This is a genomic window from Azospirillum aestuarii (assembly GCF_016632405.1).
In the GTDB taxonomy this organism is placed as follows: domain Bacteria; phylum Pseudomonadota; class Alphaproteobacteria; order Azospirillales; family Azospirillaceae; genus Azospirillum; species Azospirillum aestuarii.
Genome location: NZ_JAEPIV010000027.1, coordinates 1 through 53,962 on the forward strand (window position 1 = coordinate 1; position 53,962 = coordinate 53,962).

Genomic DNA, 53,962 nt, shown 5'->3' on the forward strand with positions numbered 1-53,962 from the left:
TGGACCCGGTGCAGTTCGGCATCGTCATGCTGATCAACTGCGCGCTCGGCCTCAACACCCCGCCGGTCGGCACCACCCAGTTCATCGGCTGCGCCATCGGCGAGGTCTCCGTCGGCGAGGTCATGCGCTCCATCACACCCTTCTACGGCGCCCTCTTCGTCACCCTCCTCCTCGTCACCTACGTCCCGACCTTCTCCCTCTGGCTGCCCCATCTCCTCATGCGCTGACCGGGCGCCCTCACCGCACACAAAGGATACCGCGGGGCGCCCCAATCACCGGGCGCCCCGCTGCAATGGAGACCAATCATGCTGACCGCCGAACTCTGGCCGCAACTCGTCGCCTTCGGGCAGGTGGTGGCCATCGATCTGGTGCTGGCCGGCGACAACGCCATCGTGGTCGGCATGGCCGCCGCCGCCGTTCCCCAGGAGCAGCGACGCAAGGTCATCATGTGGGGCATCAGCGCCGCGATCGTCCTGCGCATCATCTTCGCGCTGATGACCACGCAGCTTCTCGCCATCATCGGCCTGACGCTGGCCGGCGGCGTGCTGTTGCTCTGGGTCTGCTGGAAGATGTTCCGCGAACTGCGCACCGGCGGGGCGGAGGAGATCACGCCGGAGGAGGCTCTCGACGCCCCCGACGTCCTGCCCGGAACCGCCTCCATCAACGACAACACGGCGGTCGCCGCCGTGGGGACGGCGGCCGTGGGCGCCGCCGTCTGGCAGATCGTGGTGGCCGATGTGTCGATGTCGCTTGACAATGTGCTGGCCGTGGCCGGTGCTGCCAAGGAGCATCCGACCGTGCTTGTGCTCGGCCTGCTGCTCTCGGTGGCGTTGATGGGTGCCGCCGCGAACGTAATTGCACGTGTTCTGCACAAACATCGCTGGATTGGTTGGATCGGTCTTGCGATCATCACTTATGTTGCGCTCGACATGGTCTGGCGGGGCTCGAACGAGGTTCTGGCCCACACGGCCTGGCTCGGCTGACGGGAAGTGAGGACAAGGCCTGCCGCGGACGGCGAGCGGCGGCGCCAAGAGAAGCAAGACCGCCGTTGGGGAAGGGATGACATGTCCAAACCGTTAGAGATTGCCCAGGATAAGGCGGTGCGCCCAAGCCGGCTGGGGGGCGTTCAGGGGCGCCTGTTCACCGGTGTCGGCGCCGTGATGTGCTGCACGCTTGTCGCCGTCGGGGTGGCGCTGACCGGATACGCCGGCTTCGGCCGGACGCTCCAGGTCATCACCGCGGAGGCCGTACCGTCCGCGCTCGGCGCCCTGCGGGCGGCCCAGCACGCGGGCCGCATCGACGCGCTGGCCCCCGCCTTCCGCTCCGTCTCCAGCAAGGAGGAGAAGGCGGATCTGGCGGCGCGCATCGCCATGGAGCGGCACGACTTCGAGCGCGAACTGCGCGATCTGGCCGAGTTGGAACAGAGCAGCGCCAACGCCGCGTCCCACGCCGGCGGACAGTCCGAAACCGCCGCCGCCAGCAGCGCCGCCCAGGCCCTGCTCGCCAACGTCACGCTGCTCGATCAGGCGGCGGACAAGCGGATCGGGCTGAGCGACCGCCGCGACGCGCTGCTGGAGCAGGTGACCATCGCCACGCGGCGCCTGTCGCAGCTCGTGGCGCCCTGGAAGTCGATCCACGGCAGCGGGGTGGACATGCAGCGCGCCGCCTTCCGGGACGACACCCGCCCGGCGGAGGAGCGGCTGCAGGCCGGCGAGGAGTATCTCAAAACCGAGGAACAGCTCGCCATCGTCCGCGGCATCGACGACGGCGCCAGCACCGTCCGCGGCCTGCTGACCGAAGCCGCCGCCAGCTTCGACGAAAACCGGCTGTCGATCATCGAGGCGCAGACGCGCATCCTCGTGACCACGATGACCGCCAACGCCGGACAGCTGCCCGACGCCTCGCGCGAGGCGATGGCCGAACCGCTGAAGGCGATCGAAACCCTCTCGATCGAGCCGAACGGGCTGCTTCCCACCCGTCTGGCCGAGCTGGAGATCCTGAAGGCGCAGCGGGACCTGCTGACCAACAACCTCAGCCTGTCCGAAACGCTGTCCATGGCCGTCGTGAACCTCGTGCACACGCAGGAGGGCGCCATCACCACCGCCGCCGAGGTCAGCGAGAAGGCCCTGTCCAACGGCACGATCCTTCAGATCGGAGTCGGCGTGGTCAGCCTGCTGCTGTCCGCGCTGGTCGCCCTGGTCTTCGTGCGCCGCATGGTGGTGCGCCGCCTGCTCATCCTCCAGGGCGGGATGGAGCGGATCGCCGCCGGCGATCTCGACGTGACGGTTCCGTCCGGCGGCCGCGACGAGATCTCCGCCATGGCCCGCACGGTGGAGGTCTTCCGCGAGAACGCCCTCGCCAAGCGCCGGCTGGAGGCCGAGCAGATCGAATCCGCCCGCCGCGCCGAGGAGGACCGCAAGCGCTCCCTGGAAGAGATCGCCAGCAGCTTCGAGGGGGCGGTCGGCAGCGTGGTCAGCCGCTTCGTGGCGGAATCCACCGAAATGGAGGAAAGCGCCCGCAGCATGTCGGCCACGGCGGAGGAGACCAACCGCCTCGCCACCAGCGTCGCCGCCGCGACCGAGCAGACCTCGGCCAACGTGGAGACGGTCGCCGCCGCGTCGGAGCAGCTCACCAGCTCCATCGAGGAGATCACCCGCCAGATCACCGAGTCCACCAACATCGTCCGCGAGGCGATGACGCTGGCCGAGCGCGCCAACGGGCAGATCGGCGGCCTGGCGGACTCCGTGCAAAGCATCGGGCGTGTGGTCGATCTCATCAACGACATCGCCAGCCAGACCAACCTGCTGGCGCTGAACGCCACGATCGAGGCGGCGCGCGCCGGCGAGGCCGGCAAGGGCTTCGCCGTCGTCGCCAACGAGGTGAAGGCGCTGGCCGCCCAGACCGCCCGCGCCACCGGCGAGATCGCCGCCCAGGCCGCCGGCATCCAGAGCGCGACCGGCGAGGCCGTGCAGGAGATCCAGGCGGTCGTCCAGGTAGTCACCCGCGTCGGCACCATCGGCGCCACCGTCGCCGCGGCGGTGGAGCAGCAGAGCGCCGCCACCAAGGAGATCGCCCGCAATGTCCATCAGGCGGCGCTGGGCACCACCGAGGTGACGCAGACCATCGCCGGCGTCAACGCCGCCGCCGACCGCAGCGGCACCGCCGCCCGCACCCTCCTCGACAAGGCCCACGACCTCGCCGACGGCGCCAACGCGCTCAACCGCGAGCTGTCCGGCTTCCTCCAGCGCGTCCGCGCGAGCTGATGAAGACGCCCTTCCCCGCGGCGGTGCGCGGGGAAGGGCGTTCCTCCTTTACTCCGAAATCACGATCTGGCGTTCGCGCCCGCCCTTGCCGACGATCTTCAGCACGCGGCGACCACGCTCGTCGCGGCTGGATTCGTCCAGCACGACCCGCCCCAGCGCGGCCAGCAGGTGAAGAAGCTCACTGTTCGAGGCCACGCCGAAGCCCTGACGAAGCTCCGCCAGCAGAATCTCAGTCTCATCGCGCGTCGTCACGGGCATGGGCTCCGGTTATGGTTGCGGACATCAGCCTGCCGCAGGACGGGCGCCGCTGTCGAGTGGCCTGAAAGCGGAAGACAACGGCTTGACAGGCGGCTTGACAGGCGGCTTGACAGGCGGCTTGCCAGCGCGCCCTCCGGCCACTACGGTCACTGCCCATATCGTCGCCCCCGCGCCCAACGGCACCGGCGGGCCAGTCAGGAGAGGCAGCATGGCAAAGACAGGCAACGGGCGGAACGGCGCGGGCAAGCCGGCGTCCGGAACGTTCGCGGGCACGCCGGCGGACCGCCTGGTCCGCTATTGGCGCAACAGCGACCGCCGCTTCGACGAATTGCTCGACGAGACGCTGGACGCGGGTCGCCAAGCGGTCCTGGAAGCCGCGCTGGGCAAACTGCGCGAGGAAGAGCAGCCGGAATTCCTCGACGAGGTGGAAACCATCGCCGAGTCCGTCCGCCGCACCGACTCCCAGGGCGACGACATGATCGCCACTCTCTTCTGGCTGGCGGTCGAGGTGTCCGGCGACCTGTCGCAGCCGCCCGCCGTGGAGACCATCGAAGAGGCGCTGGATTCCACCGGCCTGCTGGAAACCGCCGCCGACACCCGTCTGCTGCCGGTCTGGCTGGAGCCGGAAGCGCTGGTCTATCTGGAGGCCGCCGACCGCCGCACCCTGCTGTTGCGCATGCTGGAGTCGACAGACGCGGCGCTGAGCTTCGTCCGGGACGGCGATCTGCTGGCCGATCCGGCGGACGCCGGCACCCGGCTGGTCGGCGTCGTCGGCCTGATCGAGGAGCAGGCGGAGGCCGTCGAGGCCGCCGGCGAGGACGCGGTTCCCGATTTCCTCGGTCTGGCCCGCGTCGGCGAGGACGGCGAACCCGAACTCGACCCCGCGGAGGAAACCCGCATCCGCGAGGCGCTGACCCGCTTCACGGCGGCCATCCAGGGAGCCGACCCGCGCGTCCAGCGCTGCGAGCCGGCCGGCGGGCTGAACGACCTTCTCGACCTGATCGCCGAGGCCGATTGGACGGACAACGGCGAGCTGGCGGAACTCGCCTCCTTCATCGACGTGGCGAGCGACGAGACGGCGGACGCCGTGGTGGACGTGGTGGTGACCAGCACCGCGCACGGCCTGTTCGTCCGCGCCTTCAACGCCGACGGGCGGCTGCTGGACGAGCGGGCCTTCACGCTGCAGGGCGACGAGGCCGCCCAGGCCGTCGCCCTGCTCCAGCAGCGCTGCCGGAGCGTCACGAAGGAGTAAAAAGAGGCGGTTCCCGCGCGTCTTGTGACGGGGCGCCCATTCGCCACCCTGTTGTTCGGCGCGGAAATCGGGTACACCCCTATTGGCAACCCGGTTTCCTGTCCCCACCCCAGTCTTGGAGCTTCTTCGATGCGCGACCAGTCACTCTCCATCGCCGAGGCGGCGGCCTGGCTGAAGTGCTCGGAAGCCGAGGTGGAGGAACATGTGCAGGCGGGCCGGCTGCGCGCCGACCGGCTGGAGCCGGCGATCGACCGGATCTCGCTCAACACCGTCATCGTCCTGGCGGAGAGCCTGCCGGTCGAACGCCGCATTTTCGAGGTGCGCGAGGCCGCCGGACGGATCGAATCCTCCGAATCCCGCGGCCACTACCCGTCCCGCTCCTCCGGCGGCATGGACCAGCGCCCGCCGGTCGTCGTGGAGCGCCGCCCCTCGCGGTCCTTTACCCCCCGCTGACGGCCCTCCCGCTGACGGCGTCAGCCGGGGTCCCGGTTTGAATCAGTCGCTGCTGGGCGGACAACCCGGCGGCGACTGATTCCCGTTGGCTCAGACCAGTTCGACGCGCAGCGCGGTCGGGCCGCCGTCGCTCGGCACGGCGACGAAACGCACGTCCTCGCCGTCGGCCACCACTTCCAGCCCGGACTGGCGCAGGATCGCCCGGTCGAAATAGACGCCGATGCCCGTCTCGTCGTCCCACGGGTCGATCAGGCCGGATTGGCTGTCCAGATTGTACCAGCGCACGGTTCCGTAGATCATCTCGCCTGTGGGCACCGGCATCAGGGCCGGGGCAGCCCGCTCGGCGCGCCGCGGCTTGGGTTCGCGAACGGCGGCCGGGGCCGGGCGGACGGCCTGGGGATCGCCGGCCTCCAGCTGGCGCTGCCGGCGCTGCTTCGGCGCGCGGGCCGGCTTGGCCTCCGCCGGGTCGGCGGGGGTGATGGAATGGATGGCCACGACCTGCGGCCCCTTCGGGGTTTCGGCGATGTCGCAGACGAGGCCGGTGCCTTCGGTCAGCGACACCTCGCCCAGCGAGGCGAGAACCCGGGAATGCAGAAACGCCTCACCGCTTCCGTCGGCGAAGCGGACGAAGCCGAAGCCCTTGTCGGCCTTGTACCATTTGACGACCGCCGTAACCTGCTGCTTTTGCTCTTCGCTCACTCTGGACACTCGATGCATGGAGGACAACCGGTCCAACAGTGACCGGATTTGTCGATCCGCGCAATGCGGCATCCGTTCGCCGCCCCCGCAATCGCATTTCGCTTTCACCCTTCTCCTTTGGGAAAGAGAGGCGTGCCCGGCCGCCGGCCCAACGGACGGCCGCCGCAAAAGAGCGGAAAATTTTAAGTAAACGCCTGGAAACGCTCTTTAAATCCGCTTTAAAAGCCGCCCTGTACTCTCCCTTTCGAAGTCCATCGCGGAGAATCCCGTGGCTCGCTTCCGGCCCAACCGATTTAGGATGAGGATCTCCCGATGAGCCTGTTCAGCGCCATGCGGTCCGGTGTGAGCGGCATGTCCGCGCAAAGCTCGCGGATGGCCGCCATTTCGGACAACATCAGCAACTCCGCCACCATCGGCTACAAGCGCGCCGCGGTCGACTTCTCGACGCTGATGACCTCCTCCGGTGCCACGAGCAACTACGCCGCGGGCGGCGTGCGCTCCAACGTGCATTATCAGGTGTTGAAGGACGGGACCATCCAGGGCACCCAGTCCGCCACCGACATGGCCATCGAGGGGCGCGGCTTCTTCGTCGTCGCCGACAACGCCGGCAACACCGGAACCTCGCCCGGCTACGCGCTGACCCGCGCCGGCAGCTTCCTGCCCGACGACCAGGGCTTCCTGCGCAACAGCGCCGGCCAGTATCTCCAGGCCTGGAAGCTGGGACCGGACGGCAGCCTGCCCGCGGTGAACCGCAGCAGCTTCGACGGGCTGAGCGCCGTCTCCATCGCCGGGCTGGCCTATGGCGGCAGCAAGACGACGCAGATGAGCTTCGCCGGCAACCTGCCGGCGCAGGCCACGAACGGCACCAGCTTCGACACCTCCACCTCGCTCTACGACGGTCTCGGCAACCCGCTCGACGTCACGATGACCTGGACGAAGACGGCCAACCCGAACGAATGGACGCTGTCGGTCACGCCGCCCGCCGGCTACACCGCGACGCTGTCCACCAACACCGTCACCTTCGACACCACGGGCGCCAACGCCGGCCTGCCGGCGGGCGCCCTGCCGCAGATCACGCTGACCTCGCCGGCCAACCCGACGCCGGACACCGTCAACGTCACCGTCGGCAACCTGACGCAGCTCAACGGCGATTACGTGCCGCAGTTCATGGGCGACGGCGCGCGCGCGGGCCGCGTCAGCACCGTGGACGTCGACAAGGCGGGGACGCTGTGGGCCGTCTACGACAACGGCGCCCGCCAGCCGCTCTATCAGGTGCCGGTCGCCGACGTGGTCAACCCCGGCGGGCTGGTCCCCCAGGACGGCAACACCTACACGCTGGGCATCGACAGCGGCACGATGACGCTGAGCAACGGCAACAGCGGCACCGCCGGCTCGGTCGCCGGCTACGCGCTGGAGCAGTCGAACGTGGACATCGCGGAGGAGCTGGTGTCGCTGATCGAGACGCAGCGCGCCTATTCCTCCAACGCCACGCTGGTGCGCACCGCCGACGAGATGGTGGACGAGACCACCCGTCTGAAGCGCTGACGGACGGGAAAGGGGATAGCCCGCCATGAGCCTCCAACTGGCCCTCAGCGCCGCCCTGTCCGGGCTGCGCGCGACCCAGCAGCAAGCCGCGCTGGTGTCGCACAACATCACCAACGCCACCACCGCGGGCTTCGTCCGCAAGGATCTGGCCGTCTCCACCGCGATCAGCGGCGGGCGCAGCCAGGGCGTGCGCGTCGACGGCGTGCTGCGCAGCGTGGACGAGTTCCTGATCCGCGACGCCCGGTTCGAGCAGAGCCGCTACAGCGCGCAGGAAACCCGCGCCTCGGCGTTGGCCGACTACGCCACGGCGCTGGGCCAGCCGCAGGACGAGCGGTCCGTCTCCACCGCGCTGGCCAAGCTCCAGCAGTCCTTCAGCCAGCTCCGCAACCAGGCGGACAACGAGGCGGCGCGCTCCGCCGTGGTGGACTCCGCGGAATCGCTGGTGCGCCGCCTGCACGACACCGCCACCGCGGCGATCACCGTGCAGAACGACGCCAAGGCGCGGCTCCAGTCCTCCGTCGACGAGGTCAACCGCTCGCTCGTCCGCATCGGGGAGCTGAACGGCGCCATCGCCACCCAGAAGGCCAAGGGCGCCGAGACCGGCGACCTGATGGACGAGCGCGACCGGCTGCTCGACCAGGTGTCGAACGAGATCGGCATCCGCACCCACACCCGCGAAAGCGGCGAGGTCGTGGTGATGACCCGCAACGGCCAGACGCTGCTCGACCGCGAGCTGCCGGCGGGCGCCCAGCCGCTTCAGCTCGTCGGCGGCGATCTGGTGGCCGGCGGCAAGATCATCTCCGACAACCCGGACCAGGACATCCAGAGCGGGCGCATCATGGGCTATGTCCAGACCGCCCACCAGGACATGCCGCGGGCGCTGGCCCAGCTCGACGAACTGGCGGCGGGCATCGTCCGGCAGTTCCAGGCGGCGGAGGCCGACCCCACCCAGCCCGGCCTGTTCACCGACGCCGGCGCCGCCTACGGCGCGACGGAAGGTCTGGCCTCGCGCATCGCCGTCAACGGCAGCGTGCGAAGCAACCCCTGGATGGTGCAGAGCGGCGTCCAGGCGGGCGCTCCGCTGCCGTCCGGCGACACCACGCAGATCGACCGCTTCCTGAACGCCTTCTCCGCCACCCGCAGCTTCGCCGCGGCGGACCTGCCCTCCTCGGCCACGCTGGGCGACTACGCCACCGGCATGGTCTCCACCCAGCAGGGCTACCGCACCACCGCCGAGTCCGAGATGAAGACCCGCAAGATCAGCGCCGACGCGCTGCAATCAGCGCGTCTCAACCGCGACGGCGTGAACGTCGACGACGAAATGCAGAAGCTGCTGCTGATCGAGCAGAGCTACGGCGCCAGCGCCCAGGTGCTCCAGGCCGCCGGGCGGATGCTCGACACGCTGCTCCAGATCCGGAACTGACGCCATGCTCTACAACGCCGTCTCCACCCTCGGCCTCAGCAAACGCCTCCAGACCGCCAACACCGAGCTTCAGCTCGAACGGCTGCGCAACAACGACGAGATCGCCAGCGGCAAGCATTTCGACGTCGCCAAGGCGCTGGGTGCGCGCACCGGGCAGGCCATCGCGCTGCGCAACCTGTATGATGAGACCGACCAGACCCTGAAATCAACCGCCCTGCTGCAGGGGCGGCTGGGCACCATGGACAGCGCGCTGACCAACATCCTGTCCGCGGGGCAGGACGTTCTGGCCGCCGCCTCGGTCGGGCTGGGCCAGCCCTCGCCCACCGGCAGCTCGCTCCAGGTGCGGGCGCGCGCCATGCTGGAGCAGGTGGTGGGGATGCTCAACGCCTCCTCCGGCAACGGTTACCTGTTCGGCGGGGTGGAGGTGAAGGCCGCCCCCATGCGCGCCGTGCAGGGCGACGAGTCCGGCCTGCCCTCCCCCATCCAGATCGTGCAGGACACCATCGCCGCGGCCACCGGGGGCACCTCGTCGCCGCAGACCCCGGCCGAGACCGCCGCCGCCGTGGCGGCTCTGGACGGCCTGTTCGCCGCACCGTCGGCCGCGCCTCTCGGCTTCGAGGGTGGGTTCTATCTGGGCGCGCCCTCGACCGCGCCGCGCCTCAGCGCCCGGCTCGATCGCTCGACCGAGATTCCCTACGGCATCCAGGGCAACGACCCGGCCATGCGGGACCTGCTCCAGGGCCTCTACATGCTGGCCAGCGTCGACACCAGCCAGCTGCCGCTGGACGCCTACAAGCCCTACATGGAGGCCGCGGTCGCCAAGGTGTCGGGCGGCATCGAAGGGGTGCGCGACGCCACGGCGCAGCTGGGCATCCACCGCGCGCAGCTCGACGACATCGCGGCGATGAACACCACGCAGCTGCGCATCCTCAACGACCAGCTCGACGCGATGGAAAGCGTCGATCCGGCGGAGGCCAGCCTGCGCATGAACCAGCTCGAGGTGCAGATCGAGGCGACAGCGGCGGCCACCGCCCGCATCGCCCGGATGAGCCTCGCCAATTACCTGTAGGACGGCACGGCCTGCCTGCGGGACGATGAAAGACGGTCTGATGAAGCATGGTCCGATCCGCCGAGCCCTCCGCGTGGCAGCGCTGGCCGCGGCCTGCCTGCTGGGCGCCGCCGCCATGGCGGGCGATGGGCTGGCCCAGACGCGGGTGAAGGATCTCGTCACCTTCGACGGGGTGCGCCGCAACCAGCTCATCGGCTACGGCCTCGTGGTCGGGCTGAACGGCTCCGGCGACCGGCTGATCAACACGCCCTTCACCGAGCAGAGCCTGAAGGGCATGCTGGAGCGGCTGGGCATCAACACCCGCGACGAGGTGCTGCGCACCCGCAACGCCGCGGCGGTGATGGTCACGGCCTCGCTGCCGCCCTTCGCCCGCCAGGGAACGACCATCGACATCACCGTGTCGGCGCTGGGCGACGCCACCAGCCTGCTCGGCGGCACGCTGCTGGTTACGCCGCTGCTGGGCGCCGACGGGCAGGCCTACGCCGTGGCCCAGGGGTCGCTGTCGGTCAGCGGCTTCTCCGCCGGTGGGGTGGCCGCCAACGTGACCAAGGGCGTGCCGACGAGCGCCCGCATCGCCAACGGCGCCATCGTGGAACGGGAACTGAAATTCGCGCTGGACGAGACGACCGCGGTCCGCATGGCGCTGCGCAACCCCGACTTCACCACCGCCAACCGCATCGCCGACGCGGTGGCGGTGCGGCTGGGCAGCAGCGCCGTCCATGTGCTGGACGCGACCACCGTCGATGTGCGCATCCCGCCCCGCTACACCGGCGCGGTCGCCCGGCTGATCGGCGACATCGAGCAGCTCACCGTGCGCCCGGACGGTATCGCCCGTGTGGTGGTGGACGAGCGCAGCGGCACCGTGGTCATCGGCGACGACGTGCGCATCAGCCGCGTCGCCATCACCCAGGGCAATCTGACCGTCCGCGTCGTGGAGACGCCGCAGGTATCGCAGCCGCAGCCCTTCTCCGACGGGCAGACGGTGGTGGTGCCGCGCACCGACGTGCAGGTGCAGGAGGGCAACGGGCGCCAGTTCGTCACCATCGGCGGCAACGTCAGCCTGCAGCAGCTCGTCAACGGGTTGAACGCGCTGGGCGTCGGGCCGCGCGACATGGTCGCCATCCTCCAGGCGATCAAGGCGGCGGGCGCCCTGCACGCCGACCTGGAAATCATCTGACAACTCGGGCTGGACGACAAAGCGATGGACATCTCCTCCCTTTCCATGACCGCCCCCACCGCGAAATCCGCCACCCCAAACCGTGCCGCCGAAAAGGCCGGGCAGGAGTTCGAGGCGCTGATGGTCGGGCAGATGCTGGAATCCATGTTCGCCGGTGTGGAGACCGGCAGCGCCTTTGGCGGCGGCCAGGGCGAGCGGACGTGGCGCAGCTTCATGCTCCAGGAGTACGGCAAGGCCATCGCCGAGGCCGGCACGCTGGGCATCGGCCGCATGGTCGAGGCCGACGTGGCCCGCCTCTACGGCCAGACAAGCGAAGGAACCAAGGGATGAGCCGCCGTTTCAAGGACCTGATCCGCGAATTCGCCCCCGACGCCAAGCCGGAGGCGGACGCCGCCCCCATCGCCACGCCGGAGCCCGAGATCCCAGCGCTGGCCGACGGGCCGACCGCCGTGGTGATGACGGAGTTCCTCGACACGGTGGCGGAACTTAGCGTCCTGCTGGACGAGGAGACGGCGGCGCTCGCCGCCGGCGATCTGGAGGGGCTGGAGGGCTACGCCCGGCGCAAGCAGGCGATGGCCGACCGTCTGGGCGGCATCATGACCCAGGCGCAGTCGGGCACGCTGCGGCTGAACGACGACCTGCGCGCGATGATCCTTGAGCGGGTGGAGCGGCTGGACCGCGCCATCAACGACAACGCGGCGGGGCTGGTCGCCATGCGCAAGGCCGTGCTGTCGATCAACCGCAGTCTTCTGGTGGCGCTGGAGAAGGCGGCCAGCGACGGCCTCTACGCCCCTTCCGGCCACGCGGTGCGCCCGGTCGAGCTGTCGGCGTCGGGCCTGAACGCGGAGCTGTAGGCCCAGCCCATCATAGCCTTCTCCCCAGAGGGGAGAGGGGATTGAAGGACAAGCGCCTTGCGGAGGGTTCCGCCGCCGGAGACGGGCCGCTATAGTCCGCCGTCCGCTTGGCCGCATCCTCCCGAGGCTTCCGCATGCCCGCAACCGACCGCGCCGGCTCCCCGTCGCTCGCCGTTTTCACCCATGGCGAGCTGATCGGCGACGCGCTCATCAAGATTCCCTTCGTGCGCGCCCTGCGGGGGCTGTTCCCGGATCACCGGATCACCTGGATCACCACCGAAGGCACCCATCTGGCGACCACGCTGCGCCCGATGATGGACGGGCTGATCGACGAGTTCCGCGCCGACACCGGCATCGGGCGGAGCCCGCTCGGCCTGCTGAAGCCGATGCCCATCCGCGAGCGCTTTTCCCTGGTGCTGGACACCCAGGCGCTGCCCTGGCGGACGTTGCTGGCGCGGCGGTTGAAGCACGACGTGTTCGTCTCGGCCTGCGCCGGCTACCGCCTGTCGGACCGCCGCCCGCCCCCCGGCTACAAAGAGCCGCGGCATGTGCTGGACCGCCTGTTCGACCTGCTGGAGGTCGCCGGCGGGCGGCGTCCGCCGCTGGACATGGCCGTGCCCATCCCGGCCGAGGCCGAGACCGAGGCGAGCGCCGTCCTGCCCGACGGGCCAAGCTACGTCGCCATCGCGCCGGGGGCGGGCAAGCGCGTGAAATGCTGGCCGCTGGACCGCTTCGTGGAGCTGGCCCGCGCCCAGGTCGCCGGTGGGCGGGTGCCGGTCTTCATCCTCGGCCCGGCGGAGCTGGACTGGCTGCCCGAGCTGCGCGCCGCGGTGCCGCAGGCGCTGTTCCCGCTCCAGGACGCCGAGTTGGCGGAGCCGCGCTACTCCCCGGTGCGCACCATCGCGCTGACCCGGCGCTGCGCGGCGGCGGTCGCCAACGACAGCGGGACCAGCCATCTGTTCGGCCTCGCCGATGTGCCGCTGCTGACCCTCTACGGCCCGACCATCGCGGAGAAGCTGCGCCCCAAGGTGACGCGGGGCACCGTGCTGACCGCCGCTGCCTTCGGCGGACGCGAGATGGAGCGCATTCCCGCCGACGCCGCGATCCGGGAGGTCGAGGCGCTGATCGGTTCGTGAACCGCACTCGCCATTCGTTCGGGCACCCCGCTTCCCCCCGCAAACCCGCCGTTGGAGAATTCCGGCGCCAAAGCCACCGCTCGCCTGTTATGGTTGCGGGAAGCCTCTCGCACCACGGGGTTCGGGCATGGAAGAAAAGCTGATCGCCTACATCGGCCGGTTGAAGGAGCAGATCGCCACCCTGCGCTCCGCCGATTTCACCACCCCGGAGGAACGGGTGTCGTGCGAGGCCGTGGCCGACAGTTTGGAACTGGTCGTGCGCGAGTTGACGGGCCTCATCGAAATCCGCTGACCCGCGCCGCGAAGATGTCCGTGGCGACGCCTCACGCCGGCTCGTAGAAGCGCGCCAGCTCGGACGCCGGGACCGGGCGTCCGATCAGATAGCCCTGGAGTTGGTTGCAGGACTCGTTCTTCAGCAGGGTCCGCTGCTCCTCCGTCTCCACGCCCTCCGCCGTGACGGCGATGTCCAGGCTCTTCGCGAGCGCCAGGATGGTGCGGATGATCGACAGCGACTCGCGGTTCTCCGCCATCAGCTGGACGAAGGAGCGGTCGATCTTCAGCTTGTCGAAGGTGAATTTCTGAAGGTAGCTGAGGCTGGAATAGCCCGTGCCGAAATCGTCGAGCGCGATGCGCACCCCGGCGGCCTTCAGGGCGGTCAGCGCGGCCAGGGCGCGCTCGGTGTCGTCGATCATCCCCCCTCGGTCACCTCGATCTCCAGCCGGTGCGGCGGCATTCCCTCCTCTTCCAGGATGCCGAGGATGGTGGCCGGGAGGTCGGAATGGCGGAACTGGATCGGCGACAGATTCACCGCCACCTTGACCGGATCGGGCCAGCTCCGGGCGTCCCGGCAGGCGGTGCGCAGCACGAACTCGCCGAGTTGCATCACCAGCCCGCTCTCCTCGGCCAGCGGCACGAACTCCGACGGCGGGATCATGCCGCGCTCCGGATGCTTCCAGCGCACCAGCGCCTCGAAGCCGAGGATGCGGTGCGTCCGGCAGTCCTCCAGCGGCTGGTAATGGACGCAGAGCGCGCCGTCGCTCAGCGCCTGGCGCAGGTCGCGCTCCAGGCCTCGGCGGGCCTGCAGCCGCTCGTCCATTTCCGCCTCGAAGAAGCGGAAGGTGCCCCGCCCTTCCGACTTGGCGCGGTAGAGGGCGGTGTCGGCGTGCTGGAGCAGAGCTTCCGCCGCGGTGCCGTCCTGCGGGAACAGGGCGATGCCGATGCTCGTCCCCACCACCATGCGCTGGCCGTCCAGCTCGGCCGGGGCGCCCAGCGCCCTCACCAGCCCGTCGGCCAGGGCCAACGCCTCGCCCGGCTGGGCGATGCGGTGCAGCACGGCGAACTCGTCGCCGCTCAGCCGCGCCACGGTGTCGTGGCTGGGCACCGCCTCCAGCATGCGGCGCGCCATCTCCTGCAGCAGCCGGTCGCCCGCCGGGTGGCCCAGCAGGTCGTTCACCGCCTTGAAGCGGTCGAGATCCAGATAGAGCACCGCCACACCGGTGTGCGCCCGCCCCGCGCTGGTCAGCGCGCCGTTCAGCCGGTCGAGGAACAGGGAACGGTTCGGCAGGCCGGTCAGCAGGTCGTGGTTCGCCATGTGGCGGATGCGTTCCTCCGCCCGCTTGCGCTCGCGGATGTCGCGGACGGCGACGACGCGGGCGGGACGGCCCTCGTGCGTGATGTCCTGTCCGTGCGCCTCGACCATCACCAGCGTGCCGTCGTCGTGCAGCAGGTCCAGCTCCACCCGCTCGGAGGTCGGATGGGCCAGCTTGCGCTCGATATCGGAGCGGCGGTTCTGCACCACGAAGCCCAGCATGGACTGGCCGATGAACGCGGCCGATGGCTTGCCCAGCAGCTCCGCCATGGCTCGGTTGACGTCGAGGACCACACCGTCGCGGTGAATGACGATGCCCTCCGTGGTGGCGTCGGCGAGCTGGCGGAACCGCTCCTCGCTGGCCCGCAGCCGGGCCGCCTCGTTCGCCGTCCGCGCGGCCAGCCGCTGGTCGACGATGGCTCCGGCGAGGCCCAGCGCCATCACCACCGTGGCGGTCACCGCGATGGCGACCGCCAGCAGGCCCGGCTCCATGATCTGGTCGGACATGTCGTGCAGCGGGTCGGGGATCAGGGTGACGCCGGCCATGCCGGTGAAATGCAGCCCGCAGATGCCCAGCGCCAACAAAGCCGCGCCGACCGCCAGCCCCTTCAGCGACCCGATCCGCAGGGCGGCGGTGAAGCCCGCCCCGCCCAGCAGGACGCCCAGGCCCAGCGCCACCGTGACGTAAACCGGGTCGTAATGCAGGTTTGCCGGCACCTGGAGCGCCGCCATGCCGGTGAAATGCATGGCGGTCGCCGCGGCCCCGGCGACGGCGCCGCCCAGCGGAGCGGCCAGCCGCCCGCCGCCGATGGCGTGGCGGATGCCCACCGCGGCGCCGCCGATGGCGATCAGGATCGACAGGACCGTCAGGCCGACGTCGTAGCCCATGGGCAGGCTGGTCCGGAAGGCCAGCATGGCGATAAAATGGGTCGCCCACACGCCGCCGCCGGTCGCCGTCGCCGCACCGGCCAGCCAGCCCCAGCGCGCCCGTCCTGCCGCCGCCGCCGCGCGGCGGGCGAGGTTCAGGGAAACCCAGGCACCGAAGCCACAGACCGCCGCGGCCAGCAGCACGAGCCACAGATCATGCTGCTGGGTTATGCAGGCATACACACGCATCATCCGGCGTTCATCCCGTTCCGGCGGCTTGGTGCCGCTTGCTCCGATTACCTTAATCTTTTGGTACGTTAATAATCCTTTTTCGGATCTGGCCGGAGCGCGGAATCGGCATGCGCAAGTTGCGCGGATGCTACAGTCGATAGCGGAGCGCATCGACCAGGGCGGCCAGGGCGGGCGGGATCTGCCGGCGGCTGGGGTAGTAGAGGTAATAGCCGGGGAACGGTTTGCACCAATCGTCCAGCACGCGGACCAGCCGCCCGGCGGCGATGTGCTCCGCCACCTCGTCCTCGAAGATGTAGGCCAGCCCCCGCCCGTCCAGGACAGCGGCCATGATGACGTCCATATCGTTGGACACCAGCGATCCGGTCACCCGGACGTTGACCGGATGGCCGTCCTCCTCGAACTCCCAGACATAGACGGCGCCGGACGAGGTGAATCGGTAGTTGATGCAGTCATGCCCTGCCAGATCCTGCGGGGCGCAGGGCACCGGACGCTGCGCGAAATAGGAGGGCGCGCCGACGATGGCCGCCCGGATGTCCGGGCCGATGCGCACGGCGATCATGTCCTTCTCGACCTGCTCGCCCAGCCGGACCCCGGCGTCGAAGCGGCTGGCCACGATGTCGGTCAGGCTGCTGTCGATGGACAGTTCGACCTGCACCTCCGGATAGTCGGCGAGGAAGCGCGACAGCACGGGCCAGAGCAGGCGCACGGCGGCGTGCTTGCCGGTGGTGATGCGCAGCGTGCCGGCGGGCTTCTCGCGCAGTTCCCCGACCGCCGCCAGCCCAGAGGCGATGTCGTCCAGCGCCGGCCGCAGCGTGCGGAGCAGCCGCTGCCCGGCCTCCGTCGTGGACACGCTGCGGGTCGTGCGGGCCAGCAGGCGCAGGCCCAGCCGGTCCTCCAGCGCCTTCATGGCGTGGCTGAGCGCGGATTGGGACATGCCCAGACGGGCCGCCGCCCGCGTGAAGCTCCCCTCCTCCGCCACGACGGCGAAGGCCGCCAGATCGCCGAGGTCGTTCCGGTTCATTCATGCACCACATTCATAAGCCCAAGCGGATTGTACCGGCTATTCGGCTCGCGGCGAAGCGGTTAGGATGCTCGTGGTTACGCTTGCGGGCCGAACGAACGGATAGGGCGGGCGCTTCCGCGGAAGACCGACTCCCACACTGGGATGTTTGCCACGCCCGCCGAACGGGACCACACTGAACACGGTCTTTTCGAAGCTGGGATTCACGCAAGAATTGCCCGCCGAAGGCCCGCACCATAATACCCGACAGGCAGAGTCGAGAGACAGGGATCATCCGATGATTCGTTTGAACATCAACGGGCAGGACCGGGACGTCGACGTGCCCGGCGACATGCCGCTTCTGTGGGTCCTGCGGGACGAGCTGAACCTGACCGGCACCAAGTTCGGCTGCGGCATCGCCCAGTGCGGCGCCTGCACCGTCCATATGGACGGCACGCCGATCCGCGCCTGCCAGACCCCGGCGGAATCCGCCGCCGGCACCAGGATCACCACGATCGAGGGCGTGTCCGGCACGGTCGCCCAGGCCGTCCAGGCCTCTTGGCAGAAGTTGGACGTGGTGCAGTGCGGCTACTGCCAGTCCGGCCAGATCATGAGCGCCGTGGCCCTGCTGACCGACAACCGCAACCCCACGGACGACGACATCGACGCGGCGATGGACGGCAACGTCTGCCGCTGCGCCACCTATCCGCGCATCCGCGCGGCCATCAAGGACGCCGCCAAGGCGATGGGGGCCTGAGCCATGCTGAACCAGCTCATCAAGCAGGCGGCGGCCGACGTCGCCTCCCCCTCGCGCCGCGGCTTCCTGAAGGGGGCCGGCGGCGCCCTGGTGCTGGGCGCCATGCTGCCCCGGACGGGATTCGCCAGCGAGGCCGCCGCCCCCAAGGTCGTCGGCCCGGCGGACCCGCGTCCGCAGGCCTTCATCCGCATCGCCGCCGACGACACGGTCACCGTGCTGGTCAAGCATCTGGACAAGGGCCAGGGCATCATGACCGGCCTGACCACCATCGTCGCGGAGGAGCTTGACGCCGACTGGGCGCAGATGCGCGGCGCCTTCGCCCCGGCGGACGGCGCGCTCTACGCCAACCATTTCTTCGGTATCCAGGGCACCGGCGGCTCCACCGCCGTCGCCAACAGCTGGGACGAGCTGCGCATGGCCGGCGCCGCCGCCCGCGCCATGCTGATCGCCACCGCCGCAGCGCGTTGGTCGGTCCCGGCCTCCGCCATCACCGTGGAAAAGGGCGTCGTCCGCCACGCCGCCTCCAACCGCAGCGCCCGCTTCGGCGAGCTGGCGGAGGACGCGGCGAAGCTGCCTGTCCCGCAGAACGTCGCGCTGAAGGACGCCAAGGACTACACGCTGATCGGCAACCCGTCGCTGCACCGGCTGGACCATGTGTCCAAGACCGACGGCACGGCGATCTTCGCCATGGACATCCGCCGCCCCGGCCAGGTGACGGCGGTGATGGCCCGCTCCCCCCGCTTCGGCGGCACGGTGAAATCGGTGGACGCCGCCGCGGCGAAGCGGGTGCCGGGCGTTCTGGAGGTGCTGACCCTGCCGATGGGCGTCGCGGTCGTCGCCAGGAACACCTGGGCCGCCATGAAGGGCCGCGAGGCGCTGACGGTGGAGTGGGACGACGCCAAGGCGGAGATGCGCGGCACCGAGGAGATGCTCGCCGACTACCGCAAGCTGGCCGACCAGCCGGGCAACGTGGCCACCGACACCGGCGACGCGGCGAAGGCCCTGGCCGGGGCCGCCAAGGTGGTGGAGGCGGAGTTCGTCTTCCCCTACCTCGCCCACGCCCCGATGGAGCCGCTGAACGCGACCGTGGAGCTGACTCCGGATGGCGGCTGCACCATCTGGGCCGGCTCGCAGTTCCAGGGGGTGGAGCAGAAGGTCGCCGCCGGCATCCTCGGCTGCAAGCCGGAGCAGGTGGTCATCAACACCGTCTGGGCGGGAGGCAGCTTCGGCCGCCGCGCCACCCCGGATGCCGACTACATCGCGGAGGCGGTGACCATCGCCAAGGCCTATGGCGGCAAGGCGCCGGTCCATCTGGTGTGGACGCGCGAGGACGACATCCGCGGCGGCCGCTACCGCCCGCTGTTCCTGCACAAGGTGAAGGCCGGCCTGGACGCCTCCGGCACGCTGGTGGCGTGGCGGCAGAGCATCGTCGGGCAGAGCTTCATGATCGGCACCCTGTTCGAAGGCTTCATGGTCAAGAACGGCGTGGACGCGACGGCGGTCGAGGGCGCCTCGGACATGGCCTACGCCGTGCCGAACCTGCATGTCGATCTGCATTCCCCACCGTCGCCGGTCACCACCCTGTGGTGGCGCTCGGTCGGCCACACCCACACCGCCTACGCCAAGGAGGTGATGATCGACGAACTGGCCGCGGCGGCGGGCAAGGACCCGGTGGCTTTCCGGCTGGAGATGCTGAAGGGCCACCCGCGCCTCCAAGGCGTGCTGAAGCTGGCGGCCGAGAAGGCCGGCTGGGGCCAGCCGCTGCCCAAGGGCAAGGGCCGCGGCATCGCCGTGCATGAGAGCTTCAGCAGCTTCGTCGCCCACGTCGCGGAGGTCTCCGTGGACGAGCAGGGCCGCGTGACCATCGACCGCGTGGTCTGCGCGGTGGATTGCGGGCAGGTCGTGAATCCCAACATCGTCGAGGCTCAGGTCTCCGGCGGCACCGGCTGGGCCATCGGCCACGCGCTGCGCGACGAGATCACGCTGACCGGCGGGCTGGTGGACCAGAGCAACTTCGACGGCTACCAGCCGCTCCGCAACTCGGAGATGCCGCCGATCGAGGTGCACATCCTCCCCTCCACGGCCCGTCCGACCGGCGTCGGCGAGCCCGGCGTGCCGACCGCCGCCCCGGCGGTCGCCAACGCGGTCTTCGCCGCCACCGGCAAGCGGCTGCACCACCTGCCCTTCACCCGCTCCGGCATGGTGTGAGGACGGTGCCGGGCGGACAGGCCGGGGCGTTTGCCCCCGGCCTGTCCGCCCCGTCCTGTCTGCTCTGCCTTGCCCGTATGACGTTTTTGCTGCAAATTCATGACGCCGGGCGTTAAGAGGGAACGGCCGAACCGACCGAGAGAACCGTTTCCATGCTGCTGCTGCGCGCCATCCGCTCCATGATGCCGAAGGAAGAGCGGGTCATTGAGCAATTCATCGAACAGGCCCGCCACATCGTCGACGCCGCCGCCGCCCTGGAATCCGTCATGCAGGCCGGGCCGGAGGAGCGGAGCGAGCGCACCGCCGCGCTGAAGCGGATCGAGAAGGACGCCGACCGCATCGCCAAGGACGCCGGGCGCGGGCTGCACCGCGCCTTCATCACTCCCTTCGACCGGTCGGAGATCCAGGCGCTGATCAACGCGCTGGACGACTGCATCGACCTGATGGACGAGGTGCCGGGCCTCGCCGCGCTCTACGGCATCGAGACCTTCGACGACCGGATGATGCGCATGGCGGCGATCGGCCGCCGCCAAGCGACCCTGCTGTCGGAGGTCATGCCGCTGCTGACCAAAATCTCCGTCAACGCCGACCGCATCCTGCACATATGCGGCCAGATCTCCGATCTGGAGGACGAGGCCGACGAGATCCTGCGCGACGCCATGAAGTCCCTGATCGCCGAGCGTCCGGAGATGATCGACTTCCTCGGCCGCCGCGAACTCTACGAGCTGCTGGAGGCCGTCACCGACCGCTGCGACGACGTCGGCGACCTGATCGAAGGGATCACCCTGGATCAGGCGTAAGGGCGGACACGCTCCGGTTATGGTTAACGGTGCATAAACCAATTCACGGCTAATCTCGAAGCATCGCCGCTCCGATCCCGAGAGATTGCCGCCGTGAAGCTGCGCCTCGTCACCGCCGCCGCCCTTTGCGCCTTCCTCGCGATCCCAGGGGGCATGACCACCGGACGAAGCGCGCAGGCGGCAGGCGACTCCACCCCCTATGGGCACAGCACGGAGGCGGAGGAGGTCGACCGCTTCCTGCGGGCGCTGCGCACCATCCGCGCACAGTATGTCGAACCGCTGACCGACCGCGAGTTGGTGGACATCGCCATCAAAGCCATGGCGGGGCGGGACCGCTACTCCGCCTATCTGGACGACGGCGAATACCGGCAGTTGCAGGCGTCGAACGACGGCGCCTTCGCCGGGCTGGGCATCCGCTACGAGGCCCACGGCACCCGCGTCCGCATCGCCGAGACCGTTCCCGAATCCCCGGCGGAAGCCGCCGGGCTGCGCTCCGGCGACGTGATCCTGGCGGTGGACCAGCAGCCGGTGGGCGGGGCGGAACTGGCGACCGTCAAGCAGATGCTGAGCGGGCCGGAAGGGGCAGCGGTGTCGTTGACCGTCCTGCGCGCCGGGACGACGGACCCCTTCGAGGTCAGCGTGGTCCGCGGCAAACTGCGCATCCCCTCGGTCCGGCTGGCCGCCGTCGGGACGGTGGGCTACATCCGCATCGCCCGTTTCGACCGCCAGACCACCACCGGGGTCAGCATGGCCATCCGCTCGCTGCGCGACCGGATCGGAACGGACATCGGCGGCTTCATCATCGATGTGCGCGACAATCCCGGCGGGCTGGTGCAGGCGAGCGTCCGCGTGGCCGACGCCTTTCTGGACAAGGGAACCATCCTGACCGCCCGCGGCCCCGGACGCGGGGCGGACAAGACCTATGTCGCCACGCCGGGCGACGAGACGGACGGTCTGCCGCTGGTGGTGCTGGTGAACGCGAAATCCGCCTCCGCCGCGGAGATTTTGACCGGGGCGCTGAAGGACCACCGGCGCGCCACGGTGATCGGCACGACGACCTTCGGCAAGGGGATCATCCAGAGCGTCATCCCCTTCGACAGCGGGGCGCTGAAGCTGACCACGGCGCGCTATTACACGCCGTCGGGCCAATCCATTCACCAGATCGGCATCCAGCCCGACGAGACCATTGTGGAACCCGCCGCGGAGGACGGGCAATCCGCCCAGCCCTCCGGCGGCATTCCCGACGCGGCCAACGATCAGGCCTTCGCCCGCGCGCTGTCCATTCTCCGCTCCCGCTGATTGGGGCCTCGCTGCCTGGGGCCCCGCCGAGGGGTCAGAAGATCACCTCGCCAGCCAGCAGGGCGAGAACCAGGAAGACCAGAAAGATGATCAGCGCGATCCCGAAGAGAATCTTCGCGACTCCCGCGGTGGCCGACGACACGTTGGTGAAGCCGAGCGCGCCGGCGACCAGAGACACCACGAAAAAGATCAACGCCCATTTCAGCATGGACCGCTCCTGCGTTTCCCGAAACCCAACCGGCACGTCCGGCAGGGTAGGAACCTCGCCGACCGCCGCGGGTTCCCGCAACGGCCGGTCCGGCTCTCCCTATTCGTCCGGGTCCGGAATTCCGCGGGATGGCCGTGCCGTTGCGGGTTACCACCCGGTGCCGGAGCGGTTCGGCAGGGATTGGCGCGTCATGCCCTGGTCCATACCGGACTCGTTGGGCGACCGCGTGCGGCTTTGCGGCTCGCTCACCCCGGACCCGCTGTAGGGACCGGGGGTGGAACTGGTCGCGTTCGGATTGACGTTCGGTTCGTCCACGCCCTGGCTGCCGGACATGCCGCCACCCGTCAGGCCGCTGCCGGAGCCGCCGCTGTTCATCCCGCTGCTGCCCGTTCCGCCGCCGTCCATGCCCGAACAGGCGGCCAGAAGCACCGCGGCCGACGCCGCGATCATCAGATTGCGCATGTCGCACTCCCTACGCTGATGTCTTGAAGGCACAGCCCTTCTCAACTGCCCCCGTCCGGGAGGGTTCCGATTTGGGAAGCCCGGGCACCCATGGGCTCAGCGTCCGGCGGCTTGGCGACGCAGGGCCTTCAACTCGTCGAAGCGGGCGGTGACGTCGCGCATGACCGCCGCCATTCCCATCATCGTCCCGTCCGCGTCTTTCAGCGGCACAATGGTGAACTCCACCGAGATTCGGGTTCCGTCCTTGCGCGTCGCCGGCACCGACAGCAGATCGCCGCTGCCGTAGCGGCTCTCCCCCGTCTTCATCACCTGATCGTAGCCATCCCAATGCCGCTGGCGCTGACGATCCGGAATGATGATGTCCAGCGATTGCCCGAGCGCCTCGTCGGCGGTGAAGCCGAACACACGTTCGGCCCCCGCGTTCCAGAAGCGGATGAGACCCTCGCGGTCGGAATAGGCGATGGCCTCGGCCGGGCTGTTCAACAGCGCCAGCCCCAGCCGTTTCAGATCGTCCTCGGTCATGCGCTCCCCCTTGGCTTTCCGTTTCGACTTGTTTGAACTCAGATGTCCAGAACCAGGCGTGCGCTGCGGGCACGCGACACGCAGATCATCATCGTCTTTCCGGCGGCGCGTTCGGCGTCGGACAGGACGCTGTCGCGATGGTCGGGTTCCCCCTCCAGCACCGCCGTCTCGCAGGTGCCGCAGATGCCCTGCTCGCACGACGAGGCGACGGAAACGCCCGCGGCGTCGAGCGCCTCCAGCACGCTGATTCCCTCCTTGACGGCGACGGTCACGCCGGAGCGGGCGCAAACGACCTCGAAGCGATCGTCCGGCGCCGCGTCACGCCCCGCATCCGAGCGCGGCGTGAACCATTCGAAGCGCACGTCCTGAGACGGCCGCGCGGCGCTCGCGACGGCGTCCATCAAGCGCTGCGGGCCGCAGCAGTAGATCAGAGCATCGTCGGGCGTCGCCGCGAGCGGGTCGGCCACCGCCAGCCGTCGGCCTTCGTCCGCGGCGTGAACCACCACGTCGCCGTTGCCCAGCTCGCGAAGCTCGGCGAGGAACGGCGCCTCGGCCGCGCTGCGCACGCAATAATGCAGGACCCAATCGGCTCCCCGACGCGACGCCTCGTGGATCATCGGCAGCAGAGGCGTGATGCCGATGCCCCCGGCGATGAACAGATAGCGTGGGGCGGCGTCGAAGCGGAAATTGTTGCGGGGCGGACCGATGGTGACGGTGGTGCCGAGCCGCAGGTCCCCATGGATGAAGCGCGATCCCCGCCCACCCGGCAGGTTCAGGACGGCGATCCGGTAGGCGGAGCGGTCCGCCGGGTCACCGCACAACGAGTAGGAGCGCACCGCCCCGTCCGGCAGATGCACGTCGATGTGCGCGCCCGGCCCGTAGGACGGCAAGTCCTCGCCGTCCGGGTCGCGAAGCTCCACCAGCAGGACTTGCGGTGCGACCCGCTCCATATGTTGGACGCGCAACGGCCGCGTCGTCGAAGACGGCCGCGGCGCACTCTCCCTTTGAACGGTTGTCGTCATTCTTTCGCCCGCCAGGGTGGTTGTCCGATCCTGCACACCGGCCTGTTCTTGGACGCCCGGATTGGGCAGAGCGTCACTGGCATGCCAGATACATTAACGCCACTCTAGAACCTCAACTTAACTTGAGGTCAAGAGCCAATTACGTCCCGCATGTCGGGGAACCGTCCCGGCTTCGCTCGGTTGCCGAAGGGTTGAGCGACTTCATCACGACCGTTTGCGACGGAGACTCCCGCATGGCGAGCACGGCTTCCGACATCCTGGTGGATGTCCTGGTGGATTGGGGTGTGGACACGATCTTCGGCATGCCCGGCGATGGCATCAACGGCATCGTCGAGGCGCTGCGCCGCCGCCAGGACGAGATCCGCTTCATCCAGGTCCGGCACGAGGAGGCGGCGGCCTTCGCCGCCTGCGGCTACGCCAAGTTCACCGGGCGGCTGGGCGTGTGCATCGCCACCTCCGGACCCGGCGGGCTGCATCTGCTGAACGGCCTCTACGACGCCAAGCTCGACCACCAGCCGGTGCTGGCGATCACCGGGCTGCAATACCACGACCTCGTCGGCACCTACACCCAGCAGGACGTGGAACTGGACAAGGTGTTCCAGGACGTCGCGCTCTACAACCAGCGCATCATGGGGGCGGCGCACGTCCGCAACATCGCCAATCTGGCCTGCCGCACCGCGCTCGCCCATCGCGGCGTGTCGCACATCACCATCCCCGTGGATTTGCAGGAGCAGGGCATCGGCGCCGACATGCGGGCGCCGCGCAACGTCAAGGGCCACAACACCGCCCTGTTCGCCCCCCAGCTTCCCGTCCCGTCGGAGGCGCAGACCCGCCGCGCCGTGGAGATCCTCGACGCCGGCAAGCGCATCGTCATCCTGGCCGGCCAGGGCGCGCTGAAGGCGACCGACCAACTCGAACGGCTGGCCGACACGCTGGGGGCGGTGATCGTCAAGGCGCTGCTGGGCAAGGCCGCAGTGCCGGACGACAGCCCCTTCACGACGGGTCAGGTCGGGCTGCTCGGCACCGCTCCCTCGCAGGAGGCGCTGGAGACCTGCGACACGCTGCTGATCGCCGGCTCGACCTTCCCCTACATCGAGTATTACCCGAAGCCGGGGCAGGCCCGCGCCATCCAGATCGACATCGACGCGGCGCGCATTGGCCTGCGCTACCCGGTGGAGGCCGGGCTGGTCGGCGACTGCGGGCTGGCGCTGGACATCCTGACCGAGCGGGTGCGGCGGCACGAGGACCGCTCCTTCCTGAAGACGGCGCAGGTGGGCAAGGCGGAGTGGATGAAGCTGATGGAGGAGCGCGGCACCCGCCCCGACCTGCCGATGAAGCCGCAGGTCGTCGCGTGGGAGCTGGGCAAGCGCCTGTCGGACACGGCCATCGTCGCCTGCGACAGCGGGACCATCGCCACCTGGTGGGCGCGGCAGATTCCGGCGCGGCGCGGCCAGATGCATTCCCTGTCCGGCAACCTCGCCACCATGGCGCCGGGCGTTCCCTACGCCATCGCCGCACAGCTCGCCCATCCCGGACGGCAGGTGGTCGCCTATGTCGGGGACGGCGGCTTTTCCATGCTGATGGCCGACTTCGCCACGGCGGTGAAGTACAAGCTGCCGATCAAGGTCATCATCAACAACAACAATTCGCTCGGCCAGATCAAGTGGGAGCAGATCGCCATGCTGGGCAACCCCGAGTATGTCTGCGACCTCCAGCCCATCGATTTCGCCAAGGTGGCGGAGGCCTGCGGCGGCCGGGGCTTCACCATCACCGATCCGAAGGACTGCGGCGCCACGCTGGACGCCGCCCTCGCCCATCCCGGACCGGTGGTGGTGGATTGCCTCGTCGACACCAACGAGCCGCCAATGCCGCCGAAGATTCAGGCCAAGCAGGCCCTGCACTTCACCGAGGCGCTGGCCCGCGGCACCCCCGACGCCCTGAAGATCGCCGCCACCGTCTTCAAGGGCCGCGCCCGCGAGGTGATCTGAGGCGCGGCCCGGTGGGGTTGGTGAGGCACCCGCTCAGGCGGCGCGCCCCACCCCCTGCTGGGCGCCCTGCTGGGGTGCCGCGTCGGTCATCGCATAGTTGCGCCCGAAGCGGTTGGCGATGAAGTCGGCGTAGCCCACCTCCTCCTGCTTCACGAAGCCCCGCTGCGGCAGCGTGCCGTCGGCCAGCAGGTCGAGCACGGCGCACATGCCCGACGCGGTGGTGATCTGGATGCCGTTGTAGAAGGTGCCGCCGATCTCCCGCCCGTAGATCTTGTTGGCGTAGGTTTCCTGGAGCAGCCGTCCCCGTTTCGTCCCGGTCACCGTCACGAAGATCAGCACGACGTCCTGGAGGGTCGCCGGGATCGAGTGCTCCAGAATGTCCTTCAGCAGTTCCCGCCGGCTGCCCAGCCGCAGGTCGTGCAATAGCGCCTTCATCAGGTCGCGGTGCCCCGGATAGCGGACGGAGCGGTAGTTGAGCGTCCGCACCTTCCCCGCCAGCGTCTCGCACAGCGTGCCCAGCCCGCCCGAGGTGTTGAACGCCTCGTACAGCACGCCGTCGAGGGAGAATTCCTCGCGCTCCTCCAGCGGCGGGACGGAGACGAGGCGGCCTTCGACGATGGCCTCGCAGGGCTCCAGATACTCGTTGATGACGCCCTCGGTGCTCCAGGTCAGGTTGTAGTTCAGGGCGTTGGACGGATACTTCGGCAGGGCGCCGACGCGCATCCGCACCGTGTCCAGCGTGTCGAAGCGCGAGGCCACGTCGTTGGCGACGATGGAGATGAAGCCCGGCGCCAACCCGCATTGCGGGATGAAGGCGCAAGGCGCGCCCTCCGCCAGTTCCTTGACGCGCCGTGTGCTCGCCACGTCCTCCGTCAGGTCGAGGTAATGGGTGCCGGCGGCCCGAGCCGCCTCCGCCACGCCGACCGTCAGGTGATAGGGCAGCGCGCTCAGCACCGCGAACTTGCCGCGCATCGCGTCGGCGAGATCGGCGGGGTCGGCGGCGTCCACCACGCGCGTCTCCATCCGCAGGTGCGTCGGCAGCCGCTCCAACGCATCCGCCGAACGGTCGGCGACGGTCACCCGGTAATCGCCCGTGGCCTTCAGGAAATCGCCGATGGTCTCGCCGATCTTGCCGCCGCCCATCAGAAGAATGTCGCGCATCGTCCCGTACCCCCTGTTCGTTGGCTTGCGTCGTTATGACGCAATCTTGACCGGACGGCCTGTCGATGTGCAGGGTGCAGGGTGCCGAAACGCCTGATATTGATCGGCGGATTGACTGAAAGGCCGGCGATATGATGGATGAGCTGGATCAGCATCTTCTCGACGCGCTTCAGGACAACGCGCGGGAGCCCACCGCCGCTCTGGCCCGCCGCCTGCGCGTGTCGCGCAGCACGGTGCAGAGCCGCATCCAGCGGCTGGAGGAGCGCGGGGTGATCGCCGGCTACACGGTGCGGCTGTCGGACGAGACGGCGCGCCGGATGATCCGCGCCCATGTCTCGATCAACCTGTCGCCCAAGCTGACCGCCGCGGTGGTCCAGGCGCTGAAGCGGATTCCGGAGGTGCGGGCGCTCCATGCCATCAGCGGCGCGCACGACCTGATCGCCGTGGTGCGGACCGGGACCATGGAGGAGATGGATGCGCTGATCGACCGCATCGGCGCCATCGACGGCATCGAGCGGACGACCTCGTCGATCATCATGGCGACGAAGTTCGAGCGGTGAGGGTTCGAACGGTGAAGAAAGGTGACAGCCGCCTGGCTGCCGCGATCAGCGCTTCACGGCGGGCGTGATCTCCCCCGCCTCTTCCAGCCGCCGCAGGCAGGCGACCAAAGCGCGCTGGAAGTTGCGGCCCTCGGAGGGCAAGTTCACCCCCTGGCCGGTCGTCCAGAACTCCACGAAGGCGCAATCGGCGGCGCGGTCCGCCGTCGGCCATTCGACGGCCACGCCCAGCCCGAGTTCCGCCGTGCGGCGGCGGCTGTCGGTGACCAGGATCTTCGCTTCCCAATGCATGCCGCCGCTGCCCGCCTCGGCGCGGCGGTGGCTCCACAGGCGCAGGTAGTCGCGGAAACTCTCGGACGAGCGGTCGTGCTGGAGGTAGCTGCCGCGGTCCACCACCGCAGGGGCGAGGCGCAGCGCGTAGCGGGCCTGGGCCAGCGCCTGGGTCACCTCCGCGATCAGCCGGTCCATCTCGGCGAAGCTGCGCCGCACGTTGTCGGCCAGCGCGGCGGCCAGCGCCTCCCCCTTCAGCGCGCCGGAGGCGGCGCGGTCGGAGCGGTACATCTCGAACAGGTCGTCGCTGTCACTCATTGCCGTGATGCGCCGCGGAAGGGGAGGAGTTCCTTCGTCTACCGCCAAACCCGTTGAGAAGACATTAAGCTGAATTCCCAACCATCCGGCCTCCGCCTCATCACGCCCGCCGCACTACGCCCGCTGCGCCGGCTGCGCGGCCCCACCGTTCTTCAGGCGCAGCACATACATCATCACCTCCGCCACCGCCTGGTAATGCTGGAGCGGGATCACCGCGTCGACCTCCGACGCGGCGTAAAGGGCGCGGGCCAGCGGCGGGTTCTCGATCACCGGCACGCCGTTCTCCTCGGCCACCGCGCGGATGCGCAGCGCCACGAGGTCGGCCCCCTTGGCGAGGCAGACCGGCGCCGGCATCTTGGAGCGGTCGTATTCCAGGGCCACCGCGAAATGGGTCGGGTTGGCGATGACCACGGTGGCGCGCGGCACGTTCGCCATCATGCGGCGCTTCGAGCGGTCGCGCCGGATCTCGCGCAGCTTCGCCTTCAGATGGGGATCGCCCTCGGTCTGCTTGAACTCGTCCTTCAGCTCCTGGAAGGTCATGCGCAGGCGGCGCCGCCATTCCAGCCGGTTCCACAGCACGTCCACGGCGGCCATCACCACCGTCGCCAGGAGGACGGCCAGCAGCAGCCGCAGGGTCAGATCCCGCAGCAGGTCGGGCAGCGCCGCAACGTCCATGCCCACGATCCCCTCCGTCCAATCGATGTAGGGCGCCACGGCGAACCAGACGGCGCAGGCGATGATCGCCAGTTTCACGAGACTCTTCACGAATTCGACCAGCGCGTGGCGCGCGAAGATGCGGCGCCAGCCGCTGAGCGGCGACAGGTGCGACAGCTTGGGCCGGATGCGGTCGCTCGCCGCCAGCAGCGGCCCCTGCCCCACCGCCGACACCACCGCCCCGCCGACCAGCAGGCCCAGCACCGGCAGCATCGCCACCGCCACCCCGCCGATCAGCCAGCGCAGGCTGTTCATCACGTCGTAGGGACCGCCGTCGAGCCGGATGTCGTTCGGATTCTCGATCAGCGGCAGCAGCACCTCGGCGATGCGGGAGGCGGCGAGCGGCCCGCCGGCCGCGGCGATCAGCCAGGCCGCCGCCATGGTGGCGGCCAGACCGACGTCGCGGGCGCGGGGGACGTCGCCCTTGTCCATCGCCTCGCGCAGCCGTTTCTCGGTCGGCTCCTCGGTTTTCTGTTCCTCGTCCTGACCGTCGGACATCGCCGCCCCCTCACCGTCCGCCGAGCCAGCCGGCCAGCGCCGCCAGCGTGGCGGTGACCATGGCGCCGGCCGTCACCAGGAAGACCAGCATCCCGCCGCCGACCATCGCCGGGGTGGCGACGAAATAGACGGGCATGGAGGGCATCACCCGGTTGACCAGGGCCAGCGCCATGTTGGCGATCATGCCGAAGACCAGGAAGGGTGCGGCCATCTGCACGCCCAGCCGGAAGGTGACGCCGACGAGCTGGGCGTAGCGCCCCGCCACCATGCCGGGATCGGGCAGTGTCGCCGCCGGCCAGCTTCCGTAGGAGCGCACCAGCGCGTCGATCATCAGGTAATGCAGGTCGAGCGCGAACAGCAGCGCCAGCCCGGCGATGACCAGCGTGCCGGACAGGATCGACCCGCTCTCGAACCCCGCCGCGTCGGTGCCGAAGGGGTTGGCGAGGCCCATCGCCTGGGCGGCGATGTTGCCGGCGACCTGGAGCGACGCCAGGAACAGCTTGGCCCCCAGCCCGAGGAAGGCGCCGGCCACCGTCTCCGCGAAGATCTGCTCCAGCATCACGGCGGCGTCGGGGGGCAGACGGTCGGGCAGGCCGGGCACCGTCGGGGTCAGCGCCAGCGCCACCGGGATCGCGATGCACAGCCGCACCCGCGGCGGCACCGCCAGCTCGCCGAAGCCCGGCAGCAGGCTGACCGCCGCGGCGACGCGGGCGAAGACCAGGAAGGCGCGGTAGACCTCCAGGCTGAGCAGGTCGGCGAGCGTGTCCATGGCCGTCCCTCCCGCTCAAACCTGATCGATGGTCTTGACGGACACCTTGCGGTGCAGCTCGGCGTGGCTGATGACCGGGGTCATCGGGCTGACCCGCTCCAGCAGGGAACGGACGAAGGGCCGCACCTCCGCCCCGACCAGTAGCGCCGGCCAGACCTGCGGCGTGGCGTGCTTCTGAATGGTGATGCGCAGCGCGGTCAGGAATTCCTGCACCTGGGTCGGCGGCATGGCGAAGCGGCGGTCCTCGCCATCGGCCACGACGCTCTGCTGGAGCGCCTGCTCCCAGCGCGGAGTCAGGACGATGACCGGAACGAAGCCGTCGGGTGCTGTCAGCGACTGGCAGATCTGCTGGCCGAGCCGCGCCCGCACATGCTCCGTCACCAGCGTGATGTTGCGCGTCCAGTTCACCGCCTCGGCGATGGCCTCGACGATGGCCGGCAGGTTGCGGATCGACACCCGCTCCGCCAGCAGCGCCTGGAGCACGCGCTGCACCACCACCAGCGTGATGCGCGACGGCACCATGTCGGCGATCAGCTTCTGGTACTCCCGCCCCAGCCCGTCGAGCAGCTTCTGCATGGCGGCGAAGGTCAGCAGGGTCGAGAGATGGTCCTTGATGACCTCGGTCAGGTGGGTGGTGATGACGCTTTCCGGGTCGACCACCGTGTAGCCCTTGGCGATGGCCTCCTCGTGACGGGCCGGGTCGATCCAGCGGGCCTGGAGGTTGAAGGTCGGCTCCCGCGTCGCCTCGCCGGGCAGGTCGGGGGCCGCCCCGCCGGACGGGTCGATGGCGAGAAGCTGCTTGGGCCGCACCTCGCCGCTCGCCACCTCGACGCCCATCACGCTGACGACATAGCCCTTGGGCGGCAGGAAGCTGCTGTCCTTGATGCGCACCGACGGCAGGATGAAGCCGAACTCCTTGGCGAAGCGCTTGCGCAGCGTCTTCACCTTGCCGGTCAGCGGGCCGTTCTTGTTAAGGATCAGCGGGACGAGGTGATTGCCGACCTCCACCTTCACCTCGTCCACCTTCAGCATGTCCTCCACCGATTCCTCGGTGGGGGCCGTGGGGGCCTTGCGGCTCTCCTCCAGCCGGGCCAGCGCGGCGCGGCGCATCTTGCCGCGCATCGCGTACCAGCCCGCCGCGCCGAAGCCGCCGCCGAGCAGGACGAAGGGCGCGGCCGGCAGGCCCGGCGTCACGCCCAGCGTGCAGAGCAGCCCGCCCGCCACCATCAGCGCCTTGGGATAGCCGCCGAGCTGGGCGAGCACCGCCTGATCGGCGGAACCGACGTTGCCGCCCTTGGTCACCAGTAGGCCGGCGGCCAGCGAGACGACCAGCGCCGGGATCTGCGTCGCCAGACCGTCGCCCACCGTCAGGATGGTGTAGACCGACGCCGCGGATTCGAAGGACATGCCCTGCTGCGCCATGCCGATGGCCATGCCGCCCAGCACGTTGATGGCGGTGATGACCAGCCCGGCCACCGCGTCGCCGCGCACGAACTTCGACGCGCCGTCCATGGCGCCGAAGAAGGTGCTCTCGTCCTCCAGCTCCTTGCGGCGGCGGCGGGCCTCGACGTCGTCGATCATGCCGGCGGACAGGTCGGCGTCGATGGCCATCTGCTTGCCGGGAATGGCGTCCAGCGTGAAACGCGCGCCGACCTCCGCGATGCGGGAGGCGCCCTTGGTGATGACCACGAAGTTGATGACGATCAGGATGGCGAAGATCACCACGCCGATCACGAAGTTGCCGCCCATGATGAACTGGCTGAAGCCCTCGATCACATGGCCGGCGGCGGACGGGCCGGTGTGGCCGTGGCTGAGGATCAGACGGGTCGAGGCGATGTTCAGCGCCAGCCGCAGCACCGTGACGACCAGCAGCACGGTCGGGAAGGAGGAGAAGTCCAGCGGCCGGGAAATCCACAGCGAGACCATCAGGATCAGCACGCTGACCGCCAGCGACAGCGCCAGCCCGAGGTCGAGGAACCAGGTCGGCACCGGCAGGAACAGCACGGCCAGCACCAGCACGATGGCCAGCGCGAACAGCACGTCGCGGTTCGCCAGCCCGGCATCGCCGAGGCTGGTCATCCGGTTCCGGAAGGTGTCCGTGAAAGCCATGCGGGAACTCCAGGGTGCGGCACCGTTGGTACGCTAGCGCCCCGCGGTAAAACCGGCTTTTACGTCTGTGCTACTCTGCCGCCGGCAGCAGGGGTCTCACCGCCGCGTTGGCGTAGAGGCTGGACAGGAAGGACAGCCGGCCCAGCTCCGCCTTGCCCCAGGCGGGCAGCGCGCCGGGAGCCGCTTGGGGGCCGGCGGTTTGGGGACCGGCGGCAAGCGCCTTCAGGTAATTCATGGCGCCGGCCACCCAGCGACGGTTGCCGCCGACCCGCTCGCGGTAGGCCGTCCCGCGCTCCGACTGGGCGGAGTGGTAGCGGGCGATGGCGGCGTCGAGCGATCCCTGCGCGCGGTGCAGGTCGCCCAGGAAGCGCGCGGCGTAGCGGGCGTTGGCGCGCGGGTCGAAGGCGGTCTCCAGGTCGGGGAAGGCGTCGGGGTGCCATTTCAAATTGACCTGAAGGCAGCCCACATCGATGGAGCGCGTGCCCCGCGCCTGCGCGGCGCGCACGAAGGCGATGGCCTCCTCCCGCGTCGGGAAGTAGCGGGAGGCGCCTTCGGTGTTGACGGTCCAGGGCCAGACGGTGAACAGCCGGTCGGCGGTCATCCGCCCGGCCTCGGTGAAGCCCATGGCGAGCAGCATGTGGTCGGTCACCCCCGCCTCGCGCTCCGCCGCCAGGATGGCGTCGATGCAGGCGGCTTCCGGCGGCAGGCTGCTGCGCGCGGGCAGGACGCGCGGCGCGTAGAGGGCGGTGGACCAGGTGCCGATCTGGGACGCGGGCGGCTTCACGTCCGCGGCGGTCGCGGTTCCGGCCAGGAGCAGCGCCGCCAGTCCGGCCAGCCGGCGCATGTCACCGCACCGAGACGATCAGGCTGCCCAGCCGGTCGGCGTAGGTGGTCAGGGCGCCGTACATGAAGGGCAGTGCCAGCACGGTGGTGACCAGGATGGCGACGATCTTCGGGACGAAGGTCAGCGTCATCTCCTGCACCTGGGTCAGCGCCTGGATCAGCGAGATCGCCACGCCGACCAGGACCGCGATGACCAGCGGCGGGGCGGCGATCAGCAGCATCGTCCAGATGCCCGTGCGCAGGACTTCCAGCACGTCGGCTTCGTTCATGGGGTTCTCCTGGGGAGCGTTTGCCCCCACCCTAACCCTCCCCCGCTGGGCGGGGGAGGGAACTGCCGGCCGCCTCGCGAAAACCTCCCTCCCCCGCCCAGCGGGGGAGGGCCGGGGTGGGGGCAAGACTTCCGAGCGAAAGCGCTCAAATCGCCATCCGCATGACGTCCTGATACGCCTGCACCATGCGGTCGCGGATGGACACGACCGTCTGCACGGTCATCTCGGCGGCGAGCACGGAGCGCACGACCTCATGCGTGCCGGCCTTGCCCGCGACGGCGGCGACGGACATGCGCTCGCCCTCGTTCAGCGTCTCCACCGCCTGCGACACCTGCCGGTCGAGGAAGGCGCCGAAGCTGCTTTCCGACGCCGCCGCCGTCTCGGCGGACGGCGATGCCGCGCCAGCCGCGGCGGGCGGGGTGGCGAGCGATGCGGCGGGCGCCGGCTGGGTCAGGGGCGCGCGGTGGAGGCCGTAGGCGGCGGCAGCGCGGCCGATGGGTTCGATCATCTCTGGTCTCCTCAGCCGCGCAGAAGGTCGATCATGCGGCCCATCATGCTGCGGGACTGTTCGATCACGTTGACGCTCGCCTCGAAGGAGCGGCTGGCCTCGCGCATGTCCATCATCTCAATCAGCGGCTGGACGTTCGGACGCTTGACGTAGCCCTTCTCGTCGGCGGCGGGGTGCGAGGGCTCGTAGACGAGCTGGAAGTCGCTGCGGTCGCGCCCGATCTGCTTGACCTTCACGATCTCCGACCCGGCGGCACGGTCCATCGCGGTGGCGAAGGACACGGTCTTGCGGCGGTAGGGATCGCCGCCCGCCGTCATGGCGGTGGAATCGGAATTGGCGATGTTCTCGGCGACCACGCGCAGCCGGGTGCCCTGCGCCTGCAGGCCCGAACTGGCGATCCGCATCGTCGCGGCCAGAGGATCGGTGAGCATGGGAAGGACTCCGAATATCGTCAGCCGGCGCGCCAGGCGGCGCGCAGGATTTGCAGGTTGCGCTGGAACAGGCCGGCGGTCAGGGCGAAGGCGTCGCGCGTCTCGCTGCCCTTGGTCATCTCCTGCTCCAGCGACACGGCGTTGCCGTCCGGCGTGGTTTCCCACTGCTCGGGCTTGCGCGCCTCCTGCACCGCACCGGACGGGTTGAAGCCGGTCAGATGCATGGGCGAGGTGAGCGCCGGCGCCACCGTCTGCGGGCCGTCCATCAGCGCCGCGAAGGGCTTGAGGTCCTTCGGCTGATAGCCGGGCGTGTTCGCGTTCACGACGTTGGCGGCAATCAGCTTCTGCCGCTCCGCCAAGTAATCGAGGCGTGCGCCGCTCAGACGGAACACCGAAATATTGCTAAAATCCATTTGAACGGCCCTATCGCAAAGCCGGAAACCAAGGCAAGGCCAAGATGACCCCCGGCGTTTAAAACTGGATTTAAAATCCCTGTGCCAGGATCGCTCCGTTCCGACACGGCGGAGACGACCCGGTCATGCGCGTGCTTTCCAACCTCCTGTCCGAGATCGAGCGGATGCCGACCCGATCCTGGCGCGGCGAGATCCGCAGCGCCACCGGCATGACGCTGGAGGTGGAGGGGCTGCGCCGCGTCCTGGCGGTGGGCGACAAATGCTGGGCGGAGACGGCGCGCGGCCAGCGGCTGCTGTGCGAGACCATCGGCTTCCGCCAGGGCCGCACGCTGCTGATGGCCTTCGACAACCTCGACGGCGTGGCGGAGGGATGCGCCGCCGTCACCGACGACACCGCCTTCACGCTGCGCCCCGGCCCCGGCTGGCTGGGCCGCGTCGTCAACGCGCTGGGCGAACCGATCGACGGGCGCGGCCCCTTGCGCAACGGCCACCACGCCCGCCCGCTGCGCGCCGCCCCGCCGCCGGCCTACGCCCGCCGCCGGGTGGGGGCGAAGATGGACACCGGCGTGCGCGCCATCGACGTCTTCACGCCCATTTGCCGAGGCCAGCGCATGGGCGTCTTCGCCGGGTCCGGCGTCGGCAAATCGACCCTGCTGTCGATGGTCGCCCGCCACGCCGGGGCCGACGCCATCGTGATCGGGCTGGTCGGCGAACGCGGGCGCGAGGTGCAGGAGTTCATCCAGGACGATCTGGGCGCGGACGGCCTCGCCCGTTCCGTCGTCGTCGTCGCCACCTCGGACGAGCCGCCGCTGATGCGCCGGCAGGCCGCCCATCTCTGCCTGACCGTGGCGGAGGAGTTGCGCGACCGCGGTATGCACGTCCTCTGCCTGATCGACAGCGTGACGCGCTTCGCCATGGCCCAGCGCGAGATCGGGCTGGCCGCCGGGGAGCCGCCGACCGCCAAGAGCTACCCGCCCAGCGTCTTCGCCGAACTGCCCAAGCTGATGGAGCGCGCCGGGCCGGGGCAGGAGGGCCAGGGCGACATCACCGGCATCTTCACCGTGCTGGTGGACGGCGACGACCATGACGAGCCGGTCGCCGACGCGGTGCGCGGCATCCTCGACGGCCATGTCGTTCTGGACCGCCGCATCGCCGAGCAGGGGCGCTACCCCGCCGTCAACGTGCTGCGCAGCGTGTCGCGCCTGCTGCCCGGCTGCCACACGGCGGAGCAGAACGCCCTGCTGCGCCGTGCGCGGAGCCTCGCCGCCACCTACGACAACATGCGGGAGCTGGTGCGCATCGGCGCCTACAAGCAGGGCACCGACCCGGAGGTGGACGGCGCCGTCGCGCTGAACCCGGCGCTGGAGGAGTTCCTGCGCCAGGGCAAGGACGACGCCACGCCGTCCCTCGACTCCTTCCGTTTCCTCGACCGCATCCTCGCCGTTCCCGCCGGAGTTGTCCCATGACCAACGCCACCGCGCTCGCCGCCCGCGCGCTTGCCCCGACCACCGCCGCACGGGACGCCGTGAAGGCCCCGACCAAACAGGAGGCAGCGGATCTCAGCCTGGATTTCGGGGACCTGCTGGACGCGGTGAACCCGCTGCAGCATCTGCCGGGGGTGTCGCAGATCTACCGCCACGCCACCGGCGACGGGATCGGCCTGCCGGCGCGGCTGGCCGGGGGGTTCCTGTTCGGCGGCCCCGTTGGCCTGCTGGGCAGCGCCGCCATGGCCGTCTTCGAGGCGGTGACCGGCGACGATCCGCTGGGCCACCTCGTCACGCTGGCGGAGGGCGGGGCGGAGGAGACGAAGGCTCCGGCGAAGGACGCGCCGTCCAACGCCCCGCCCCTGCCCTTCCTCGCCGGCCCGGCGCATGAACAGCCGGCGGACCATCGCCCGTCCCCCGCCGTGCTGGCGGAGGCGCTCGCCCGCAAGACGCCGGACACCGACGCCGCGGCGGACGTACCCACGCCCAAGGCGGAACAGCCCGCCCCGCAAATCCTGGCGAAGCTCTACGAGTTGCACGCCACCCAGCCGGCGGACCGCCCGGCCGTCCGGCTCTGACCCCGGTCAGCGCAGCGCCTTCCCCAGCGCGTCCATGAACAGCCGCACCTTCGGCGGCACGAAGCGCGCCGAAGGGTGGACGCCCCAGACCGCCAGCGGCTCCAACGCCCCGTCGGACAGGGTGAGCGCCACTAGGACGCCGCGCGCCACCTCCTCCCGCACGTCCCACTCGGACAGGACGGCGATGCCGAGCCCGGCGAGGCAGATGTCCCGCAAGCCCTCGATGGAGTTGGCGGTGAAGCGGCCGCGCACCCGGATTCGCCGCTCCCGCCCGTCGCCCGCGAAGCTCCAGTGGGTCGTGCCGGACAAGCACAGGCACTCGTGCTCCGCCAGATCGGCGACGGCGGCGGGCGTGCCGCGATCCGCCAGATAGCCGGGCGTGGCGTAGAGCCCCCGCGGGTTGTCGGCCAGCCGCCGCGCGATCAGCGCGCTGTCCTTCAGACGCGCAATGCGGATGGCGAGGTCGATCCCCTGCCCGACGATGTCCACCACCGTGTCGGTCAGCAGCAGATCGACCGAGACCTGCGGGTTGTCCTTCAGGAACTCCGCGACCACCGGCACCACGACCTTGCGCCCGAAGGCGGCGGAGGCGGTCAGCCGCAGCAGCCCGGACGCACCGGCGGAGGACGGGCGGACGCTGGCCCGCGCCGCCGCCTCGTTCTCCAACATCGCCTGGGCGAAGGGCAGCATCGCCTCCCCCTCCGGCGTCAGGGCGAGGGAGCGGGTGGTCCGCTGCATCAGCCGCACGCCCATGGCGTCCTCCAGCGCGGCCAGCCGCCGGGTCGCCATCAGCGGCGAGATGCCCAGCCGCCGCGCAGCCCCGGCAAGGCTGCCGGCCTGGGCGGCTTCCACCAGAACGGCGAGTCCGGCGAGGTCCATTGCTTCATATTCCGATATACAGGCCCTTCATTCTGCATGACTGATGCGGATTGTGAAAGTGCGATAGGGTCCGTTTCAGAGATCATCGCCTTGGGCTCAGTAGCCCTCTCCCCTCTGGGGAGAAGGGATGTTGCAAAAGGACCGCTGTCATGAGCATCACCGACACAATGCCCCACACATCAGCCCACACACCGGAACAGACCCGGCTCGGGCGCGGGCTGACCTTCGCGATGGCGACCGCCGCGGGGCTGGCCGTCGCGAACATCTACTACAACCAGCCCATGCTGGGCCTGATCGAAGGCGATCTGCCCGGCCAGCTGACCGGCATGATCCCGACCGCCACGCAGCTGGGCTACGCCGCCGGCCTGCTTCTGCTGGTGCCGCTGGGCGATCTGGTGGAGCGGCGTCGGCTGATCGTCGGGCAGTTCCTGCTGCTCGCCGCGGCGCTGGTCGCGACGGCGCTGGCGCAGGGTCCCGCCCTGCTGGTCGCCGCCTCGCTGCTGCTCGGCGTGTCGGCGACGGTCGCGCAGCAGATCGTCCCCTTCGCCGCCCATCTCGCCTCGCCGCAGCGGCGCGGGGCGGCGGTGGGAACCGTCATGTCGGGAGTGCTGACCGGCATCCTGCTCAGCCGCACGCTGGCCGGCTTCGTCGGGACGCACGAGGGGTGGCGGGCCATGTTCTGGCTGGCCGTGCCGTTGGCGCTGGCTGCGGCCGCGCTGATGGCCGTCATGCTGCCGCGCAGCCACCCGAACGCCACATCGCCCAACACCAGCCTGCGCTACCCGGTGCTGATGCGCTCGCTGGTCCATCTGTGGCGGGAGTTCCCGGCCCTGCGGCTGGCCGCCGTCACCCAGGGGCTGCTGTTCGCCGCTTTCACGACCTTCTGGACCATCCTGGCGCTGCGTCTGGCCGAGCCGCGCTTCGGCCTGGGCGCCGACGCCGCGGGGCTGTTCGGCATCGTCGGCGCGGTCGGCATCCTGGCCGCCCCGCTGGCCGGTCGGATCGCCGACCGCAGCGGGCCGCACCGGGTGATCCTGCTGGGCACCGTGCTGACGCTCGCCTCCTGGCTGCTGTTCGGGCTGTGGACGTCGGTCGCTGGGCTGGTCGCCGGGGTGATCCTGCTCGACTTCGCGGTTCAGGCAGCGCTGGTGTCGAACCAGCACATCGTCTACGCCCTGCGGCCCGAAGCCCGCGCCCGGCTGAACACCATCTTCATGGGCGGTATGTTCCTGGGCGGCGCGCTGGGGTCGAGTGCCGCGACGCTGGCCTGGAACGCTGGGGGCTGGACCGCCGTGACCGGTCTGGGCATCGCCGTCGCCGCGGCGGCCACCGCCCTCCAGCTCGCCGCGCGGCGCGGGTAGAGAAGCCAGAAAATTGGGAGATTGGGGGGCCTTACCGCCCCCCGCTCCGCGCCGAGCGTTCCAGGGAGCGGATGTGGGACAGGCCCGGCAGGATTTCGGAGCGGATGAACTCCAAGCGGCGCACCGGGCCGCCGCCGCTGGAGAAACGGGCCTTCCACAAGGCCATCTTCACCGCCAGCCCGCACAGAACCCCGCCGATGGTGACGTGGTGGTTGGTGATCAGGTCGCGGATGCTGCGGAAGCTCTGGGCGTTGATGTTGCGCCAGAAATCCTTGGAGCGGTTGTCGAAGCTCTCGAACCGCCCGGTGATCGAGGCGGCGATCTCCGTCAGGTCGCGGCCCACCTCGTCGAGCATCCGGGCGTGGCGGGCGTCGCGGCGGACCTCGCTGAAGCCGCGCACCGCGTCCATCCAGGCCAGGAAGGCCTGCACGTCGGGGACGATCTCGTCCAGGCACTGCTTGAAATAGGCCAGCGACAGGAAGATGTCGCCGTACTCCTCCAGGAAGGCCGGGATGTCGGCCATGGCGATGTCCAGCCGGTCGGCCATCATGGTGAGCCGGCGGCGCACCTCCGCCAGATCGGGCTCGGCGAACAGGCGGATCAGATCCTCGACATTCTGCACCTGCACGTCGTCGCTGCCGTAGACGCTTTCGATCAGCGGGCGGGTGAAGACGCGCATGTAGCGGGTCAGCTGCTCGCGGCGGCGCTGGGACAGGCGCAGGGCGGCGTGCTCGTCCACCGCGATCTTCAGGCGGCGCAGCTCGATGCGCAGGGAATAGACGTCGAAGCTGGCGGCCTGGGCGATCTGCCCGATCATCAGCAGGTCGCGGTCCAGCTCGGGCGAGCGATTGCCGAAATGCAGCGGCAACTGGCTGGGCATCACCTGCCCGCTGCCGGCGTGGACGTCGTTGAACAGCTCCACCACCGTCTGGAGCCGGACGTTCTTGATCAACCGCGCCCGGCGCAGGCCCGGAGTCTCCAGCGGCAGGATCGTCATCGGCAGGATATGAAGGGAGTCGCGGGCGGTGTCCTCGTCCCGGTCGTCCGGGCCGGGCAGCAGGGCCACGACGTGCGGCCACGCGCCCGGCGGCCTGGCCTGTCGGCTCGGCTGCACAGCCAGTCTCCCGAAATTCCGTCCGCCGAAATTCCGCCGCTCAGAAGCGTGGGAAGTTCAGCAGCGACATGGTGATGGACGGGTCGATGGCGATGATCGAGGAGCGTCCGCGGCTGTTGATCGGCCCGATGTAGGGCAACGTGGCGGAGGCCTCGGCGGGCGCGCCGTTCTTCAGGTCGTACATGGCCGAGAAGCGGTCCAGGAACTTCCCGAGCTTGGCCGGGTCCTTGAAGTCGGCGATGTCGAAGCGCTTCTTCAGCTTGTCGACCAGCCGGTCTAGATCGCCCAGCGCCGACTGCTCGGGAATGTCGAGCGCGGTGAAGACCACCTTCTGCAGTGCGCGGTCGGCCATCACCTGATACCAATTGGTGATGCGCGACGCCTTGCGGTCGAAGTAGAGCGCCAGACGGACCGCGGGATTGCTCTCCTCCGCCTTCACCTCCAGCGACACGTCGACGTAGCGGTCGACGATGGCCTTGACGATCGCCGGCTCCTTCAGCGTGGCGCCGCCCGTCTCCTTGAAGGACAGGACGGTGGCCATCTCCTTGAACTTGGCGTCGTTCATGCGGTTGGCCAACGCCTCCGGGTCCTTCACCCCCTGGTCCAGCACCTTGCGGATCAGGGCGCGCGCGTAGGTCTGGCTTTCCAGGTCGAAGGCCACCATGACGAAGCGGTAGAGCTTGTCGTCCTTCAGCAGCTCCTCGGCGCTGGAGATCTTGCCGATGTTGGCCTCGAAATAGGCGATGTTGCGCTTCACGTCGGGCCGCGAGCGGATCATCGCGTCGTAGCGGTCCTGATTGCGGACGATCTGGCGATAATCCTGGAGCGTGCTCATGCCGTCACCTCCGGGGCCTTCGGCCGCCCGCGCTCCTCGGCCGCGTCCTCCGCCGGGTCAGCGTAGGAGGGCGGGATGCGCAGGATCACCTCGCCGGTGTGGGTGTCGAGCACCTCGGTGGACAGGCGGCCCGTGCCGGGGTCGAGGTTGACCCGGTAGGGCGGGATGGGGTCGGGCCGGCGGCCGTTGTCGGATTCCGCCGGCGCGCGGGTTTCCTCGACCACCTCGGTGGCCTTGACGGCTTCGGCCTGGGCGGCGCGCAGGCGGTCGGCCTGGCGCTGGCGGGCTTCGGCGATCAGGTCGGCGCTGGCGGTTCCGCGCTCGCCGTTGACGCCGGACACGCCGCCGGTCAATCCCTGGATGGGTGCGGGCATGGCGGTCACGCCTCCACGCGAGTCTCGGGGGCGCGCTCGTCCCGCGGGGTGCGCTGCGCGTTCAGCAGCCCGTCCTCGTAGGCCATCACCGGCCGCAGGCAGGCCAGCGCCTTGTAGTAGTCGCGGTCGCTGACGTTGCGCATCCCCTGCATGATGCGGTCCTGCATCTCCGGATGCAGGAAGGCGGTGTAGAGCTTGGCCATCATGCCGGCGACGACGCCGCCGTACTGTTCCGCGGCCTGGGGGTCCAGCAGCATGCTCTGGATCACGAAATAGGCGCGGCGGACCGGGGTGTCGGCCTCGTCCTCCTGCATGATGTCGCTGCCGCGGATGATCTGGGCGAAGTTGCTGACGGTCAGCGTGTAGCGGCGGTTCTCGTTCTGCACGACGCAGCCATTGATGACCACGCGCTCGCAGGGCTTGAGGCGGAGCTTAAGCGCCATAGGACGCCTCCATCGCGGCGGGGGCCTCCGTGCGGGCCACACCCTGCAGGCCGCGCATGACCGACCGGTTGATGTCGATCAGCACGCCCGCGTCGGCCTCGCCGCGCAACACCTGAGTGGTCTGGCGCGCCACCGAGAAGGACAGCGAGACCAGCCCGGCGCGCAGCGCCTCGGGCAGCGCGTTGCCGTCCTCCAGAAGGTCGGCGCGCAGCGTGTTCCAAAGTTCCAGGTTGCGCCACAGCGCGTCCTTCAGCGCCGCCGACCGCCAGCCGGCGTCGCGGTTGGCCTCCAGATCCAGGGTGATGCGGAGGAAGACCAGATATTCGATGCGGCGCGGGTCTTCGCACTCGGCCATCGTCTGCTGGTAGGCGGCGATGCTCATGGTCGCACCTTATGCAACGCGCACGGGGGCGCCGGAATGGGGCTTGGGCTGGAGACGAATGGAAAAAATGGCCGGCGCCCCGTCGGGAGCGGGACGCCGGCCGGACCGGGTTAGCGGAACAGCGAGAGAATGTTCTGCGGACCCTGGTTGGCGATCGACAGCGCCTGGGTGGCGAGCTGCTGCTGGACCTGGAGGGCCTGCAGGCGGCTCGATTCCTCGTTCATGTCGGCGTCCACCAGGGAGCCGATGCCCTTGTTCATCGAGTCGGTCAGCTTCGACACGAAGTCGTTCTGCACCGACACGCGGTTCTCAATGGAACCGATCACCGCAGCCTTGCCGATGGCCTTGTCGAGCAGGCCGTTGATGACCTCGAGCGACTTGGTGGCGTTGGAGGTCACGTCGATCTGCGTCAGGTCGGCCAGGCCGCCGAAGGCGTCGCTTTCCTTCGACCCGACCCACAGGCTGTCCACCTTGGCAGTGAAGTTGCCGTCGGTGTTCAGGTCCTGGTCGGTGAATTCCAGCTTGTCGCCGTTGAAGGCCACCTGGAAGTCGCCGCCGGCCGTGGTCAGGGCCGCGTTGACCGCGGTCTCGATCAGGCCCTGGGTGGTCGCCAGGTCCGTGGTGTAGTCGATGCCCGACAGGTCCACCGTCACGGCGGTCTTGGTGCCCGCCTCGTTGGTGACGTTCAGGGTCAGGTTGCCCAGGCCCAGGTTCTGGCCGTCGATGAAGGTGGTGTCCGGCGCACCGATGGCGATGCCGACGCTGGCCTTCAGGTCGTTGGTGGAGTCCACCTGCTGCTCGATCGTGGCCTTGCCGACGATCGAGGTGACCTGCATGTCCTGGCGCTGGAAGCTGATGTAGCTCGGATCGACGGTGCCGGCGCTGCGGCTCAGCGACGCCAGGATGTCGACGTTCTGGTCCTTGGCCGTGCCGTCATTGGAGTAGGTGATGCGCAGCAGGTTGTCGCCGTTGAAGGAGGCGTCGGCGGCGGCGCCCTTCACCAGCTTGACGAGCTGGTCGATGTCGTTCTGGATCAGCGACTTGTCGACGCCGTTGGTCTGGCCGGCGATGACGCGGGCCTTCAGCGTCTGCAGGTTCTCGACGATGTTCTTGGACGCCACCGACGCGGTGTTGGTCGTGCCCGAACCCAGTTCCAGCGATTCCTTCACCGCCTTGAAGCCGGCGACGTCGGCGCGCATGGTCGTGGCGATGGACCAGTAGGCGGCGTTGTCCTTGGCGTTGTTGACCTTGAGACCGGTCGAGATGCGATCCTGGGTGGTCGCCAGATCGTCGGTCACGCGGCGCAGCGTCTGCAGCGCGGTCATCGCCGAGGTGTTGGTCATGATCGAGGCCATGTGTATCTCCATTCGCGAGATGCAGAGCGCCTTTCTGACGCTGGGGCCGGGCTGCGCGGGCCTTCCCACTTGGTGTTTATGGGCGCGCAACCGACCATTCGACTGTGACCGACCCCGTTTAAACCGGAGTAAAAAACCGCAGCATTTTCAGGGTGACGCATTCGTCTTTCAAAGATGGGCATCTTTTAAAAGTAATCGCGCATTTTATAAAAATGCGGCGACCGCGCAAAGCGGCTCAGCCGTCGTGCCCCGAAGGGCCGCGGCCATGGCGTCTTTCAAAGTGTTTGAGGCAAAATATCGGAAGCGGAGCGTAAGGCGGGATTCTGAAATAAGGCGCCGTCACTCGGCGGCGACGAGACAGCCGGGGTGCAGGCCGGACGCGGCGAAGGGGATGGCCGGGAAGCGGCGGGCGGCGGTGGCGGGTGCGGCGGCCGGAACGGCCTCTTCATGCTCGGGCGGGGCCTCGAACTTGTAGCCGCGTCCGTAGACGGTCTCGATGTAGCGGGAGCCGCCGGTGGCCTCGGCGATCTTCTTGCGCAGCTTGCAGATGTAGACGTCGATGACCTTGTCCAGCGGGTCGGCGCCGGACAGGCCATAGACCTCGTCGTAGATGTGCTCCTTGGACACCACGCGGCGGTGGTGGGCGGCCAGGACGCCGAGGATGGCGTGCTCGCGCTGGCTGAGCCGCAGCCGCTCGCCGCCGACCTCCGGGTCGCGCCCGTCGAGAAACACCGTCAGCCGGCCCACCCGCACCGCGTTGCTCAGCAGGCCGCGCGAGCGCCGCCGCGCCACCTCGATGCGCGCCCGCACCTCGGCGCTGACCACCGGCTTAACCAGAACGTCGTCGGCCCCGGCGTGCAGCAGTTCCACCGTCGTCGTCACGCAGCGCCGGTCGAGCAGGCAGAGGATCGCCGCCCCGACCTGATGCGCGCGCAACGCCGCCACGCAGCGCGCCGGGTCGTCGACGCTGCCCAGGACGATGGCGTCATAGCCCAACCCGTCCGCACCCTGCTCCTGCAGCAGTTCCTCCAGCCCCGCCCAATCCTGGCGGTCGTAGCGGATCTTCCCCATGCCGAGCTGACGGCCGAGCGCGTCGGCGATCAGGGGGTTCGGTTCAACCAGGACAGCGCGCATGGGATTCTCCGCAACAGGGGTTTCAACTAGAGAGCGGGAGGACAAGGCACTTAAAATTTTCCTTAATTCCGAGTGCTTTATTTTCTCACACCCTCAGGTAATAGCCTTCCTGTACCGCGAGTCAACCATTCGGCTTACCTCAAGGGATAATGTTACGGCCCGCTTTTATATGACTTTTAATATCCGTTAAGACGTAGATTCTTGGCTGCTCTTTGCCTCGAAATTCGAAGCATTTTCCTCCCGAGTTGCCCGCAACGCCGCACATCGGCGCACGCCACCCCACAGGCTTGAACCGGGCTTTAACCCGGTTGTATTTCACTGGTGGCGAGAGGATGCGAACGGGGGAGAGGAACCGATGCCGACCCGCAACCGACAGGCGATTGCCGGAACCGTCCTTGCGGGCGCCCTCCTGCTGGCGGGCGGCTGCGCGATGACCTCCCCGCCCCCCGACACCGCCTACCGACAGGCGCTGGAGGCGGCGGTGGAGGCCGGACGGTGCGAAGGGCCGACGGTCGAGGCGCTGTGGACCGCCTATGACCGCTGGTTCGCCGTGGCGGCCAGCCTCGTCTCCTACCATCGCGGGACGGAAGCCGGCGCCCTGCTGCGGCAAGGCGAGGCGTTCCGCATCCTGGGCTGCCCCGCCGCGGCGCGCGACACCTACGAGACGCTTCTGCAACGCTTCCCCGATCCCGATTACGAGTTGGAGCGCAACGCCGCCCGCCGCGGCCTGATGGATCTGCCGATCAACCCGCCGACGCCCCTGCTGCGCCCGGCGCCCGCTGTCACCTCGGCCCTGCGCGGCCCCGCCGCCATCGACCGCGGGGACGGCTGACCCACGGGCCCGTGTTGTGGATTCACGGGGCCGGGCCGTATGGCTGCCATGACGCTCCGCACCATTGTTCCCAGGCATGATATATCAGTAACCTGACGGTTAACCCGGCACTGGACCCGGGCCATCCTTCCGCTTGCTGCCCTCCTGCCTGGAAACACCCTCCGGCCATGCCCGACTGCTCCCGCCCCCCGGAAGGGGTGTCCGCTGCCCAGACCGTGCCGTCCTACGGGAGCGAACGCCGCGACGATCCCGTCCGCGGGATTCTGATGGTCGTCGCCGCGGTCTTCTTCTTCTCCTGCTCCGACGCGACGGCGAAGTATCTGTCCCAGACGCTGCCCTCCATCGAGATCGGCTGGATGCGCTACGTCGGTTTCACGACGCTGCTGCTGCCGCTGATGATCCGCGGCGGTCCGCCGGTGATGAAGACCGCCAGCCCCGGTCTGCAGGTGCTGCGCGCTCTGGGGATGCTGGGGTCGGCGCTGTTCTTCATCATGGGCATGCGTTATCTGCCCTTGGCGGAAGCGGCGGCGACCAGCTACGTCTCGCCGGTCTTCGTCACGGTGCTGTCGATCCTGGTGCTGGGCGAGAAGATCGGGCCGCGCCGCTGGGCGGCGGTGCTGGTCGGGCTGCTCGGCGTGCTGATCGTCATCCGGCCCGGCGGGGCGGCCTTCCAGCCGGCGGCCATCTTCCCCATCCTGTCGGCGATGAGCTGGGCGACCGGCGTGGTCATCACCCGCAAGATGACCGGGCAGGAGCATCCCACCACCACCCTGATCTGGACCGCCCTGACGGGCCTTGCCGTGCTGACCGTTCTGCTGCCCTTCAACGTCGCGACGCCGACATGGACGGAGGTGGCGCTGGGCGCCCTGATCGGGCTGGTCTCCACCATGGGGCAATGGCTGATGGTCCAGGCCTACCGCTTCGGCGAGGCGTCGGTGCTCGCCCCCTGCTCCTATGTGCAGATCGTCTGGTCCACCCTGCTGGGCTTCCTGATCTTCGGGGCGCTGCCCGACCATTGGACCTTCCTGGGCGCCGGAATCATCATCGCCAGCGGCCTCTACACCGCCCACCGCGAGCGGCTGCGCAAGAAGCAGCAGCAAAACGCCGCAGCGTCCACTCCATGACCATCGTTTGGCATGACCGGCGCCCGAAAAGCCTTGCCTCCAGCATTGATATATTAGTATACTTGACCCCAGGAGGCACGGGACTAAAAACCCGTGTTGTTCGAACTCTTTAGCAGGAACCGGCGGGCTTGTCCGCCGGACGGGGGATGGCGATGGGTGAGTCCGCGCGCCGGGTTGCGGCCCTTGGCGAATGCATGATCGAACTGGTGCGCCGTCCCGACGGGACCTTCACCATGGGCTTCGGCGGCGACACCCTCAACACCGCCGTCTACATGGCGCGGCTGGGCGTGGCAACGGATTACGTGACGGCGCTGGGCGACGACACCAACAGCGACGCCATGATCGCCACCTGGGAGGCCGAGGGCGTCGGCACCGGCCATGTGCTGCGCGTGGCCAACCGGGTTCCCGGCCTCTACATGATCGAGACGGACGACAGCGGCGAGCGGCGCTTCCTCTACTGGCGCGATTCCGCACCGGCCCGCGACCTGTTCGTACTGCCCGACAGCCCCGCGCTGGTCGCCGATCTGGAAAGCTACGACCTGCTCTACATGTCAGGCATCAGCCTGGCCATATGGGGCGAGCGCGGGCGGGAGGTGCTGTTCCCCATGCTCGACCGCCTGCGCGAGCGCGGCGGCCGCGTCGCCTTCGACACCAACTGGCGCCCCCGCCTGTGGCCCGACCGCGAGACGGCGCAGCGCGCCTACGACGCGATGCTCGAACGCACAGACATCGCCCTGCCGGGCGTCGAGGACCTGCGCGGCCTCTACGGCGACGCTGACGCCGACACCGCCATGGCCCGCGTGCGCGGCGCCGGGGTGACGGAGATCGTTCTCAAGCTGGAGAAGCCGGGCTGCATCGTCTCCGCTCCCGGTGTCGAGGAGACCGTGCCGTCGGAAAAGGTCGCCAAGGTCGTGGACACCACCGCGGCGGGCGACAGCTTCAGCGCCGGCTATCTCAGCGCCCGCCTGAAGGGCCTCGGCCCGGTGGAGGCGGCGCGCTCCGCCCACCGCATCGCCGCCGTGGTCATCCAGCACCGCGGCGCCGTCATCCCGCGCGACGCCATGGCGTCCGTGCTGGACGGCTGATCCCCTGACGGAGGGACCCTCCATGCCACGAGACCAAGTCCTCGCGGGCCAAGCCACCATCGCTCCCGGCGCCACCCCCGTCGCCGTCAAGCCGCCCCGCGCATCGCAGCGCGGCACTACGGCGGCGGCGGCCATCTACCGCGACCTGCGGGCCGACATCGTGTCGCTGGCCCGCAAGCCGGGCGACCCGATCGTGGAGAAACTGGTGGCCGAAGCCTTCGGCGTCAGCCGCACCCCGGTGCGCGAGGCGGTCCTGCGGCTGGCCGACGAGGGTCTGGTGGAGGTCTTTCCGCAGTCGGGCACCTTCGTGGCGCGCATCCCGATCGCCGCCCTGCCGGAGGCCAACCTGATCCGCAAGACGCTGGAGCAGGCGACCGTCCGCTTCGCGGCGGAACGCGCGACGCGCAGCCAGGTCGCCGCTCTCCAGGCCAATCTGGAGCGCCAGCGCGAGGTGGACGCCTCGGGCTGCGCCGACGGCTTCCATCAGGCGGACGAGGCGTTCCATGCGCTGATCGCCGACATCGCCGGCTATCCCGGTTTCTGGCCGATCACCCAGCAGGTGAAGGTGCAGATCGACCGCTGCCGCCACATGACCCTTCCCTATCCCGGCCGCCTGGCGACCGTCATCGCCGAGCACGAGGCCATCGTCACCGCCATCGCGGACCATGACCCCGACCGCGCGGTGAAGGCGCTCGGCGACCACATCGACGGCCTGCTGCTGACCATCGACGACATGCGGCTCGCCACCCCACTCTACTTCTCTCCTGCCGAGGCCCTGACATGACCCACCCGCGTCTTGAACCCTCCCTGTCCGGCCCGCGCATCGTCCCGGTCCTCGTCCTCGACGAGCCGGACACCGCGGTCGCCCTGGCCGAGGCGCTGGTCGCCGGCGGCCTGACCACGCTGGAGGTGACGCTGCGCACCCCCGCCGCTCTGGCCTGCGCGGAGGCCATCGCCGCCCGCGTTCCGGGCGCCCTGGTCGGCCTCGGCACGCTGATCCGGCCGGAGCAGTTCGCCCAGGCCCGCGACGCCGGCGCCCGCTTCGTCGTCAGCCCCGGCCTGACCGACCGTCTGGCGGAGGCCGCCAAGACCGCCGGCCTGCCCTATCTGCCGGGCATCGCCACCGTGACCGAGGCGCTGATCGCCATGGAGCATGGCTTCCGCGAGCTGAAGTTCTTCCCGGCGATGCTGAACGGCGGCGCCCCGGCGCTGCGCGGCATGGCGCCGCTGATGCCGGAGATCCGCTTCTGCCCGACCGGCGGCCTCAAGGCGGAGCATGTGAAGGAGATCCTGTCGCTCCCCAACGTCTTCGCGCTCGGCGGCACCTGGCTGACCCCGGCCGACGCCGTGAAGGAGCGCCGCTGGTCCGAGATCGAGCGGCTGGCCCGCGAGGCCTCCGCCCTGGCCCAGGGCTGAACCGGATGCGGCGCCGCGTCGGCGTGATCGGGCTGGGCATGGCGGCGACGCCACACGCCCAGAGCCTGCTGGATCTGGCGGAGCGGGTGGAGGTGGCTGGCTGCTTCAGCCCGTCGGCCGAGCGCCGCACCGCCTTCGCGGCGCGCTTCGGTCTGCCGGCGGTGGACCGGGCGGAGGCGATCCTCGACGATCCCACCGTCTCCGCCGTCCTGCTGCTGACCCCGCCGGACACCCACGCCGACCTCGTCGCCCGCTGCGCCGCCGCCGACAAGCATGTGCTGCTGGAAAAGCCGCTCGACGCCACGCCTGCCGGCTGCCGCGCCGTGGTGGAGAGCATGGAGCGCGCCGGGCTGACGCTCGGCGTCATGCTCCAGCACCGCTTCCGCGCCGCCGCCGAACGGCTGGCGGAGCTGCTGCGCAACGGGACGCTGGGCCGTCCGCTGTCGGCCTCCGTCGTGGTGCGCTGGTGGCGCGACGACGCCTATTACGCCCAGCCGGGGCGCGGCATGAAGGCGCGGGACGGCGGCGGGGTGCTGCTGACCCAGGCCATCCACACGCTGGACCTCTATGTCAGCCTGCTCGGCCTGCCGCGGGAGGTCGCCGCCTTCGCCAACACCAGCGGCCTGCGCCCCATCGACACCGAGGACGTGGTGTGCGCTGCCCTGCGCTACGACGGCGGGCTGCTCGCCACGGTGGACGCCACCACCGCGGCCTATCCCGGCTATCCGGAGCGCATCGAGATCGCCGGCACCGCCGGCTCCGCCCTGCTGACCGGCGACCGGCTGGAGGTGCAGCTGCGCTCCGGCGGGACGGTCCAGGCCGGGGAGACGGCGGGCACGCTGGGCGGCGGCGCCGATCCCATGGCCTTCTCCAACGCCCACCACCGCGCTGTCCTGGCCGACTTCCTCGACGCGCTCGACCGCGGCGGCCAGCCGCGCGTGTCCGGGCGGGAGGCGCTGAAGGTCCACCGGCTGATCGAGACGATCCTCAAATCCTCGGAAAGCGGCGCCGTCACGACGGTTCCGGAGGACTGACCTCACGTCACGCTCACGAACTCGTGTCCCGCGCTTGATTTGCCGGGAGCGGCGACCAAGGCTAGATGAGGGACGGGGGGCGCTGTCGCCTCCCGGCGGCTTTCCTGTGGAGAGTGTTCATGCTCATCAAAGTCCGGAGCGCGTCGCAAGCCAGCGAGAACGAGGTGACGCCCCGCGGCCTGTTCCTGTCCCGGCGCTCCATCATCGCCGGAGGCATCGCGGGTGGGGCGGCCCTGGCGCTCGGCGGCACGGGGGGGCTGCCGGGTCCGGCGCTGGCCGCGCCCTTCCAGGCCCCGCTGACGGTCAGCCCGAAGGACCCCAAGATGGACGCCCAGACTCCGATGAAGTCGGCGACCAGCTACAACAATTTCTACGAGTTCGGGACGGACAAGACCGACCCGTCCGAAAACGCCGGCACACTGCGCACCCGCCCGTGGGAGATCGCGGTGGACGGCGATGTCGGGAAGCCCACCACCTTCGGCATCGAGGATCTGTTGTCCTTCCCGCTGGAGGAGCGCGTCTACCGCCTGCGCTGCGTCGAGGGCTGGTCGATGGTCATCCCCTGGGTCGGCTTCCCGCTGGCCGAGCTGCTGAAGCGCGTGGACCCGACCGGCAACGCCAAATACGTCGCCTTCCAGACGCTGGCCGACCGCTCCCAGATGCCCGGCCTGAAGTATCCGGTGCTGCAATGGCCCTATGTCGAGGGGCTGCGCATGGACGAGGCCATGCACCCGCTGACCGTCCTGGCGGTGGGCATGTACGGCGAGACGATGCCCAACCAGAACGGCGCGCCGGTGCGGCTGGTCGTGCCGTGGAAGTACGGCTTCAAGTCGATCAAGTCGATCGTCCGCATCACCCTGACGCAGGATCAGCCGCCAACCTCCTGGAACCGCTCGCAGCCGCGCGAGTACGGCTTCTATTCGAACGTGAACCCGGAGGTCGACCACCCGCGCTGGAGTCAGGCGACGGAGCGCCGCGTCGGCGAGTTCTCCCGCCGCAAGACGCTGCCCTTCAACGGCTATGGCGAGGAGGTGGCGTCGCTCTACGCCGGCATGGATCTGCGGAAGAACTACTGAGATGGCCGCCGTGTCGAAAGGACCGGTCGCGCTGGCGCTGTCCTCGCGCTGGGCGAAGCCAGTGGTGTTCGCGCTGGGGCTGGTCCCGCTCGGCTGGATGGTCTGGCTGGGCCTGAGCGGCGGGCTGGGGGTGGAGCCGGTGGCCGAGGCGGTGCGGCAGAGCGGGCTGTGGGCGCTGCGCCTGCTGCTGGTGGCGCTGGCCGTCACGCCGCTGCGCATCCTCACGGGTCAGGCGGGGCTGGCGCGCTTCCGCCGGATGATCGGGCTGTTCGCCTTCTTCTACGCGCTGCTCCACGTCTCCGTCTATGTGGGGGTGGACCAGTTCTTCGACTGGGCGGCGGTGTGGAAGGACATCGTGAAGCGGCCCTACATCACCGTGGGCATGGGCGCCCTGGTGATTTTGACGGCGCTGGCCGCGACCTCGACCAACGGCATGGTGCGGCGGCTTGGCGGCCGGCGCTGGAAGGCGCTGCACAAGGCGGTGTTCGTCGCCGGCGCGGCGGGCTGCGTCCACTACGTCATGCTGGTCAAGGGCTGGCAGTACCCGCCCTTCGTCTACGCCGCGATCTTCCTGGGGTTGGTCGCCCTGCGCTATGCGAAGGGACCGGTTGCAGGCTGGAGCGGGGGTTCCGCCCTGGCCTGGGTTTCACCACGAAGGCACGAAGGGCACTGAGAATTTCACAAAGGGCTGCTCAGAGAAGCGCCCTCCTGCGGTGCGGGCGCTCCTTTGCGCGTCTCCGTGTCTTTGCCGCTCTCCTCCAGCATGCATAACCGCATCCCCGCTCCGCCATGGCCTACTGCTCCCCCCCTGCGAAGGTCACGCTTAGACCACGGGCGGCCTCCCCATCCGAACGGATAGGGTGCCGTGCTCCGCCCACCACCCCCGTGCCTTTCCATGACCGCGTCCCCGCTCCGCCGCGTCCTCCTTCCCGCCGCCGCGCTTCTCGCGCTGTCCGGCTGCGCCGGGTTCGGCTCGGCGGTCACGGGGGTGACCACGGCGGGCGTGGCGGCGACCGTCGGATCGGCCACCGGCAACCCGGTGCTGGGCATCATCGCCGGCGCCGGGGCCAGCTACGGCATCGACCAGGGGGTGAAATACGCGGAGCGGCGGATCACCGACAACATCCACAACGCCGTCGCCCGCACCGCCGGCCCGCTCGCCGTCGGCCAGTCCGCCACCTGGGCGGTGGAGGAGACGCTGCCGCTGAGCGGCAAGACCGGCACGGTGCAGGTGGCCCGCGGCTTCGGCGAGGCGATCCCCTGCAAGGACGTGGTCTTCACGCTGGACGACGCGCCCGATCTCAACGTCACCACGGTCTGCCGGGCCAAGGACGGCCAGTGGCGCTGGGCGCTGGCCGAACCCTCCACCCGGCGCTGGGGCAGCCTGCAATAACGCATGCAGTCCGCCATGTACGCACGGCCCGCGTTGGGGTAAAGCTCCGCGGGCAGTTGCGTCACGGGTTTGCGTCACGGGAGTCCGCGCATGTTCACGGCCAAAATCCTTCTTCTCGGCTCGGGCGAACTCGGGAAGGAGTTCGTCATCGCCGCCAAGCGCCTCGGCTGCGAGGTCATCGCCTGCGACAGCTACGCCAACGCCCCGGCGATGCAGGTCGCCGACGCGGCGGAGGTCTTCTCCATGCTCGACGCGGACGCCCTGCGCGCGGCCATCGCCAAGCACAAGCCCGACTTCATCGTGCCGGAGGTCGAGGCCATCCGCACCGAGGTGCTGCACGAGTTCGAGGACGCCGGCCTGACCGTCGTCCCCTCCGCCCGCGCCGCCACCATGACGATGAACCGCGACCGCATCCGCGAGGTCGCCGCGGTGGAGTTGGGCCTGCGCACCTCCAAGTACCGCTACGCCGAAAGCCTGGAGGAGGTGATCGCCGGGGCGGAGCACACCGGCCTGCCCTGCGTCATCAAGCCGGTCATGTCCTCCTCCGGCAAGGGGCAGAGCACCGTCCGGACCGCCGAGGAACTGGAGGCCGCCTGGACCTACGCCGTCGCCAACATGCGCGGCGACCGCCGGAAGGTCATCGTCGAGGAGTTCGTGCCCTTCGAGTACGAGATCACCCTGCTGACCGTCCGCACCCGCGAGGGCATCCTGTTCTGCGAGCCGATCGGCCACCGGCAGGAGCGCGGCGACTACCAGGAATCCTGGCAGCCGGTGCCGATGCCCGCGGCGCTGCTGGACGACGCCAAGGTGATGGCGGCGAAGGTCGTGGACAATCTCGGCGGCTACGGCATCTTCGGCGTGGAGTTCTTCGTCACCAAGGACGAGGTGGTCTTCTCCGAGCTGTCGCCGCGCCCGCACGACACCGGCATGGTCACCCTGCTGTCGCAGAACCTGTCGGAGTTCGACCTGCACGCCCGCGCCATCCTGGGCCTGCCGATCCCGGCGATCCGCGTGCACGGCCCGTCGGCCTCCGCCGTCATCCTGGCCGACCGCGAGGCCGAGCGCTTCGCCATCGAGGGTCTGGCCGACGCCCTGCGCGTG

The 53,962-nt window shown here is 69.6% G+C and carries 59 protein-coding genes (1 of these 59 cut by a window edge); 32 read left to right on the top strand and 27 right to left on the bottom strand.

Features of this window, described 5'->3' with window-relative positions:
• From JJL56_RS27195 to JJL56_RS27205, 3 genes are all read left to right on the top strand, one after another.
• Nucleotides 1-227, top strand: a 227-nt coding sequence (locus JJL56_RS27195; protein ID WP_200485806.1) for a TRAP transporter large permease subunit, incomplete at its 5' end; no start/stop codon positions are given.
• Nucleotides 228-305: 78 nt separating this feature from the next.
• Entirely contained in the window at nucleotides 306-983 is a 678-nt protein-coding gene (locus JJL56_RS27200) for a TerC family protein (RefSeq protein ID WP_145626132.1), read from the top strand.
• Between the two features lie 81 nt (nucleotides 984-1,064).
• Nucleotides 1,065-3,263: a methyl-accepting chemotaxis protein gene (locus tag JJL56_RS27205; protein ID WP_247891286.1), complete on the top strand. Its 2,199-nt coding sequence runs from the start codon at nucleotides 1,065-1,067 to the stop codon at nucleotides 3,261-3,263.
• 48 nt (nucleotides 3,264-3,311) lie between these two features.
• On the opposite strand, the gene JJL56_RS27210 is transcribed toward JJL56_RS27205, so the two are convergent.
• Nucleotides 3,312-3,515: a hypothetical protein gene (locus JJL56_RS27210; protein WP_145626133.1), complete on the bottom strand. Its 204-nt coding sequence runs from the start codon at nucleotides 3,513-3,515 to the stop codon at nucleotides 3,312-3,314.
• A 214-nt stretch (nucleotides 3,516-3,729) separates the two neighbouring features.
• On the opposite strand from JJL56_RS27210, the gene JJL56_RS27215 reads away from it, so the two are divergent.
• Both JJL56_RS27215 and JJL56_RS27220 read left to right on the top strand, forming a co-directional pair.
• Nucleotides 3,730-4,773, top strand: a complete 1,044-nt coding sequence (locus JJL56_RS27215) for a hypothetical protein (RefSeq protein WP_200486990.1) — start codon at nucleotides 3,730-3,732, stop codon at nucleotides 4,771-4,773.
• Between the two features lie 129 nt (nucleotides 4,774-4,902).
• Nucleotides 4,903-5,226: a hypothetical protein gene (locus tag JJL56_RS27220; RefSeq protein WP_145626135.1), complete on the top strand. Its 324-nt coding sequence runs from the start codon at nucleotides 4,903-4,905 to the stop codon at nucleotides 5,224-5,226.
• Between the two features lie 90 nt (nucleotides 5,227-5,316).
• On the opposite strand, the gene JJL56_RS27225 is transcribed toward JJL56_RS27220, so the two are convergent.
• The gene (locus JJL56_RS27225) at nucleotides 5,317-5,925 is read right to left on the bottom strand and encodes a cold shock domain-containing protein (RefSeq protein ID WP_145626136.1); all 609 of its coding nucleotides are present in this window, start codon (nucleotides 5,923-5,925) and stop codon (nucleotides 5,317-5,319) included.
• A 312-nt stretch (nucleotides 5,926-6,237) separates the two neighbouring features.
• On the opposite strand from JJL56_RS27225, the gene JJL56_RS27230 reads away from it, so the two are divergent.
• The 8 genes from JJL56_RS27230 (at nucleotide 6,238) to JJL56_RS27265 (ending at nucleotide 13,421) form a co-directional block, all read left to right on the top strand.
• Entirely contained in the window at nucleotides 6,238-7,470 is a 1,233-nt protein-coding gene (locus tag JJL56_RS27230) for a flagellar hook protein FlgE (RefSeq protein WP_145626137.1), read from the top strand.
• Nucleotides 7,471-7,495: 25 nt separating this feature from the next.
• Nucleotides 7,496-8,893 (top strand): flagellar hook-associated protein FlgK, encoded by a 1,398-nt coding sequence (gene flgK / locus JJL56_RS27235; RefSeq protein ID WP_200486991.1) that lies wholly within the window; start codon nucleotides 7,496-7,498, stop codon nucleotides 8,891-8,893.
• Between the two features lie 4 nt (nucleotides 8,894-8,897).
• A complete protein-coding gene (locus tag JJL56_RS27240) occupies nucleotides 8,898-9,962 on the top strand; it encodes a flagellin (protein ID WP_200486992.1) in 1,065 nt (354 codons plus the stop codon).
• Between the two features lie 40 nt (nucleotides 9,963-10,002).
• The gene (locus JJL56_RS27245) at nucleotides 10,003-11,139 is read left to right on the top strand and encodes a flagellar basal body P-ring protein FlgI (RefSeq protein WP_145626140.1); all 1,137 of its coding nucleotides are present in this window, start codon (nucleotides 10,003-10,005) and stop codon (nucleotides 11,137-11,139) included.
• A gap of 45 nt (nucleotides 11,140-11,184) precedes the next feature.
• A complete protein-coding gene (locus tag JJL56_RS27250) occupies nucleotides 11,185-11,469 on the top strand; it encodes a rod-binding protein (protein ID WP_247891287.1) in 285 nt (94 codons plus the stop codon).
• Complete coding sequence (locus JJL56_RS27255; protein WP_145626142.1) at nucleotides 11,466-11,993, top strand: flagellar protein FlgN; 528 nt, start codon at nucleotides 11,466-11,468, stop codon at nucleotides 11,991-11,993. The genes JJL56_RS27250 and JJL56_RS27255 overlap by 4 nt, the downstream gene beginning before the upstream one ends.
• Nucleotides 11,994-12,127: 134 nt before the next feature.
• A complete protein-coding gene (locus tag JJL56_RS27260; protein ID WP_200486995.1) occupies nucleotides 12,128-13,129 on the top strand; it encodes a glycosyltransferase family 9 protein in 1,002 nt (333 codons plus the stop codon).
• Between the two features lie 127 nt (nucleotides 13,130-13,256).
• Entirely contained in the window at nucleotides 13,257-13,421 is a 165-nt protein-coding gene (locus JJL56_RS27265) for a hypothetical protein (RefSeq protein WP_186452943.1), read from the top strand.
• A 31-nt stretch (nucleotides 13,422-13,452) separates the two neighbouring features.
• Here the strand turns inward: JJL56_RS27265 and JJL56_RS33775 are convergent, their stop codons facing one another.
• From JJL56_RS33775 to JJL56_RS27280, 3 genes are all read right to left on the bottom strand, one after another.
• Nucleotides 13,453-13,821: an EAL domain-containing protein gene (locus tag JJL56_RS33775; protein WP_200486996.1), complete on the bottom strand. Its 369-nt coding sequence runs from the start codon at nucleotides 13,819-13,821 to the stop codon at nucleotides 13,453-13,455.
• The gene (locus tag JJL56_RS27275; RefSeq protein ID WP_200486997.1) at nucleotides 13,818-15,836 is read right to left on the bottom strand and encodes a diguanylate cyclase domain-containing protein; all 2,019 of its coding nucleotides are present in this window, start codon (nucleotides 15,834-15,836) and stop codon (nucleotides 13,818-13,820) included. Before JJL56_RS27275 ends, JJL56_RS33775 begins: the two co-directional genes overlap by 4 nt.
• A 127-nt stretch (nucleotides 15,837-15,963) precedes the next feature.
• On the bottom strand, nucleotides 15,964-16,857 hold the full coding sequence (locus JJL56_RS27280; protein WP_200486998.1) for a LysR family transcriptional regulator: 894 nt from the start codon (nucleotides 16,855-16,857) through the stop codon (nucleotides 15,964-15,966).
• 277 nt (nucleotides 16,858-17,134) lie between these two features.
• Between JJL56_RS27280 and JJL56_RS27285 the strand changes: the two genes are divergently transcribed.
• From JJL56_RS27285 to JJL56_RS27300, 4 genes are all read left to right on the top strand, one after another.
• Entirely contained in the window at nucleotides 17,135-17,593 is a 459-nt protein-coding gene (locus tag JJL56_RS27285; protein WP_200486999.1) for a (2Fe-2S)-binding protein, read from the top strand.
• Between the two features lie 3 nt (nucleotides 17,594-17,596).
• Complete coding sequence (locus tag JJL56_RS27290; protein WP_200487000.1) at nucleotides 17,597-19,801, top strand: xanthine dehydrogenase family protein molybdopterin-binding subunit; 2,205 nt, start codon at nucleotides 17,597-17,599, stop codon at nucleotides 19,799-19,801.
• A 152-nt stretch (nucleotides 19,802-19,953) separates the two neighbouring features.
• Nucleotides 19,954-20,601: a DUF47 domain-containing protein gene (locus JJL56_RS27295; RefSeq protein WP_145626148.1), complete on the top strand. Its 648-nt coding sequence runs from the start codon at nucleotides 19,954-19,956 to the stop codon at nucleotides 20,599-20,601.
• Nucleotides 20,602-20,694: 93 nt separating this feature from the next.
• A complete protein-coding gene (locus JJL56_RS27300; protein WP_145626149.1) occupies nucleotides 20,695-21,900 on the top strand; it encodes a S41 family peptidase in 1,206 nt (401 codons plus the stop codon).
• Nucleotides 21,901-21,934: 34 nt separating this feature from the next.
• Here JJL56_RS27300 and JJL56_RS27305 read toward each other — a convergent pair whose 3' ends face one another.
• The 4 genes from JJL56_RS27305 to JJL56_RS27320 all read right to left on the bottom strand — a co-directional run bounded on the left by JJL56_RS27305 (nucleotide 21,935) and on the right by JJL56_RS27320 (nucleotide 24,057).
• Nucleotides 21,935-22,108 (bottom strand): DUF1328 domain-containing protein, encoded by a 174-nt coding sequence (locus JJL56_RS27305; RefSeq protein ID WP_014199667.1) that lies wholly within the window; start codon nucleotides 22,106-22,108, stop codon nucleotides 21,935-21,937.
• Nucleotides 22,109-22,255: 147 nt separating this feature from the next.
• Nucleotides 22,256-22,570 (bottom strand): hypothetical protein, encoded by a 315-nt coding sequence (locus JJL56_RS27310; protein ID WP_145626150.1) that lies wholly within the window; start codon nucleotides 22,568-22,570, stop codon nucleotides 22,256-22,258.
• Between the two features lie 96 nt (nucleotides 22,571-22,666).
• Nucleotides 22,667-23,092 (bottom strand): PAS domain-containing protein, encoded by a 426-nt coding sequence (locus JJL56_RS27315; RefSeq protein WP_145626151.1) that lies wholly within the window; start codon nucleotides 23,090-23,092, stop codon nucleotides 22,667-22,669.
• A 38-nt stretch (nucleotides 23,093-23,130) separates the two neighbouring features.
• Nucleotides 23,131-24,057 (bottom strand): PDR/VanB family oxidoreductase, encoded by a 927-nt coding sequence (locus tag JJL56_RS27320; protein ID WP_145626152.1) that lies wholly within the window; start codon nucleotides 24,055-24,057, stop codon nucleotides 23,131-23,133.
• A gap of 290 nt (nucleotides 24,058-24,347) precedes the next feature.
• On the opposite strand from JJL56_RS27320, the gene JJL56_RS27325 reads away from it, so the two are divergent.
• Nucleotides 24,348-26,102, top strand: a complete 1,755-nt coding sequence (locus JJL56_RS27325) for a thiamine pyrophosphate-dependent enzyme (protein WP_145626153.1) — start codon at nucleotides 24,348-24,350, stop codon at nucleotides 26,100-26,102.
• A 33-nt stretch (nucleotides 26,103-26,135) separates the two neighbouring features.
• On the opposite strand, the gene JJL56_RS27330 is transcribed toward JJL56_RS27325, so the two are convergent.
• Nucleotides 26,136-27,263 carry a saccharopine dehydrogenase family protein gene (locus JJL56_RS27330; RefSeq protein WP_200487001.1) on the bottom strand — a complete coding sequence of 376 codons (1,128 nt, stop codon included), beginning with the start codon at nucleotides 27,261-27,263 and terminating at the stop codon, nucleotides 26,136-26,138.
• Between the two features lie 131 nt (nucleotides 27,264-27,394).
• On the opposite strand from JJL56_RS27330, the gene JJL56_RS27335 reads away from it, so the two are divergent.
• A complete protein-coding gene (locus JJL56_RS27335) occupies nucleotides 27,395-27,823 on the top strand; it encodes an Lrp/AsnC family transcriptional regulator (RefSeq protein WP_040138311.1) in 429 nt (142 codons plus the stop codon).
• Between the two features lie 45 nt (nucleotides 27,824-27,868).
• Here the strand turns inward: JJL56_RS27335 and JJL56_RS27340 are convergent, their stop codons facing one another.
• The 9 genes from JJL56_RS27340 to JJL56_RS27380 form a co-directional block, all read right to left on the bottom strand.
• Nucleotides 27,869-28,408, bottom strand: a complete 540-nt coding sequence (locus JJL56_RS27340; RefSeq protein ID WP_145626155.1) for a hypothetical protein — start codon at nucleotides 28,406-28,408, stop codon at nucleotides 27,869-27,871.
• Nucleotides 28,409-28,522: 114 nt separating this feature from the next.
• A complete protein-coding gene (flhB, locus tag JJL56_RS27345; protein WP_200487002.1) occupies nucleotides 28,523-29,620 on the bottom strand; it encodes a flagellar biosynthesis protein FlhB in 1,098 nt (365 codons plus the stop codon).
• A gap of 10 nt (nucleotides 29,621-29,630) precedes the next feature.
• A complete protein-coding gene (locus JJL56_RS27350) occupies nucleotides 29,631-30,389 on the bottom strand; it encodes a flagellar biosynthetic protein FliR (RefSeq protein ID WP_109072436.1) in 759 nt (252 codons plus the stop codon).
• A gap of 15 nt (nucleotides 30,390-30,404) precedes the next feature.
• Complete coding sequence (gene flhA / locus JJL56_RS27355; protein ID WP_145626157.1) at nucleotides 30,405-32,498, bottom strand: flagellar biosynthesis protein FlhA; 2,094 nt, start codon at nucleotides 32,496-32,498, stop codon at nucleotides 30,405-30,407.
• A gap of 70 nt (nucleotides 32,499-32,568) precedes the next feature.
• Nucleotides 32,569-33,342, bottom strand: a complete 774-nt coding sequence (locus tag JJL56_RS27360; protein ID WP_145626158.1) for a lysozyme family protein — start codon at nucleotides 33,340-33,342, stop codon at nucleotides 32,569-32,571.
• A gap of 1 nt (nucleotide 33,343) precedes the next feature.
• Nucleotides 33,344-33,610, bottom strand: coding sequence for a flagellar biosynthesis protein FliQ (fliQ, locus tag JJL56_RS27365; protein ID WP_200487003.1), 267 nt, complete (start codon nucleotides 33,608-33,610; stop codon nucleotides 33,344-33,346).
• 145 nt (nucleotides 33,611-33,755) lie between these two features.
• On the bottom strand, nucleotides 33,756-34,118 hold the full coding sequence (fliE, locus tag JJL56_RS27370) for a flagellar hook-basal body complex protein FliE (protein ID WP_200487004.1): 363 nt from the start codon (nucleotides 34,116-34,118) through the stop codon (nucleotides 33,756-33,758).
• Between the two features lie 11 nt (nucleotides 34,119-34,129).
• Nucleotides 34,130-34,549: a flagellar basal body rod protein FlgC gene (flgC, locus tag JJL56_RS27375; protein WP_200487005.1), complete on the bottom strand. Its 420-nt coding sequence runs from the start codon at nucleotides 34,547-34,549 to the stop codon at nucleotides 34,130-34,132.
• A gap of 20 nt (nucleotides 34,550-34,569) precedes the next feature.
• Nucleotides 34,570-34,941: a flagellar basal body protein gene (locus JJL56_RS27380; RefSeq protein ID WP_145626162.1), complete on the bottom strand. Its 372-nt coding sequence runs from the start codon at nucleotides 34,939-34,941 to the stop codon at nucleotides 34,570-34,572.
• Nucleotides 34,942-35,087: 146 nt separating this feature from the next.
• On the opposite strand from JJL56_RS27380, the gene fliI reads away from it, so the two are divergent.
• Nucleotides 35,088-36,428 carry a flagellar protein export ATPase FliI gene (gene fliI, locus JJL56_RS27385; RefSeq protein WP_200487006.1) on the top strand — a complete coding sequence of 447 codons (1,341 nt, stop codon included), beginning with the start codon at nucleotides 35,088-35,090 and terminating at the stop codon, nucleotides 36,426-36,428.
• A complete protein-coding gene (locus JJL56_RS27390; protein ID WP_200487007.1) occupies nucleotides 36,425-37,024 on the top strand; it encodes a hypothetical protein in 600 nt (199 codons plus the stop codon). The genes fliI and JJL56_RS27390 overlap by 4 nt, the downstream gene beginning before the upstream one ends.
• Before the next feature lie 6 nt (nucleotides 37,025-37,030).
• On the opposite strand, the gene JJL56_RS27395 is transcribed toward JJL56_RS27390, so the two are convergent.
• A complete protein-coding gene (locus JJL56_RS27395; RefSeq protein ID WP_200487008.1) occupies nucleotides 37,031-37,903 on the bottom strand; it encodes a LysR family transcriptional regulator in 873 nt (290 codons plus the stop codon).
• 149 nt (nucleotides 37,904-38,052) lie between these two features.
• Here JJL56_RS27395 and JJL56_RS27400 point away from each other — a divergent pair, with 149 nt between their 5' ends.
• The gene (locus JJL56_RS27400; protein WP_200487009.1) at nucleotides 38,053-39,264 is read left to right on the top strand and encodes an MFS transporter; all 1,212 of its coding nucleotides are present in this window, start codon (nucleotides 38,053-38,055) and stop codon (nucleotides 39,262-39,264) included.
• Between the two features lie 31 nt (nucleotides 39,265-39,295).
• Here JJL56_RS27400 and JJL56_RS27405 read toward each other — a convergent pair whose 3' ends face one another.
• The 7 genes from JJL56_RS27405 to JJL56_RS27435 all read right to left on the bottom strand — a co-directional run bounded on the left by JJL56_RS27405 (nucleotide 39,296) and on the right by JJL56_RS27435 (nucleotide 44,901).
• Nucleotides 39,296-40,330 carry a hypothetical protein gene (locus JJL56_RS27405; protein WP_145626338.1) on the bottom strand — a complete coding sequence of 345 codons (1,035 nt, stop codon included), beginning with the start codon at nucleotides 40,328-40,330 and terminating at the stop codon, nucleotides 39,296-39,298.
• 88 nt (nucleotides 40,331-40,418) lie between these two features.
• Complete coding sequence (locus tag JJL56_RS27410; protein WP_145626166.1) at nucleotides 40,419-41,213, bottom strand: DUF1217 domain-containing protein; 795 nt, start codon at nucleotides 41,211-41,213, stop codon at nucleotides 40,419-40,421.
• Nucleotides 41,210-41,587, bottom strand: a complete 378-nt coding sequence (locus tag JJL56_RS27415) for a FlaG family protein (protein ID WP_200487010.1) — start codon at nucleotides 41,585-41,587, stop codon at nucleotides 41,210-41,212. Before JJL56_RS27415 ends, JJL56_RS27410 begins: the two co-directional genes overlap by 4 nt.
• Before the next feature lie 5 nt (nucleotides 41,588-41,592).
• On the bottom strand, nucleotides 41,593-42,030 hold the full coding sequence (locus tag JJL56_RS27420; RefSeq protein ID WP_145626168.1) for a flagellar biosynthesis repressor FlbT: 438 nt from the start codon (nucleotides 42,028-42,030) through the stop codon (nucleotides 41,593-41,595).
• Nucleotides 42,020-42,412, bottom strand: coding sequence for a flagellar biosynthesis regulator FlaF (gene flaF / locus JJL56_RS27425; protein ID WP_145626169.1), 393 nt, complete (start codon nucleotides 42,410-42,412; stop codon nucleotides 42,020-42,022). Before flaF ends, JJL56_RS27420 begins: the two co-directional genes overlap by 11 nt.
• Before the next feature lie 110 nt (nucleotides 42,413-42,522).
• Nucleotides 42,523-43,767 (bottom strand): flagellin N-terminal helical domain-containing protein, encoded by a 1,245-nt coding sequence (locus tag JJL56_RS33780; protein WP_035682206.1) that lies wholly within the window; start codon nucleotides 43,765-43,767, stop codon nucleotides 42,523-42,525.
• 339 nt (nucleotides 43,768-44,106) lie between these two features.
• The gene (locus JJL56_RS27435; protein ID WP_145626170.1) at nucleotides 44,107-44,901 is read right to left on the bottom strand and encodes a response regulator transcription factor; all 795 of its coding nucleotides are present in this window, start codon (nucleotides 44,899-44,901) and stop codon (nucleotides 44,107-44,109) included.
• Between the two features lie 355 nt (nucleotides 44,902-45,256).
• Between JJL56_RS27435 and JJL56_RS27440 the strand changes: the two genes are divergently transcribed.
• The 10 genes from JJL56_RS27440 to purT all read left to right on the top strand — a co-directional run.
• Nucleotides 45,257-45,733 (top strand): hypothetical protein, encoded by a 477-nt coding sequence (locus JJL56_RS27440; protein WP_145626172.1) that lies wholly within the window; start codon nucleotides 45,257-45,259, stop codon nucleotides 45,731-45,733.
• Nucleotides 45,734-45,900: 167 nt separating this feature from the next.
• Nucleotides 45,901-46,857: a DMT family transporter gene (locus JJL56_RS27445; RefSeq protein ID WP_145626173.1), complete on the top strand. Its 957-nt coding sequence runs from the start codon at nucleotides 45,901-45,903 to the stop codon at nucleotides 46,855-46,857.
• 152 nt (nucleotides 46,858-47,009) lie between these two features.
• Nucleotides 47,010-47,942: a sugar kinase gene (locus tag JJL56_RS27450; protein ID WP_200487011.1), complete on the top strand. Its 933-nt coding sequence runs from the start codon at nucleotides 47,010-47,012 to the stop codon at nucleotides 47,940-47,942.
• 22 nt (nucleotides 47,943-47,964) lie between these two features.
• On the top strand, nucleotides 47,965-48,726 hold the full coding sequence (locus JJL56_RS27455; RefSeq protein ID WP_247891288.1) for a GntR family transcriptional regulator: 762 nt from the start codon (nucleotides 47,965-47,967) through the stop codon (nucleotides 48,724-48,726).
• Nucleotides 48,723-49,358, top strand: a complete 636-nt coding sequence (eda, locus tag JJL56_RS27460; RefSeq protein ID WP_149167328.1) for a bifunctional 4-hydroxy-2-oxoglutarate aldolase/2-dehydro-3-deoxy-phosphogluconate aldolase — start codon at nucleotides 48,723-48,725, stop codon at nucleotides 49,356-49,358. The genes JJL56_RS27455 and eda overlap by 4 nt, the downstream gene beginning before the upstream one ends.
• A 5-nt stretch (nucleotides 49,359-49,363) precedes the next feature.
• The gene (locus tag JJL56_RS27465; protein WP_200487012.1) at nucleotides 49,364-50,392 is read left to right on the top strand and encodes a Gfo/Idh/MocA family protein; all 1,029 of its coding nucleotides are present in this window, start codon (nucleotides 49,364-49,366) and stop codon (nucleotides 50,390-50,392) included.
• Between the two features lie 119 nt (nucleotides 50,393-50,511).
• Complete coding sequence (gene msrP / locus JJL56_RS27470) at nucleotides 50,512-51,468, top strand: protein-methionine-sulfoxide reductase catalytic subunit MsrP (protein WP_200487013.1); 957 nt, start codon at nucleotides 50,512-50,514, stop codon at nucleotides 51,466-51,468.
• Between the two features lies 1 nt (nucleotide 51,469).
• Nucleotides 51,470-52,141, top strand: a complete 672-nt coding sequence (locus JJL56_RS27475; protein ID WP_247891289.1) for a protein-methionine-sulfoxide reductase heme-binding subunit MsrQ — start codon at nucleotides 51,470-51,472, stop codon at nucleotides 52,139-52,141.
• 222 nt (nucleotides 52,142-52,363) lie between these two features.
• Entirely contained in the window at nucleotides 52,364-52,861 is a 498-nt protein-coding gene (locus JJL56_RS27480; RefSeq protein ID WP_145626179.1) for a hypothetical protein, read from the top strand.
• A 90-nt stretch (nucleotides 52,862-52,951) separates the two neighbouring features.
• Nucleotides 52,952-53,962 carry the 5' portion of a formate-dependent phosphoribosylglycinamide formyltransferase gene (purT, locus tag JJL56_RS27485; protein ID WP_200487014.1) on the top strand. Its footprint extends 159 nt past the window's final position, so 1,011 of the gene's 1,170 nt are visible here — the first part of the coding sequence; the start codon lies at nucleotides 52,952-52,954; the stop codon falls past the right edge of the window.

What these genes read in the sequence shown, in the direction of transcription:
- JJL56_RS27200 (WP_145626132.1), top strand. Translation starts at nt 306, where the DNA reads ATGCTGACCGCCGAACTCTGGCCGCAACTCGTCGCCTTCGGGCAGGTG.
- JJL56_RS27205 (WP_247891286.1), top strand. Translation starts at nt 1,065, where the DNA reads ATGTCCAAACCGTTAGAGATTGCCCAGGATAAGGCGGTGCGCCCAAGC.
- JJL56_RS27215 (WP_200486990.1), top strand. Translation starts at nt 3,730, where the DNA reads ATGGCAAAGACAGGCAACGGGCGGAACGGCGCGGGCAAGCCGGCGTCC.
- JJL56_RS27220 (WP_145626135.1), top strand. Translation starts at nt 4,903, where the DNA reads ATGCGCGACCAGTCACTCTCCATCGCCGAGGCGGCGGCCTGGCTGAAG.
- JJL56_RS27230 (WP_145626137.1), top strand. Translation starts at nt 6,238, where the DNA reads ATGAGCCTGTTCAGCGCCATGCGGTCCGGTGTGAGCGGCATGTCCGCG.
- flgK (WP_200486991.1), top strand. Translation starts at nt 7,496, where the DNA reads ATGAGCCTCCAACTGGCCCTCAGCGCCGCCCTGTCCGGGCTGCGCGCG.
- JJL56_RS27240 (WP_200486992.1), top strand. Translation starts at nt 8,898, where the DNA reads ATGCTCTACAACGCCGTCTCCACCCTCGGCCTCAGCAAACGCCTCCAG.
- JJL56_RS27245 (WP_145626140.1), top strand. Translation starts at nt 10,003, where the DNA reads ATGAAGCATGGTCCGATCCGCCGAGCCCTCCGCGTGGCAGCGCTGGCC.
- JJL56_RS27250 (WP_247891287.1), top strand. Translation starts at nt 11,185, where the DNA reads ATGACCGCCCCCACCGCGAAATCCGCCACCCCAAACCGTGCCGCCGAA.
- JJL56_RS27255 (WP_145626142.1), top strand. Translation starts at nt 11,466, where the DNA reads ATGAGCCGCCGTTTCAAGGACCTGATCCGCGAATTCGCCCCCGACGCC.
- JJL56_RS27260 (WP_200486995.1), top strand. Translation starts at nt 12,128, where the DNA reads ATGCCCGCAACCGACCGCGCCGGCTCCCCGTCGCTCGCCGTTTTCACC.
- JJL56_RS27265 (WP_186452943.1), top strand. Translation starts at nt 13,257, where the DNA reads ATGGAAGAAAAGCTGATCGCCTACATCGGCCGGTTGAAGGAGCAGATC.
- JJL56_RS33775 (WP_200486996.1), bottom strand. Translation starts at nt 13,821, where the DNA reads ATGATCGACGACACCGAGCGCGCCCTGGCCGCGCTGACCGCCCTGAAG.
- JJL56_RS27275 (WP_200486997.1), bottom strand. Translation starts at nt 15,836, where the DNA reads ATGATGCGTGTGTATGCCTGCATAACCCAGCAGCATGATCTGTGGCTC.
- JJL56_RS27280 (WP_200486998.1), bottom strand. Translation starts at nt 16,857, where the DNA reads ATGAACCGGAACGACCTCGGCGATCTGGCGGCCTTCGCCGTCGTGGCG.
- JJL56_RS27285 (WP_200486999.1), top strand. Translation starts at nt 17,135, where the DNA reads ATGATTCGTTTGAACATCAACGGGCAGGACCGGGACGTCGACGTGCCC.
- JJL56_RS27290 (WP_200487000.1), top strand. Translation starts at nt 17,597, where the DNA reads ATGCTGAACCAGCTCATCAAGCAGGCGGCGGCCGACGTCGCCTCCCCC.
- JJL56_RS27295 (WP_145626148.1), top strand. Translation starts at nt 19,954, where the DNA reads ATGCTGCTGCTGCGCGCCATCCGCTCCATGATGCCGAAGGAAGAGCGG.
- JJL56_RS27305 (WP_014199667.1), bottom strand. Translation starts at nt 22,108, where the DNA reads ATGCTGAAATGGGCGTTGATCTTTTTCGTGGTGTCTCTGGTCGCCGGC.
- JJL56_RS27310 (WP_145626150.1), bottom strand. Translation starts at nt 22,570, where the DNA reads ATGCGCAATCTGATGATCGCGGCGTCGGCCGCGGTGCTTCTGGCCGCC.
- JJL56_RS27315 (WP_145626151.1), bottom strand. Translation starts at nt 23,092, where the DNA reads ATGACCGAGGACGATCTGAAACGGCTGGGGCTGGCGCTGTTGAACAGC.
- JJL56_RS27325 (WP_145626153.1), top strand. Translation starts at nt 24,348, where the DNA reads ATGGCGAGCACGGCTTCCGACATCCTGGTGGATGTCCTGGTGGATTGG.
- JJL56_RS27330 (WP_200487001.1), bottom strand. Translation starts at nt 27,263, where the DNA reads ATGCGCGACATTCTTCTGATGGGCGGCGGCAAGATCGGCGAGACCATC.
- JJL56_RS27335 (WP_040138311.1), top strand. Translation starts at nt 27,395, where the DNA reads ATGATGGATGAGCTGGATCAGCATCTTCTCGACGCGCTTCAGGACAAC.
- JJL56_RS27340 (WP_145626155.1), bottom strand. Translation starts at nt 28,408, where the DNA reads ATGAGTGACAGCGACGACCTGTTCGAGATGTACCGCTCCGACCGCGCC.
- flhB (WP_200487002.1), bottom strand. Translation starts at nt 29,620, where the DNA reads ATGTCCGACGGTCAGGACGAGGAACAGAAAACCGAGGAGCCGACCGAG.
- JJL56_RS27350 (WP_109072436.1), bottom strand. Translation starts at nt 30,389, where the DNA reads ATGGACACGCTCGCCGACCTGCTCAGCCTGGAGGTCTACCGCGCCTTC.
- flhA (WP_145626157.1), bottom strand. Translation starts at nt 32,498, where the DNA reads ATGGCTTTCACGGACACCTTCCGGAACCGGATGACCAGCCTCGGCGAT.
- JJL56_RS27360 (WP_145626158.1), bottom strand. Translation starts at nt 33,342, where the DNA reads ATGCGCCGGCTGGCCGGACTGGCGGCGCTGCTCCTGGCCGGAACCGCG.
- fliQ (WP_200487003.1), bottom strand. Translation starts at nt 33,610, where the DNA reads ATGAACGAAGCCGACGTGCTGGAAGTCCTGCGCACGGGCATCTGGACG.
- fliE (WP_200487004.1), bottom strand. Translation starts at nt 34,118, where the DNA reads ATGATCGAACCCATCGGCCGCGCTGCCGCCGCCTACGGCCTCCACCGC.
- flgC (WP_200487005.1), bottom strand. Translation starts at nt 34,549, where the DNA reads ATGCTCACCGATCCTCTGGCCGCGACGATGCGGATCGCCAGTTCGGGC.
- fliI (WP_200487006.1), top strand. Translation starts at nt 35,088, where the DNA reads ATGCGCGTGCTTTCCAACCTCCTGTCCGAGATCGAGCGGATGCCGACC.
- JJL56_RS27390 (WP_200487007.1), top strand. Translation starts at nt 36,425, where the DNA reads ATGACCAACGCCACCGCGCTCGCCGCCCGCGCGCTTGCCCCGACCACC.
- JJL56_RS27395 (WP_200487008.1), bottom strand. Translation starts at nt 37,903, where the DNA reads ATGGACCTCGCCGGACTCGCCGTTCTGGTGGAAGCCGCCCAGGCCGGC.
- JJL56_RS27400 (WP_200487009.1), top strand. Translation starts at nt 38,053, where the DNA reads ATGAGCATCACCGACACAATGCCCCACACATCAGCCCACACACCGGAA.
- JJL56_RS27410 (WP_145626166.1), bottom strand. Translation starts at nt 41,213, where the DNA reads ATGAGCACGCTCCAGGATTATCGCCAGATCGTCCGCAATCAGGACCGC.
- JJL56_RS27415 (WP_200487010.1), bottom strand. Translation starts at nt 41,587, where the DNA reads ATGCCCGCACCCATCCAGGGATTGACCGGCGGCGTGTCCGGCGTCAAC.
- JJL56_RS27420 (WP_145626168.1), bottom strand. Translation starts at nt 42,030, where the DNA reads ATGGCGCTTAAGCTCCGCCTCAAGCCCTGCGAGCGCGTGGTCATCAAT.
- flaF (WP_145626169.1), bottom strand. Translation starts at nt 42,412, where the DNA reads ATGAGCATCGCCGCCTACCAGCAGACGATGGCCGAGTGCGAAGACCCG.
- JJL56_RS33780 (WP_035682206.1), bottom strand. Translation starts at nt 43,767, where the DNA reads ATGGCCTCGATCATGACCAACACCTCGGCGATGACCGCGCTGCAGACG.
- JJL56_RS27435 (WP_145626170.1), bottom strand. Translation starts at nt 44,901, where the DNA reads ATGCGCGCTGTCCTGGTTGAACCGAACCCCCTGATCGCCGACGCGCTC.
- JJL56_RS27440 (WP_145626172.1), top strand. Translation starts at nt 45,257, where the DNA reads ATGCCGACCCGCAACCGACAGGCGATTGCCGGAACCGTCCTTGCGGGC.
- JJL56_RS27445 (WP_145626173.1), top strand. Translation starts at nt 45,901, where the DNA reads ATGCCCGACTGCTCCCGCCCCCCGGAAGGGGTGTCCGCTGCCCAGACC.
- JJL56_RS27450 (WP_200487011.1), top strand. Translation starts at nt 47,010, where the DNA reads ATGGGTGAGTCCGCGCGCCGGGTTGCGGCCCTTGGCGAATGCATGATC.
- JJL56_RS27455 (WP_247891288.1), top strand. Translation starts at nt 47,965, where the DNA reads ATGCCACGAGACCAAGTCCTCGCGGGCCAAGCCACCATCGCTCCCGGC.
- eda (WP_149167328.1), top strand. Translation starts at nt 48,723, where the DNA reads ATGACCCACCCGCGTCTTGAACCCTCCCTGTCCGGCCCGCGCATCGTC.
- JJL56_RS27465 (WP_200487012.1), top strand. Translation starts at nt 49,364, where the DNA reads ATGCGGCGCCGCGTCGGCGTGATCGGGCTGGGCATGGCGGCGACGCCA.
- msrP (WP_200487013.1), top strand. Translation starts at nt 50,512, where the DNA reads ATGCTCATCAAAGTCCGGAGCGCGTCGCAAGCCAGCGAGAACGAGGTG.
- JJL56_RS27475 (WP_247891289.1), top strand. Translation starts at nt 51,470, where the DNA reads ATGGCCGCCGTGTCGAAAGGACCGGTCGCGCTGGCGCTGTCCTCGCGC.
- JJL56_RS27480 (WP_145626179.1), top strand. Translation starts at nt 52,364, where the DNA reads ATGACCGCGTCCCCGCTCCGCCGCGTCCTCCTTCCCGCCGCCGCGCTT.